This is a genomic window from Roseibium sp. ROS1 (assembly GCF_054658215.1).
On record NZ_BAAGIG010000009.1, the window covers coordinates 1 to 57,671 of the forward strand.

The following is a 57,671-nucleotide window of genomic DNA, read 5'->3' on the forward strand; positions in this document are numbered from 1 at the left end:
GCATCCGCGTGGGACGGATCTATGAGGCGTGGGTGGGTGAGGTGTCCAGTATGGTGCGCTCGGTCGCCATCCAGTGCGAAATCCTCAACGCAGACGACTATCGGGACTTTCGGGAGTTGGCCGCTGCCCGCTTTGGAATGCCCGAGCTTTGCACCAATGACGAAATCATCCAGACAGAGGCGTTCGACGCGATCCAAGAGGCGCACGAGTCCTTGTATGGCGGGATGAGAGGTTAACCGCTCGTTAACCTATTGACCGCCAGATGTGCTATCGGTGAGCCAATCAGTTTTGAGGGCAGAAGCAGCAGCGCCGGGCAAGCGGCGCGACCGGGTGGGATGGGCTTACCCGGCTGAGGCAACAGCCTTGCTTTCAAATCGGAGGTAATGCGATGTGGTTCATACCCATTAGCGTTACCCTAGAAATGAAAAAGACCCGGACGACCTTGCAAATCGTGATCCGGGTCCAATTCACTATCTAGGAAAAGGGACGACAGGGAAACCTGTCGTCCTGCTCCGAGAAAGAATTTAGCAGTTTCAGCCGAAAAATCAATATGAAGGCTGGCCGATAGGCCGCTGGACCGGACCAGCCCTGACGGGCCGGGCTGATCCTGGGGAGGGGCTTCGCCCCTACGGCGCGCGGCCCAGGTCCTTCAAAGCAACAGGATCGCGCCGGGCACCGGCCCGATCGCGTTCCTTCTCCGAACCTGACCCGCGCGCCTACCCCATGAAAGATCGGCCGGCAGAGAAGCCGGGCTTTTCTCTTGAAAGTAGGGGCTCCGCCCCCCGGCAGATCAAGGATAAACCGCTGCGCGGCCTCCTGCGGGGTGTCCCCACGCTCCGCGGCTCTCGCCTTGTGCGCGCGGGTGATCCCCCTCCCCGCATCCGGTCCTTGATCCGCCGCCCCCGTTTCCGACGACGCGGAAAATAAAACGAGCCAACCCGGCCAAGTTCAGGAAACAGGAGCAAACCAATGAACTCAGTATACGCCCGCACCGCCCGCTTTGATTCCGCCCGTGCTCTCAGCGAAGACGAAATGCGCCGGAGCGCTCCGTCTATCTTCGCAGTCTCAGCTCATGAGAGCCGTTCCGAACGGTTCCAGCCGATCCCTACCATCGAAGTTCTGCGTGCGCTGACAGACGAAGGATTCATGCCGGTTGGTGTGAAGCAAGGCCGTACCCGCGATGCCAGCAAGAAGGACTTCACCAAGCACCTGATCCGGCTTCGCCGCCTCGACCACGATGCTAAGTTTTGTGTTGGTGATACCGTTTGCGAAATCCTGCTCAAAAACGCAAATGACGGAACGTCCGCTTTCGACATCATGGCCGGGTTGTTCCGCATCCGGTGCCTAAATTCCCTTGTCGCCCAGACCTCCACCCTCGAAAGCGTGAAGGTTCGTCACAGCGGAGACGTGCGACACAAGGTGATTGACGGCACGTTCCGCGTGTTGAAGGAAGCGGAAAAGGCCCTTGCAGCGCCAGCCGATTGGAGCGGTATGATCCTCGACCGTGACGAAAGGCAGGTGTTTGCGGAGGCTGCGCACATTGCCCGCTTCGGTGACAGCGAAGGGGAAACCACGACCCACATTCAGCCGAGCCAGCTTTTGAACACCCGCCGCACGGGCGACCGGGAAAACGACCTCTGGACAACTTTTAACGTCGTTCAGGAAAACGCCATCCGGGGCGGTTTGGAGGCACGTTTCCGCGATGAACATGGCCGCCTTCGCCGCTCCACCTCCCGAGCGGTCAAGGGCATCGATCAGGACGTGAAACTGAACAAGGCCCTTTGGACGCTTTCTGAAAAGATGGCGGAACTGAAAGGCTTGAGAACCGCAGCCTAACGCGCAAAGCACTGGCGGCAGGAACTCTGCCGCCAGTCTGCACACTTCGAAATTGAGGATCGCCGCTGCTGGACCGGACCAGCCCTGACGGGCCGGGCTGATCCTGGGGAGGGGCTTTGCCCCTACGGCGCGCGGCCCAGGTCCTCCAAAGCAACAGGATCGCGCCGGCAAACCGGCCCGATCGCGTTCCTTCTCCGAACCTGACCCGCGCGCCTACCCCATGAAAGATCGACCGGCAGAGAAGCCGGGCTTTTCTCTTGAAAGTAGGGGCTCTGCCCCCCGGCAGATCAAGGATAAACCGCTGCGCGGCCTTCTGCGGGGTGTCCCCACGCTCCGCGGCTCTCGCCTTGTGCGCGCGGGTGATCCCCCTCCCCGCATACGGTCCTTGATCCGCCGCCCCCGTTTCCGACGACGCGGAAAATGAAACGAGCCACCCCGGCCAAGTCAGGAAACAGGAAACAAACCAATGACCGCCACCTTTACCGCCACCTACAGCCCGGAAGACAACAAGCTGCGCCTCTACGCAGACCGCAGGCTTGACGCTGAGACATACGCCCGGGTTAAAGGCATGGGCTTTAAATGGGCTCCGAAACAGGAGCTTTTCGTTGCGCCGCGCTGGACGCCCGACCGTGAGGATTTGTGCGTTGAGCTTGCTGGCGAGATTGAGCCGGAATTTACGACGCTGGCCGAACGCGCAGAGGCGAAGGCCGAGCGCCTGGATGCTCTTGCGGACAAGCGACAGGCTCAGTCGAGTGCATTCCTGCGTGCCGCTGACGATCTTTCGCAAGCGTTCCACATGGGCCAACCCATCCTTGTTGGTCACCACTCAGAACGGAAAGCCCGCAAGACACAAGAGCGGATGCACAGCGCCATGGACAAGTCGGTTAAGGCTGCAAAGTCCGTTCAGTATTGGCAATGGAAAGCGGCCGGCGTGGAAAGCTTCGCGAACATGAAGAACAGCCCACGCGTTCGCGCCAATCGCATCAAGACGCTACTTGCCGAGCTGCGTGACCTTCAGCGTGACGTCAATCATGCCCAAGTGTGCTTGTCCATCTGGCAGAAGGCGGAAACCGAAGACCAGATCAGGAAGCTCAGCCGTGCCCATGTAAACGGTAATGCCCTCGTCAGTTGGGAGCGTGCGAAGGAGCTTGAAGACGGCGAAATCAACCCCAAGGACTTCCGCACACGCTGCATTGAGAGCGCCAAGAGGGCTATCAATAGTCCAAAGCGCCGCCGCTGGATTGACCACATTCTCAACCGGCTTGCGTATGAGCGGGACTTGTTGGGACCGGTGGCGCGATATGAAGGCGAGCTTTCGCCGGTCATCCTGCAAGCTTTTGCCCGTGAACATGGCGCGATGAAACCGAGCGCAAAGGCGGTTCCGGAAGGCTTTGCCCTGGAAAGCGCTGTTCCACTGCCGCTTCACATTGCGAGCGAAAAGGCTGTGACGCGTTCTTCCGACGACTGGCGCGATCTGATGCAGTCGGTCGGGTACACGGTGCCGGAGAAAAAAGATGCTAAACCGCCGATCCTGAATTTCAGGGCCGAGGAGCTTGTTGCACCAAACCGCTTCCATGCTGGTGAAACGCAGACATTCCGGCAGATCGAATTGACCAAGGCCGAGTATGCCAAGGTCTGGGCTGACCAGCGCGGAACCAGAACCAGCGTTTGCGGGACGTTCCGTTTCAAGATCTGCATCGATCCGACCGCGCCCGGAGCGTATTTTTCGCGTCCCTGGGTGGCCGTGTTCCTGACGGACTCCAAAGAGCACACGGCACCGGAAAGCTTCAAGGTGCAGGCCAACGCCGCTTGAACATCCGAGCACTTGAGGGGGCGTGTCCCCCTCAATATCCCCCGACCTTCCGCGTATGCAGGCCAGTCATGAAGAAGTCAGTCTATAGTCGACCCAACAGACCCATGTTTGTTCGCGTCCAGCGTCGCAACAGCACGGCAATTCCAGAAGTCCGGCAAATCCAAGAACCGCTTGTGATTGACCGGGCCAGCGAATGCCATGTGACGCCCGCCGATGTTGCGGCCCGCATGGTCGACTGTCTCGGCCGACCTGGCGACTTCAACACGCTTGAGCCGAGCGCAGGCACGGGCGCGCTCGTATCCGCGCTGCTGGACAGCGGCCATAGTCCGAATGAGATCTGCGCAGTGGAGCGCCACCATAAACTTGCCCGCTGTGTTCGCCGCTTGGGTGTTGCAGTATTTGAGGAATGCTTTCTGGAATATGCGGAGCGCGTCAGGGGCCGGGTTGAGTTTCCGCGCATCATCATGAACCCGCCGTTTTCCCAGGTGCGCAAGCATATGAAGGCCGCGCGCTCGCTGCTCGGCAGAAACGGCCATCAAGGCCCCTCGACCCTGGTTGCACTCGTGCCGATCACGTTTGAACATGAGGGCGCGGAAACGATGGAGATTCTGCCGGAGGACACGTTTTCGACGTGTCGCGTGAGAACGAAGATTGTGAGAATTGAAGGGTGAAGGGAAGGATCAATTATTTCCTCCCCCCTTTTGACAGGAGCACTTTGCCAAAGTTGCCGGGCGGCAACTAACGAAAAAAGAGAATAAGAAACAAATAGTTACAAGCGTTTTGGCTGACGTGGCCGTATTGTCGGGAAGTCTGAATGACGCAAAATGCCCGTTAAGGTCCTGTTAACGAAAAATCGCTTGCCAGAATCGGCAATCAGTCAATAATGGCGATATTAACGTCAATATCGCGTTTTTGTCGCCAGAATGAGATTCGAGGATCCGCAGGTGAAGCAGTTTGAACCTTTTGCGCTGGACGATAAGATACTAGCGCATGGAGTAGAAATCTCCCAGACGCTGGATCAGCTTCGTCTCGAGGTCTTTCCACCTGATGCGCGAAAAACGCTCAAGCTGTTTCCGATACAAGAAGTTGCAACTTACGTTGGAACAAGCGCGAACAATCTAAAACGCCTCCATCTGGAAGGCAAAGGACCTATCCCCGAAACATCATCTGGTGGCCGGCGGTATTACACCGCAGAGCAGATTGAGGAAGTGCGTCAGTTTCTCGATAAGACCGGGAAGGCAACCTCCAAGAGGTACGTTCCGCAAAGGCGTGATGGCGATAAGTTGCAGGTCGTCGCCGTGGTGAATTTTAAAGGGGGAAGTGGTAAGACTACGACCACAGCGCACTTGGCTCAACATCTATCCCTGACGGGGCATCGGGTCTTAGCAATCGATCTAGATCCCCAAGGCTCGCTTTCCGCGTTGCATGGATTTCAGCCGGAGTTAGATAAAAATCTCTCCCTATATGATGCGATCCGGTACGATGATGAGCGCAAGCCGGTGCGGGATACCATTCAAAAAACTAACTTTCCAATGCTGGACATCATTCCAGCTAACATTGAGCTGCAAGAGTTTGAGTACGACACTCCGTTGGCAATGCAGAATTCCAACGAAGGCAAAACGTTCTTTGCTCGCATCTCGCGTGTATTGCAGGAGGTGGATGGTGATTATGATCTGGTCATTATCGACTGTCCGCCGCAGCTCGGTTATCTCACACTAACCGCACTTTCTGCTGCAACCTCGATCCTCATAACTGTCCATCCGCAGATGCTGGATCTCATGTCTATGAGCCAGTTTTTGTTGATGCTGGGAAACATCACCAAGACGCTGAAAGGTGCTGGTGTTGCAGTGCAGATGGATTGGCTGCGTTATCTCATCACAAGGTACAATCCCTCAGATGTACCGCAGAGACGCATGGTGGGGCTAATGGAAACGATACTCGCCCAAGACATTTTGGAAACTCCGATGTTGAACTCAACAGCTATTTCGGATGCTGGCTTAACAAAGCGCTCTCTTTACGAGTTGGAAAAAGGAACGGTGAATCGTGGCACATACGATCGCGCTTTGGATTGTATGCAAAAGGTGAATTTTGAGATCCAGGGTCTCATTCATCAAGCGTGGGGACGTTAAAACGTAGTTGTCGGCAGGCAACTCGTCCCAAAATCGCTTTGTGATCAGACAATTAGAGCAAACTGGCAGGACAAACGAGTGAGCAAGAAAAACCCATTAGAGGGCCTGATCGAAAAGAGAAAGGCTGGTTCGAGCGCCGGTAGTTCTAACTTTCCGATGATGGGTGCAGGGCGCTCTATCATGGGCTCAATAGATGAACTCACAAAACAAGCTAGTCTTGCCACGTCTGGGGACACGATCGTTGAAATCCCTACCGCTGACGTCGATCCCTCATTTATTCAAGATCGTCTTGATGATGGAGTGGATTTTGAGGATTTTGTCCGCTCGATCGAACTTGAAAAACAGCAACAACCTGCCCTTGTTCGGCCTCATCCCAAAGACCCAGGCCGCTACATGCTCGTATTCGGCCGGAGGCGATGGCAGGCAGCGAAGCTACTGAACAGAAAGCTTCGCGCGGTCATTAAAGACATTTCCGATACCGAACATGTAATTCTGCAGGGCCGTGAAAACTCTGCGCGCGCAAACCTCTCATATCTGGAAAGAGCTGTTTACGCACAGCATTTGTCAGATCTCGGATATGACACCCCGACACTCTTGGCTGCGTTATCATGTGACAAAAGTAATCTTTCCAAGCTTATGTCTGTGGCTTCTATTCCGTCTGACATAATTGCGAGTTTTGGTGCAGGGCATGGTCTGGGCCGCGATCGGTTCTATGAGTTGAAGAAACTTTTGGACCGTCCAGGGAATGAAGAAGCGGCTCGTGCTGAACTCATGGAGCTGTCAGACCTCGAACCGTCTGAAAAACTCGCCAAGTTGCTTCGTGCGCTGAAGTCTCGCAAAAAATCTCGGAAGCCAGCATCCAAGGCCGCAACAACGAAGTGGACCTCCACCGATAACGCCATTTCCGCTGAAACTGCGAAAAGCAAGCGTAGCTACTCTATCGCGTTAAGTGGAGTGTCGAGTGCAGATGTCGCAGGTTTCGGTGATTTCCTCTCCGAACAACTGCCCACATTGTATGAGCAGTTTTTAGCACACCCGTCAAAAAGGAGGGAGAATGACTAGCGTCTAAACAAGAGAACCCGCCACAAGGGCGGGTCCTAATTGAGATCGGCACAGGTGCCTAAAATCTCGGTCTCACAGCTAAGATTTTAGAATCACTTGTGACGCAAGGCAAGTTCTGTCTCGTGACAGAGCACCGTTTATTGCGTCTTTCTGCCTGTCTCCCAACCAAATTTCATAGGTCCGGTTGTGATGGTTCGCTTCCGGAGAAGGGGGACTTATGTCCACTGCTCAGCAGATTGCGAGCTTTCGCAAAGTTTCTGCAGGAGTCCTTGCGAGCGCGCGTTTGGCCACCCAGGACGATAGACCTGCAGTTTTGAAAAAGGATGTTTCGCTGGCTCTCAAGCGCGTTGCGCCGGCGCTTGGCATCGACGGAACAGCCTATCACGTGCTCGATATCCTTTTGGGGCTCGTTCAGGGCGACGACTTCAAGGCCGGTCGGCGTCCCGTCGTGGCGATCTCCAACCAGCGTCTTGCAGACTACACCCGCAAAACCACGCGCACGGTCACACGTTGTCTGAAGAAACTCGTCGAGGCGGGGATTCTCGCTTACCGTGACAGCCCCACAGGGCGACGTTTCGTATATCGCGGCCGGGCAGGGGAGGCCGAGCAAGCCTATGGCCTGGACTTCACCCCGGCATGTTTCAATCTGGAGGCCTTCAAGCAACAGGCAGATGCCTTTCAGCGTCGTCTCAAGGCCGAGCAGGAAGCAAAGCGCACCATCACGCGGCTTTCACGCGCTATCGCCGACATGGCGGAAGCGGATCCTGCATCGTTTCACGACTTTTTCGCGAGCGCGCAGTCTGTCGTCAAACGCGATCAGTCGACCTTGGCAGAACGGGCCGAGATGTTGCGAAGCCTTTATGAAGAAGCTCTGGCCCTTCACGAAGCCAACTGCGATAAATTTAATGATAATATGTCATGCGCGGGTGACATTGATGTCAGCCCTTTATCTATTACAACCCAAACCGACTCTCTAAGAAGTAATAACGAACGGACTTGCTCTAACGAGCAAGACACTAACCTGTCTGCTGACAACGGCTTCGCCGTTGAAATGGCTCTTGAAAGAGAGCCTTGCGGCGGGCCCACGGAACTGCAACCGCCTAAACCGCAAGCGGCAAGGCCGGCGGGAGGCAAATTACCGGAAACGAACCTCGATGGAGTGTCCATCGGTCTCATTCGGGCAGCCTGTACGCAGGTGCAAAGTGAAATCGGGCTTTCGTTCTCCGACTGGTCACGGCTGTGTCAGGCCGCGGGCCACTTGCGGATTTTGATCGGCCTCAGTCCGGCCGGATATCAAAATGCCGTCGAACGGCAAGGAAAATTCCTGGCCGCCGCTTGTCTTGTCGTCGTTGCTGAAAAAGCCTTGCGCGACCCCGAACAAATCACATCCCCAGGCGGATACTTCCGCGCCATGATCGACAGGGCAGGGGAGGGCAAATTGCACCTCCACAAATCCCTGCACGGCCTGGTTTGAGACGGTGGACGGGTAGATCGGCGCGACCACCGCGCTGGAGGGGGGCGCTCAATTCAGGTTTTTTGAAGCCAGTATCCGCGTTTCGGCAATGCAAGGCCGGCAGTCTTCACGCGCTTGCGAATCGCTGTCTCACTCACGCCGAACCGAACAGCGAGCTCGGTCATCGGTGCTTCAAAAAGGAGCTCCTGCAGGCGTTCGGTCGAGGTGTTCCTCCAGGAGAGTGGCGCAAACTCCTGATCGCGCCTTGCCGGCGCAAGAAGTTGCCGGCGTTTCCGATCCTGTTCCTGCTTCGCCTTGGCCTCCTGTGCCCGGACCGCGGCCTGCTGTTCCTGTCTTTCGGCACGGGCCGTCTCTTGACGAGCGTTGCGTTCTGCCACCCACATGTTGAAGTCATCTTCGATCGTGGTGGGGAGATCCTCCTGAAAGCTTGGTACGACGAGCGCGTAATCGTCCAGGATTCGCTTGTGACCGGCTACGACGGCCAGGCAGAATTCCCGGGTCGTAAGCGGGGTTGTTTGTCTCGGCCAATGGTCGCGGCCGGTAACGCTTCTGAGATCGCCCCAGGTCAGGAACGCGTCTTCCGGCCCCAGCGTGGTGGACCGCCGGTGCCAGCAATACCGTTCACCCTTTCGGTTGGACAACCAACTCTCCATTTGCTCACGGGCACTACTCGTGCCGTCGCGCCAGACCCGATACTCCCAGTTTTTCTCGAACTCGTGTAACGACGCGGCAGTGAAAACCGCTAGCACATCCAGTGCAATCAAATGCTCTTCGCGGGACGCACCCTTCTGCACAATCCCTTGCAGATGTCCGAGCGTTGTCTCAGCACCGGCTGAATCAAGCGTGAGCCAGGGGAATTCTCGCTGCTCAAGCATCTGCTTGTGCAGCTCCAAGGTCCCGAGTTCCAGAATTTCGCGTTTCACCCAGACAATCGGGAATTTGCGTGAAAGCAATTCCGCGGTGTCGACACCGCCTATTGTCAATCGAGTTGGTTCCAGGTTTTCGAGCTTTACACCCAGCTCTTTGCCCAGATTGTTCCAAACGTCCGGCCAGTTCGGCATCTGCTGATCTATCTCCAATGCAGGGGTGAAGGTTTGTGCGCGGGGCTACCTTATTGCGCTTCCGGCCCGGTCATCACTTTGACGCCTTCGCCAGCTCATCATGGCGGAGCTCGGTCGGCGGATGGGACCGCATCATCCAGGCCGTGAACGTGTCGCCCTGAAGATCGTCCTGGTGGGTGAGGTCATCCAAGAACTCAGAGAGACCGACGCCGTTCATCAACCTGGCTGCAAACCTGTCAGCCTGGTACTCCCGGAGCTGCGATGTGGACTCGTTCAGGAAGTAGGCGATGTCGCAAGGGATCCGGAAGAGGACTGTAGCGACGGTAAATATGAGACCGGCGATTGGAATACGGTTGATGGTGGCATTGGCGAGGCCAATGCCGAAATTCACCGGCAGGTGCAGGTAGCGTAGGAGCATGTTGATCCTGGTATCCCAGTTCCGGAGGTGGCCGATCTCATGGGCGGCTACCCCGGCCAGTCGCTCGATGCCGGCTTGTGTGTCGCCATACTTGTGCAGAATGCCCCTGGTGAAACACACCCGGTTATGCGCATAGGCCAAGGCATTGATTTCACCGATATCCTGGACCCGCCAAACGATCTGCGGCAGTTTGATGCCAGTCTCCTCAGCTCGGGCCTGAAGAACCTCTTCCACTTTGGCGACGAGATTTTTTTCCCGCTGCGACAATCTGCGCGCCGAAAGTCGGATGTCGAAACCGCTGGCGGCAAAAGACGGCACGTAGGCAACGAATACCGCCGGAGCCACGGCAATCGCCACAGCAAAGGCCGTCACTTGCCATTCCTCAAACGGCAAGGGACCGTAAATGAGCGAGTAGGGTATGTTGAGCAGAGCAATGGAAAATGCGGTGAGTAGAAACGCTGAAGTTGCTCCTGCCACGAGTGCAAGCAGGCGCGTCACCTCAATAACTGCAACCCTGAATATGGGTTTCATCTTCGTGTTCTCCTAATGAGTTCAGGAGATTCTACCAATGATTGCGGGACATCTCAAGTAATTGTTCCGGTCAAGTGATTGAAATTATGCGCGTTTGTCGGTTTTAACTGATGAATTGTAAATAGATATAGTTTTGCCGCTTGAGGCTGTCTTTGGATAAGTCTGGATAAGTTAATGGTAGATAGCAAAACTTAGTAGGATTTAAGAGAACTGCGTAGAAAATTTTTTGAAAACACGCGATCAACTCAAAACAGATTTGAAACCCCCTGCGAATATTGCCACTGGTTAGCACGCAGGGTTGCACAACCGATTCGCTGCGCGGCAGCGTTTCAGTTTGGCGATCATGAATGGAGATAGAGAATAAGGCCCTCAATTGGGGCCGGAATTGGAAACCCCCAGACCCGGCGAACCGGATCCAGGGGCGAGCTACCAAAAACCAAGTTTAAGACACTGATTTTGTAGCTCTCCCCCGACAATTTGACAAGTCTAGCCGTAATTTTTGCGGACGGCTTCCTATTGTCTGTCCACAACTCCGGGTTAGGGGCATGGAGTGATACTTGGAAACTGCAGAATTCAGTCAGGAACCTGCACGTATGGCCCCCCGCAAACGGGCGTCAGGTCGCGATTGCTTCCGAAGCGGACCGCTTAAAGCCAGATCCGGTTTGCCGGCGGGAAAGTCAAAGACGGACATATTCAAAGTTTTGAAGGGAGCACGGAAATCGCTTGATCTGGGGATTCCGACGTTGACCTATCTGGAGCACCTGATCGGATATACGAACAAGGACGACTGGCGCGAGGGCGGTGTTCCGATTGTCTATGTGTCTGTTGAACGCCTTGCCCTGGAACTCAATGTTTCCGTCAGGACGATCAACACCTATGAACGCCAGCTTGCGTCACGGGGCCTGACGCTCTGGAGCGATTCTGGCAATCGAAAGCGCTACGCCAGACGGGCAAAGGACGGCACGTTGACCGAGGTATACGGCGTGGTTCTGACGCCGATTGCCGAGCGGTTTAGCGAGTTGGAGGGCTATGCGGAAGGGGAGCGGATGGCCGCTGAAGCGCGGCTCACCCAGATCGGTTTTATTCGATCCTGCCGCCGGGAAATAAACGAGGCCTTGCTCCGGGCGCAAGCCATCGGCTTGCAGGGACCTATTGTGGAGCAAGCAGAGGCCGCCGTGAACAAGGTTCCTCGCACATTTTCCAGCAGGTGGACCTTCATCGAGTTGTGCAGTCTGGGACTTGCGCTGGAAGACATCGATACCCGTCTAAACGCTGCGATTGAGCCGTATTTTGCAGACAAAATTTCCGACCGGCCGGAAGAAAATGTCCGGCACCATAATACAACTCATACAAGCCTGAATCCTGTAAATATCTGTAATCGGGCTGCGCCCAAGCGGACATCGCCTCCCGGCGATGAAATTATCCTTCAAACGGAGCCCGCTAGCGCGGGCGGCATGGAGGAAGTGAGTGGGCGGCGAACGTCAGATTACGAAAGTCCCCCAGGTGCGGAGGATAGGCCGGACACTGGCACCGGTGGAACAGGGATCGAGCATATCCGCTTCGATCAGGTAACCGATGTTGCCAGCGACCTCATGCGCGAGCTGATCGCCGAAGAAGCCGGGCAGGGGAGGGAGAACTGGTCCGCCCTGGACCGCGCCGCCGCCACCGCCGCCGCCTGGATCGGCGTCAGCCCGAGCCTGTGGGCGACGATGCGCGCGCAGATCGGCCCGGCCGCGGCGGCCGTCTCGGTTGTCCTCGTGGAACGGCGCATGACCGATCCCGACAATCCGGTCACCAAGCCTGGAGGTTATCTGCGCGGCATGCTCGCCAAGGCGGGCAGGGGACAGCTCCACCTCCACAAATCCATCTTCGGACTCTCGAAATCAGCTGCAGCCAGGCGTGAACCCGCGCCGCGCCGGCGCGAAGCGGACTGGCTTCCAGCCAGGCAGATCCATCAGCTTGGGGCCAGCCCCAGCAATCCCTCAAGGCTGCCCTGACCGGCGACCGGCGCGCCAGTCGGCCTTGACCGATCGCTCCCCCGGTTCCGGCGACGCCGAAAGTAAATCCACCACCTGCATAGGAAAATTGAATGCTGAGAAAACTCGTCCTGGTCGCGTGTGTCGCCATCTTCCTCACCGCCTGCCAAACCGCAAGCGGCGTCTCCGGTTTCTCTCCGGAAAACAAGCCGACCGTTCTCACGAGCCTGAGTTTGCCTGAGGCCCGGGCCAGGGCCAAGGCGATCTTCACCCGCCCTTCTCTCGGATTCCGTATCACCAGCGAAGCGCCTGATCGGATCCTGTTCAGCAAGACCATGCCGGCCAGCGTCAATGACAACAATCGGCTGAAGGAGCGCACCAAGGGCGATCCGCTTCTTCAAGTGGAACTCACTTTCCGCCCCGAGAACGGCAAGACACGGGTAACCGCCGACAACTGGATGTTCCTTAATCCCAAGGGCGCCGACAAGGACAAGTTCAATCTGCTGCACACACCGGATGGACGCCGCCTGCAGAACAAGCTCAACGAGCTGAAATGAGCAGAACGCGGCAAAGATCGAAACGGCAGTGAGCGGTTTCGTAAAGCACGCTCACTGCCGTGTTTGCCTGATTTCCAAGCTATTCTGGGCGGCTAGGGCGGCGGCGGCGAAAGCCGCAAAGGGCTTCCGCCAATCCTTTGTCACTGCTCCGAATACTTTTTATACTCGGCTAAGAGCGCGCTGACATAGGCAACAGTGCTTTCTGTATGGTGAGCCAGTCCGGGCCAGTGAAACGGCGCAGTAAAGGTCGTTATGGTCAACTCCAGTTCGATGCCGAGCAGCTCGGCAACTTTCAACGCCTGTACAGGTGCTTTGCCTTCTGGCCATAAATCTTCGTCGAGGACGACATAGGCGTCGTTGTCCTCGTCGACACCAATTTCTGCCCAAAGTGCTCCCATACGCTCACCAGGGTTCGCCGCGTCATCGAGCAGAGCCAAACGGATCAATAATTCGATCTTCTTCTCATTCAGGACGAGTGTCGGAGTCGTATCCACAATCTCTATCTCCCGATTGCTGTCTTGGGCGGCGTCCGATTCGATTTTTTTCCGCCCCGAAACCTTCACATCCTTACTTGAGTTGTCTTCCTGCGGTGCGTCGTCGCCCAACCAAAACGGAGTGCAAAAGATGTCCTTTGGAGAGGCACCGCAATTCGGGCAGTGCCACATATTGGACGTTATCGCCAGGGACGTGCATCGTTCGCCACAGTGCAGACAGAACCACTGCTTCGCCTCGTCGCCGAAGAGCGGATGGCGGGCTCTGCCTTCTGCGTCGGGCATCGTAGAGCGGCGATCCCAATCAGCGGAAATGTGTGCCTGGACGTCCTTTGCTTTTGCTCGTGCGATCTTAAGCGCATCTTTGACGAATTCAGGGTCGTGAATCGGGTTTGATTTGACCCGCCTGTCGGTCACTTCGACGAAGGGCTTGGCGGAAGGAGCCTCGCCGAGTTGGATATGCCATCCCTCGCCATGCATATGCACATCGCCCAGGGAAACTTGGATCCAATAGGTGTGAGATCCAATTTTACCTTCTTCAGGTAGCTGGTCTCCAGCAAACATGAACGTGGCTGGACCATCACTCGGAGGTTCCTGAAACGCTGGCACGGCCTCGCGCGCGAAAGCTTTAATCTCGGCCAATTGCTCTGAACTTGGCTGCCAACCTCCCTTTGCCGCAGTCTGAGCAGCTTTCCAATGCGAAAAGCCCAGCTTGTTTGCAATCAGGTCGAGTGCCTGGTGATGCGGTAGTCGGTTCGCCCTAGCATAACGCTTGGCGAGAACCTTCATAGTGTGGTGGATGTTTCGATCAGTCATGATCCATTCCTATCAGTCGGATCTGACTAGGTGCCCGCTACTAGCCAGTCCCGCCCAAAGGGAATGGCGCAGAAAAATTATAAAGAAGCACGGCATAGCTTTGCGTGGCGGGCACACCGGCCTGTGCTGAGGCCGCACTCAATATCAGAACGTTTCGATGGATCGTCAAGTGGGTCAGGCAATCGTCGGCAAGCTTGTGGACGATTTTGAAATCATCTGCGAATCTTCGGACGTGGTTGCAGCACACGAAACTCGTGCCGATCCCGTTCGTTTTCTCAAGGATGCAATTTCCGCAACATGGTCCGGCAGGCCGTCGCCGGCGTTGCCTTCTCAGTTCAAGCAGAACTTTCCCCTGGCCGACTGCGCGTAAAGTCGCAGTGCAAGACCAACACGATAATTCGAGGGGAAGGATACACAAATGTGTATCCATTGGTTACGCTACGGCGATGGACAAAGATGTCGGTTTACGCATCAGGGTGCAGCGCGAGCTGCGAGAGCAATTTCAGGAGGTTTGCAAGGCGGAGGACAAGCCCGCTGCGCAGGTCATCCGCGAATTTATGCGCGACTACGTTCGGCAACGAATGGAAAAAACGCAATCGCAGAAGCGCCGAGCCCGTGTTAGGCCTGTGCCAGGCGATTGACGGATTTGGGGAGCAGTAAGTGGCAAAAGCCGATATTCAGAATCTTGGATCATTTGTCTGGTCTATCGCGGAAATTCTTCGTGGTGACTTCAAGCAATCCGAATACGGCAAGGTCATCCTGCCCTTCGTGGTGCTGCGGCGGCTGGATTGCATCCTGGAGGCGTCGAAGGACGCCGTGCTGGAGGCAGAGAAAACGCTGCCGGACGGTGTCGATGATGCCACCCGCGATATGATCCTGTTCGGCGCCGTCGGTGGGAACGTGAAGGTCTACAACCGGTCCCGCTTCACCTTCGACAAGCTGCGCGGACAAGACCCGCGCCAGCTGCACGACAATCTTGTCGATTACATCACCAGATTTTCCGGCAATGTCCGCGATATCTTCCTCGACAAGTTCCTGTTCACCGACCAGCTCAAACGCCTGAAAGACGGCGGCATCCTCTGGAATGTGTTCGAGCGCTTCTGTGAGATCGACCTGCATCCCGACAGCATTTCCAACCTCGAAATGGGCTACCTCTTCGAGGAGCTGATCCGCCGTTTCTCGGAAATCTCCAACGAAACGGCAGGGGAGCATTTCACGCCGCGCGAGGTGATCCGCCTGATCGTCGATCTGCTCATTGCCAATGACGATGCCAAGCTGACCGGGCGCGGGATCATCCGGCAGGTTTACGACCCCGCCTGCGGCACCGGCGGCATGCTGGCGCTGACCGAAGAGGCACTGACGGATTTCAACCCCTCAATCCGCGTCGAGCTGTTCGGCCAGGAACTGAACGGCGAATCCTTCGGCATCTGCAAATCCGACATGCTGGTGACAGGCCACGATCCCGAGCAGATCGCTTTCGGCAATACGCTCACCCAGGACGCCCATACCGACAAGAAGTTTCACTATATGCTGTCCAATCCGCCCTATGGCGTGGACTGGAAGAAGTATCAGGAGCCGATTAAGGCTGAGGCCGAGAACTTGGGCTTCGATGGCCGCTTCGGCGCAGGCACGCCCCGGATTTCCGATGGGCAGCTCCTGTTCTTACAGCACATGATTTCCAAGATGCGCGATGACGAAACCGGCTCGCGCATCGGTATCGTGATGAACGGTTCACCTCTGTTCACCGGCGGGGCCGGATCGGGCGAGAGCGAAATTCGCCGCTGGATGCTGGAAAATGATCTGGTCGAGGCCATCGTCGCCCTGCCGACCGATCTTTTCTACAACACCAGTATCCAGACCTATGTCTGGCTGCTGACGAACCGCAAGCCCGAGAGCAGGCAGGGCAAGGTGCAGCTTATTGACGCCAGCGGCGAGCGTTTCTGGAAGTCCATGCGCAAGTCTCTCGGCTCCAAGCGCCGGGAAATCCCCGAAGAGGCCCGCGCCGATATCGTGCGGATTTATGAGGGCTTCCTGAACGGCGGCAGTGGCGAGTCAGACGTGTCGAAAATCTTCAACGCCGCCGATTTCGGCTACCGGGAAATCCGGGTCGAGCGTCCGCTGAAGCTGAACTTTCAGGTCAGCGAGGAACGGCTTGCCCGTCTGGCAGACCAGAAACCCTATGCGCGGCAGGAACAGGCCGACCAGGCAGCCATCGAGGCCGCGCTTCAGACCATCGGCGGCCAGCTCTTCAGCAACCGGGACGCTTTCGAGAAAGCGCTGTCCAAGGCGCTTAAGGTCGCAGGCATCAAGATCGGTACCCCGATCAAGAAGGCGATCCTGACCGCGCTGTCCGAATGCGATGACGAGGCCGATATCTGCACGGACAAAAACTGCAATCCCGAACCCGACACCGATCTGCGCGACCATGAACTTGTGCCGCTGACCGAGGATTGGCGCGACTACATGAAGCGCGAAGTCCTGCCCTTCGTGCCCGATGCCTGGGTAGATGAAAGCTACACCGACGCCACCGACAAGCAGGTCGGCCGCGTCGGCTACGAGATCAATTTCAACCGCTACTTCTACAAATACGTTCCGCCGCGCCCCCTGGAAGAAATCGACGCGGAACTGAAGGCCCTCGAAGCCGAGATCGCAGGGCTTCTGAAGGAGGTGGCAGCGTGAAGCTCAAACATGCTTGCTCACTTTATGGTGACTACGGTCTAAATATTTCTGCCGACGAATACGTCGATGACGGAATACCACTGATCCGAACGTCGGATTTCGACGACTTGGGCCGCTTGCACCTCTCCGATCCCAAGCTTGTAGACGAAACGACTGCTTCCAAAAAGCTATTACGGCGCGGAGACATTTTGTTTTCACGAGCTGGCACAATCGGTCGCTGCACAACGTTTGACCGCAATGAACCAGCGACTTTTGCGGCTTATCTTGTTCGATTCAGGCCTATTTCATCAAAGGTTGAACCACGGTTCATAGGATGGTGGGCTCAAAGTGAGCAATATTGGGATCAGGTACGCGTAGATACCATTGAGAGTACAATTGGAAATTTTAATGCAACCAAGTTAGGGAACTTGAGCCTCCCGAAAATTGACGTTCGAACCCAAAAGACCATTGCGAAATTTCTTGACCACGAGACCGCCCGCATCGACGAATTGATCGAGAAGAAGCAGCGGTTGGTGGAGGTGCTACCGGAAAAAGAGAAAGGCGAGATTTCCCGTCTCGTTCTTCGCGGCGCAAACCCATCCGCACCACTTCGGGACACCGGAATATTCTGGCGCGGGGATGTGCCAGAGCACTGGACTGAAAGTCGCCTAAAAGCACACTTTCGCATCCAGAAGCGTCAGGGGTTCGATGACCTCACAGTGTTGTCTGTCTACCGAGAGTATGGCGTAATCGAAAAATCCTCGCGCGATGACAACATCAATAAGACGCCGGAGGACTTGTCCAAGTATCAATTGGTTGAACCGGGTGATCTAGTCATAAATAAAATGAAGTCATGGCAAGGTTCGCTGGGCGTCTCCACCTTCAAGGGTATCACGAGTCCCGACTATGTGGTGATGACGCCCTTTGGCGATCATCACCCTCAGTACATGCATCACTTGCTACGCGCGGTTCCGATGCCGACCGTCTACCACCTGATTTCAAATGGCATTCGGATCGATCAATGGCGCATGGAACCTGATCGTTTCCTCTCCCTGCCTGTCTTCTTGCCGCCAATGGGCGAGCAAAAGCAGATCGCGCAGAGGGTTGAGGAAGAACTTGAGCGCCTTCGAAACGTCGCACATGCGATCAATAAGTCCATAAGCCGTCTGCGTGAATACCGCGCTGCGCTCATCACCGCCGCAGTCACCGGCCAGATCGACGTGACCACATGGGGCAAGCAGGGGCAGACCGATCACGCTCTTGAGCGGATAGAAGCGGATTTGAACCCGGCTGCCAATGAACGTGCCCCAATCTCAAGAAATCGGAGCCAGGCGCGCCGCTTGGTAGCTGCCGAAATTGTCTATTCGCATAGGAATATCGCCCGCTTTGGCCGTATCAAGTTGCACAAGATTATGTATCTCGCCGAAACGCATGCGAACCTGAATGAGATCGAGGGTTGCTATCGTCGGCATGCGGCAGGTCCTTATGACGAAGCCATGATACAGGATGTTGAGACCGGCCTACGGCAGGACCAATTCTACGATGCCGTAGAAGATACCTCCAGCGATCACGGTCAAATTGTCTTTGAACCGCTTAAGAATGTGGGACAGCATCGCCCCGAGCTCGAAAAGGTTGTTGGTGATCGGTTGACGGAATTTCGACGTCTCATTGGTCTGCTGGCCGATTTCAGCACCGAAGACACGGAAGCCATCGTTACGCTTTATGCAGTCTGGAATGACGCGTTGCTGGATGGCGAAACGCCAGATGATGCTCGTATTATTCGCGGTTTTCGGCAGGAATGGCATGATGCGAAACTGAGGTTCACGGAAGAAAAACTGCGCATCTGGCTTGGCTGGATGCGGCGGAACGATCTCGTTCCGCGCGGCGCGGGGCCACATACCATTTCCACGCACCAACCACGTTTATTTGATTGAGAATTACATTATGCCGGTTACTGCCCACTCCATCCACAAAGAAAAAATCCTTCAAGAGCATCTTATCGCCGAGCTTGTTGCGGGTGAGGGGTATGAGCGCCGCAATGCCAAAACGAATTATGACCGCGCGCTTGCGATGGACCGGGCGCTTGTCCTGCGCTTTGTTCAGAACACGCAGCCCGAGGCGTGGGAAAAGCTGACGCAGCACTACACAGCATCGGCGGAGGAGGTGTTCTTCAAGCAGTTGGAGAAGGCGCTCAAGGATCGCGGCGTCCTCGATGTCCTGCGCAAGGGCATCAAGACCGTTCCCGGCATCGCCTTGTCGCTCTGTTATTTCCGCCCTGCCAGCGCACTGGAACCAAAGCGTATCGCCGAATACCAGGCCAACATCCTCTCAGTGATGGATGAGGTCGAATACAGCCAAAAGCACGGTGGCCGCCTGGACGTGGTGCTGTTTGTGAACGGGCTACCGGTCGTGACCGTCGAGGCGAAGAACATCCTGACGGGATCGACCTTTCGCAACGCCGAAAAGCAATATCGCGATAACCGTTCCCCCGCAGGCGAGCCGCTTCTGACGTTCAAGCGCGGGGCGCTTGTCCATTTTGCGCTTGATGAGGACAACGCCTCGATGACGACGCGCTTGCAGAACGGCAAGACGCGCTTTCTGCCGTTCAATCGCGGGCGTGACGGCGGCGCGGGGAACCCCGATATCTCCACAGATCAGGGGAGCGAACACCGCATCGCCTATCTCTATAAGTCCGGCGCGTGGGGCGAAGCCATCTTTTCGCGTGCCGTGCTGCTCGATGTCATCGGGCAGTTCATGCATCTGGAGGCGAACGGGAAGAACGAAGTGATGATCTTCCCGCGATTCCAGCAGCTCGATGCCGTCCGCAAGATTATGGCGCATGCCAGGGCAAACGGCGCGGGCAATAATTACCTGATACAGCACTCTGCCGGATCGGGGAAATCGAACACTATCGGCTGGCTGGCGCACCACGCCATCAATCTTCACGACCAAAACGATGCGCAGGTCTTCCACACGGCGATTATCGTGACCGACCGTGTTGTGCTTGACCGGCAGCTTCAGGGCACGGTTTCGCAGTTTGAGCAGACGGCCGGCGTTGTGAAGAGGATCGACGGCACGTCGCGTCAGCTGAAAGACGCCATTGCCAAAGGCGCGCGGATTATCGTCACGACCATCCAGAAATTTTCCACCGATCACCTGCGGGAGCTGTCAGGGCAGGGCAACCGGACCTTTGCCCTCATCGTGGACGAGGCGCATTCCAGCCAGTCCGGCAAGAGCGCCCAGGCAATGACCGACGCGCTGACGCGCGAGGCCACATCGAGCGATGACATCGAAGACCTGATCGCCGAATATCAAAAGGCGCGCGGCCCGCAGGCCAATATCAGCTTCTTTGCGTTTACGGCCACGCCGCGCAACGTCACCCTGGAACGGTTTGGCGTGCAGGGCGAGGATGGTCTGCCGCACCCGTTCCACCTGTATTCCATGCGACAGGCCATCGAGGAGGGATTCATCCTCGACGTGCTGCAAAACTACATGACCTACAAGGCTTACTACCAGCTCGAAAAGGCCATTGAAGACGACCCCGAGCTGAGCGGCCGAAAGGGGCAGCGCAAGGTTGCGCGCTATGCCAGCCTTCACCCCACGGCCATTGGCCAGAAGGTCGAGATCATTGTCGAGCATTTCCGCCGCCACGTCATGCACGAGCTGAACGGCCAGGCAAAGGCGATGATCGTGACACAAAGCCGCGAACATGCCCTGAAATATTATCAGGGCGTGAAAAGCTACATCAAAGCCGAAGCCTATGCCGATCTGAAGGCACTGGTGGCGTTTTCAGGCGAACTCGACGTCGATGGGACAAAGACGACCGAAGCCGATCTGAACGGCTTTTCGGAAACCGAGCTTCCCGGTCGCTTCGACGGGTTCAAACCCGACGGCACGCCTTACCCCGACACCTATCACATTCTCATTGTTGCGGAAAAATACCAGACGGGATTCGACCAACCGAAGCTTTGCGCCATGTATGTTGACCGCAAGCTATCGGGGCTTCAGGCGGTCCAGACACTTTCCCGCCTGAACAGGACGCGGGCAGGCAAAGACCGGACCTTCATCCTCGATTTCCAGAACACCATCGAGGACATCCAGACCGCTTTCCGTCCCTACTATGAGGCGACGGCGGTCGAAGCTATGTCCGACCCCAATCAGGTGTATGATCTGGAAGGCCGTCTGTTCAAGTTCGGCTATCTCGATACGGATGAGATCGAGCGCTTTGCCCAAACCTATTTCAAAGGGCCGCTTGGCACATCCGACAGACCGCGCCTTGAAGGACTCGTCCGCCAGGCCGTCGCCCGCTTTGAGGCTGACGACGATGAGGGGCGGCAGGAGGAATTCCGCCAGCTCTTGAGAAGCTTCAACCGTTTCTACGCCTTCATCGCACAGGTGATCCGCCTTGAAGACACGAGCCTTGAAAAGCTCTCTGCCTATGGTGGCTGGTTATCCCGTTTGCTGCCGAACCGTGATGTCCCGCCCGAAATCGAGATCACCGAAGAAATGCTGCGCCTTCAGGCGTTCAAGGTCGAAAAGAAAGAAGACGACAGCGCTTCTCTTGCCCCCGGTGACACCGAGGCGCTGGCCGCCATCAGCGAGTTCGGCGCCAAACCCTATACCGACGATGAAAAGAAAGAGCTGTCCGAGATCGTGCAGGCGTTCAACGACCGTCACGGCACACAGTTCTCCGAAGCTGACATGATCCGGTTTGAGCAGGTGAACCGCGAGATCATGGATGAAGACCTCTCGGAAATGATGCGGAATAACCCGCCGGATGTGGTCTATTCGGCATTCGCGCAGGCATTCTTCCAGGGCGCCATCCGTATGTTCCAGCGGGACAACGAAATGCGCAACATTGTCTTGTCCGACCCGGAAGCACGCGACAAGGCCACACGTCACTTTTTTAATCGGGCGTTGAGAGAAGCTAGGGGGGCTTAGACCGATGCAGATTAGCCGTGTCGTCATCAGGAATTTTCGGTCGTTTGAGCACCTTGATGTCCCGATTACGGCAGGTACGACCTGTGTTATCGGCGAAAACAATGCCGGGAAGACAAACCTCCTGCACGCAATCCGGCTCTGCGTTGATGCGGGGCTATCGTCCACGTACAGGACTCTTGCGCCCAATGATATCCATTCAACCGTGGATATTGCCGACCCAAGCCAAGTCCTGATCGGGCTTGAGATTACCGATTTTGCCGGAAAGACCAACGAAGAAGCGCTTGTTGGAGCATGGCAACACCGCCCTGGCGTTGCGCGCCTGATTTACCGTTACCGGCCAAAGCTCAGCGTCCGAGAAGACCTTGATACCGGAGAAATCGAAGCGGGCGATCTTACTGCGGAAGACTATCATTGGGAGATCAACGGCGGCGGCGATCCTGCCCGTGATCTTGCCGATATCGAATGGAATGAGGACGTGGGAACGTCCATTCGTTTTGGCGATCTGCAATCATTCATGGTCGTTTGTCTGCCCGCGTTGCGCGACGTCGAAAGTGATTTGCGGCAGTATCGTGGTTCGCCGCTTGCGCGGTTGATTGAAGCGATGGAGATCGATGATGCCGAAAGGGAGCGTTTGCTCGATGCCCTGCGCACGGCAAACGCGGAGATTGCGGCGGCTGATACTATCGACGAGATTGCCACCGCCATCGATTCTTCATTAAAGGAGGTGACAGGCCCGGCCTTTAGCATGGATGTGGGGCTTGGACTGGCTGAGCCGTCGTTTCAGGCCATTATCCGCGCCTTGCGGATATTGCTGACGAATGCCGCCATGACGGATTTTGATCCCTCGTCCAATGGGCTGGGGCTGAACAATATATTGTACGTTTCGATTCTTATAGAGTATTTCCGCAAACGCATCGACCAGGCGAAATCAGCTGGGCAGATCATTCTGTTCGAGGAACCGGAAGCCCACCTGCACCCGCAGCTACAGCTCACGTTGTACAAGGCACTTAGCGCGCTACCGTTTCAGTCAATCCTTACGACCCACAGCACGCACATTACCGCCAATGCGCCCCTAGCGTCCTATATCGTCCTCTCGCAAACCGGCGGTCCGGCCATTGCGTCTTCAATACCGGCAGAGGATGCAGGTCTTGGGGAAGGTGAAGTTGACGATTTGGAGCGGTATCTGGATGCCACGCGTTCCAACCTTCTATACGCTCGGAAGGTCATGCTCGTCGAAGGCCCCGCAGAATTGTTCCTCATTCCCGAGCTCCTGAAACACGTAAATGGCATCGATCTGGAGCGGGAGGGCGTATCGGTCATTCCGATCTATGGTGTTCATTTTGATGTTTATGCGAAGCTGTTTTCGGAACATTCACTTCCAAAGAGGTGCGCCATCGTAACAGATGGCGACCAAAAGCCGAGCGATGCAGACGTTGAGTTGGAAGGTGAGGACGATCTGCCGGAACCGCCTGATCTCGAAGCACTCGAAAACGACTTTGTAAAAGTCTTTGCCTGCAAAACTACGTTCGAGCGGGCGCTTGTTTTTGAGGAAACGCTGGAGATGTTCGCGCGGGCTGCTGACGACATTGGCGCACCGCGCGTTGCGGCCAGGCTCAGGAAAGGTCTGGACGATCTCGGCGACGAGACTCTCGATAACCAGGAGAGGTTAGCAATCCTGAAACCGTTGCGCACTGCCGTCCTCAATACCGCGAAGCGGTTCGGTAAGGCGCGCTTTGCGCAGATCGCTGCACGGCATGCGGATCAGGCATCAACGATTCCGAAATATCTGGGTGACGCTGCGCGGTGGCTGCTTGAATGAGATTGACCGACGAACAGCGTGCCGCCGTCCGGTGCGGAGACAACCTGATGCTGACCGCTTGTCCGGGAAGCGGAAAGACGCGCGTGATTATTTCGAAGCTTTCGCGTGTCGTTGAAGAGGTTCGGGACACGGCGCGCGCTGTGGCGTGCATCACATACACGAACACCGCCGTACATGAAATCGAAGCGCGGCTCCGTCATCATATCCAGCCCGGTGATGACGCCCACTACGATATTTGCACGATCCATTCATTCTGCCTAAACCACATATTCCGGCCCTATTGCCACCTGGTCGAGGGGTACGAACAGGGCTTCAAAGTCCTGACGCCCGACAGTGAGGATTTCGAGCGCCATGTTCGCGCGGCCTGCGAAGAATTTAACCGCTATAACTTGACGTTCAGGGACTTTGATGACTTTACGCGTCTGCGGGTCAGCACCGAAGGCGAGCCGATCGGAGATGCCCTCGAACGTGGGACCCTTACGTACGAGATGTCGCAAACATACTGGTCGCGTATCCGCCGGGCGGGCTTTGTTGATTTTGCCAATATCATCTACCACTCATACCGGCTTCTTCGCGAGCACCCTGAAATTCTCAGTTACGTTTCCGCCAAGTTCGCTTGGATACTGGTCGATGAGTTTCAGGACACAACAGATTTACAGGTTGAGATTTTGAAACTTGTCGCGGATGCGGGGCGAACGCGTTTTCTACTCGTTGGCGATCCGCATCAATCGATCTTTCGGTTTGCCGGTGCACGTCCTGACCTGGCGGATCATTTTGCAGAGCATATCGGCGCACGGACCGATTTGCAGCTTTCCGGCAATTTCCGATGCAGCACACCCATCGTTGACCACGCCAATATCCTGTTTCCTCGGATACCGCCTATGACTGCAACCGGCGATGCACGGCACTACATCGAAGAACCGGAATGGCAGAACGGTGCTTCCCCATTCGAGGTGATTACCGACAACTTCCTGCCAGTGCTTGAAGGACTGGATATCCCGGTCGGTAAGGCTGCGATTCTTGCACCGACATGGTTTTCGCTTTTTCCGCTGGGCAGGCAGCTTCGGGAATATGGAGTGAGCATCGTCGGACCTGGTGCGCGGCCATATCGCCGAAATCGCATGTTCGCGCCATTGGCCGAGCAGGTCTGTGCATACCTGATGGAGCCTAACCCGGAATCTATAGCCGGAATTGAACGAACGCTGTTCAGTACAGTCCTCGATGCCACGGGCCGGGCGAACTTCCGTGTATTCTCATATGAAGGCCGGACGGTCTTGTTTCAGCTTCTCGACATTGCACGGGCGCTGCACCAAACGCACATGGGCGGGATTGCGTGGCTGGAAGCCGCTGCTGACGCCTTTGCTGATGCGCTCATTGAAACCGAATTTTTGAGTCCTGCCGAACGCAACCTGTTCACAATGTCCGTTGAAGACATGAAAGCGGACATGACCAACAACCGCGTCGATCTCGAAAATCTTGCTATCGATGACCTGGGTATCTATGCCAGCCCCGATGCCGCCCTCAAACTCTCGACCTTGCACAATGCCAAAGGCCGCGAGTACAACGCCGTCGCGATGATCGACCTGCACGAGGGCAGAATTCCATTTTATCAGGCTCAAACAGAAGAGGAGATCGAAGAAGCCAAACGGCTCTTTTATGTCGGCGTCACGCGGGCTGAGAGGCTCTTGATGTATATCACCGACCGCTCTGACTATCGTAATGTTCCCACCCGTTTTCTACAGGCTGGAAGCGGTGTCGGGGTTATAGTCGCCTGATCGCATTGTCCGCTGTGCCGGCTCGAGGCTCATTCGAACGGAGTCAGGGCTGGCAATGATGAGATCGAGGATCTCGTTTTGGGAGAAAGCCGTGCTAGCGGCAGGGACATCCGTGACGACAGCGATAATCCGATGGCGGCCCGGAAAAACTTGTGCCAGCGCATCCAGATGAGAAAGCCTGTCGAAGCATAGAGCGTATTCCGCTACTCTTTCGGTACTCTTGTCGCCGTGTCGCGCTCGAACGGGGCCAGTGCGACCAACTTGGGGTCAGAACAAGATTTGTTCGAAATCTTGCGCTAAGAGCAAACGAAAAGAGAACAACGCATCTACGGCATGCTATAACCGAAGGCGAGCAGCCTAGGTGGCAATTCAGACTCTCGCGAAATTTTCTCGTTGCGCGCCGCGAAAATTTATACCTCAGATTCGTGAGACGATGAAGGCATCAGCATTCTTGTGATCATTGAGCCGTCGCTGTCTTCGAACGTCACGAGACTTTCTGAATATAGAGACAGGGGTGACGTTCGGGCGATGGCGTTTGCAGAGCCCTTGAAGTGCCGCAAAGTAACTTCACTGTTACCGATTCGCCGACCGACAGATTATCGGAAGTAATGCGAGCGACGCATCAACTGCTGTTTAAGTTGGGAAAGCAATTGTTGATGGATGGAAAGGCCAAATCTACCGTTAGAAATATATCCATGATTGAATTATTCAAAATGTCTAGGAGGTTTGTTTGAAGGTGCACGTGAGAGCGATTTCCGGGAATTGGACCGAAGGGTACGCACTCGACAAGCATACTGTGAAAAGTGTATTTGTTGGCTACAACGCTTATGGACATCCTACGTTTGATACTGAGCGAACTGAAGTTGGAGAGGCAGTCCATCAACTCAAATACAGGCACGATTTTGATCAGGTGAAGCCTCTTGCAAAAGCACTGGTAAGGCACATCGTACCTAGGTTCGACAAAATCGGGTTGGTTATTCCGGCTCCCGCGTCAACAGTCCGATCCCGCCAACCGGTTGACGAGTTAGCTACAGAGGTTGCCCGTCGCATTGATGTGCCACTGTTTGACAACATTGTCGTGAAGTCGGCAGTTGCTGCTAACACTGGATCTTTAAAAAACCTCAATACGAAAGATGAAAAGGAAAAAGCGCTGGCAGGCCGATTTGTGCTGCAGCAAACGATTCAAAATTCAGGTTACTGGAATGCTTTGGTTATTGATGATCTTCATCATACCGGTGCGACACTAGAGGCTGTTTGTAGGACCCTTTCAGGCTATAGTAAAATCAACAATGTGTATGTCGCGGTCTTAACTTGGAGATAGCAGATGACCACGGTGTTTATTGCCGGATCAATTAAGATTAAGCATCTCGATCGCCTATTTGTTGAGCGGATTGAGAACATTGTGCAGAAAGAATTTGACGTAGTTGTCGGGGACGCAAATGGCGCCGACGCCTCGATTCAGAAAGAGCTAATGCGGCTTAAGGCGACGAATGTTACTGTGTTCTGCAGTGGTGATAAGCCACGCAACAATTTAGGCAATTGGAACGTCGAGCGCGTCACTTCGACTGCTGAGCCAGGTACAAGGGAATTCTTTACAGCTAAAGATGTGAAAATGGCGTCCAGTGCTGAGATTGGTCTAATGCTCTGGGATGCGGCTAGCACGGGCACACTCAGCAACGTTTTTGAACTTCTGTCCAAAAATAAAACATGTGTGGTTTTTGTGAACCGCGAAAAAAAGTTTCTGAATGTTCGGGAGCCGGAAGACATGCATGAGTTGGTTTCTGTCATGACTGACGGAGCTCGACGAGTTGCAGATAGAAAGATTGGACTTAGCGAAAAGCTTTACACTCTATCAAGTGAACAATTCAGCATGGTTCTTTAGCACCTGACAATTCGGAATTTGACCGTCTGGTCGAAATTGTTCCATAATTACTATTATGCGTTATGTTATATCATTACGGATGCATTCTATCCCGAACTGCAACAAAGGCGCTAAGCTGCCTGCCTTTCGGGAGCGATGTTTTGAGCCGAACTTTTGCCCATTTGAGTTTTGAAGAACGCAGAACGATTTCCCGCATGCGGGATCAGAAATTCAGCCAGTCAGAGATAGCAAGATGTCTGGGCCGCGACCGTGGAACGATCTCCCGGGAGATCAGGCGAAATTACTGGCATGACTGTGAGTTCCCCGATGCAGATGGCTACTGGGCGATGACCGCCAACGACATGGCGCACGACCGGCGTTGGCGGATCGGCAACCCAGGCGACCTTGACAGACCGTTCCCTCGTTCCGGAGATCACCGCTTGCAATATCGGCGCTGGCGGAAGCTCCGTGCGCCGCGCTATAGCGTTAGCGCAAGCGGGCGAATGGAGCCCGGGTCCTGCGTCGAGGACGCGGGAACGCCCCCCTCACGGACTCGCATCTTGACACTCTCTGTATTCTCGTATCTTTTCGTATTCTCGTATTTTTGCTAGAGAGGACGATATGGAGCACATTTCCCTCGATCCGAAGACATTCGAGAGGCTTCAACGCCATGCCAAGCCTTTCGTCGATACACCGGCGATGGTCATCAACCGCGCTCTCGACGCCCTTGAATGTATGACTGGCGGGTTGCCCGAAGCGCGCGCAATCGGTCCCGGAGAACGCGCGATCAATCCGGCACAACTTCCAAAACTAACGCACACCAAGATCCTTGACGCTAATCTTGCTGGACGTGAGATCGAACGCCCCAACTGGAACAGTCTTCTTGATGAGATGCTCCGGCTCAGCATGAAGCATGCCGGTAGTTTCGAAGGTGTCCGTCGGCTTTGCCCCGTCAATCTGGTAGCGGGCCGGAAGGAAGACGAAGGCTATGGCTATTTGTCCGACATCGATCTCTCCGTGCAGGGACAGGACGCCAACTCTGCGTGCCGTGCGATGGTGGTCGCCGCACAGGCCATGGGTGTAAGCCTTGATATTGGCTTCATGTGGCGTCCGAAGGAAAACGCGGCTTATCCCGGCGAGCGGGCGCGCTTACAAATCGCCGGCACCAACGCGCCGGAACTGTCGAAGGCAGCAAAGAAGGCGGCTGTATGACCGCGCAAGTCGCCATACTGGCCTATGGCTCACTGATTGATGATCCGGGCGAAGAAATCGCCCGGGCCACGGTGCGTGTCGTCGAAGGCGTTCAAACGCCGTTCCACATCGAATTTGCACGTTCAAGCGGCACGCGGGGTGATGCCCCGACCCTCGTCCCCGTTTCGGAAGGCGGCTCAGCGGTACAGGCCAAGCTACTTGTTCTCGATTGTATCGAGGAAGAGGCGGCAAGCATGCTTTGGCGACGGGAAAGACGCCGTGTTGGGAGCGGCGAGGTCTATGAAAGACCCGCCAATCCCGGGCGTAATTCGGTGCTCGTGGAGCGGGTGTCCGGATTCGAAGGGATCGACGTCGTCCTCTATACGAGCATAGCGCCGACGATAGAGCCGCTGACGGCGGAAAAGCTGGCTGAACTCGCAATCGCAAGCGTCCTGAAAACCGAGCGCGGCAAGGATGGCATTTCGTATCTGATGGCTGCAAAGCAAAACCGCATTGCGACGGTGCTTTCGCCCTCATACGAACTGGAAATCCTGAAGGAAACGAATAGCGCCGACCTTTGCGAGGCGCGCGAGAAGATAAGGAGGGCCGGATTCGTTCCGGGGACCCATGCCGATCTCAAGCCCCTCTTCGACATCGTAACGGAAGACGAGCTGAAGAAACTACGGGAACGCCGCTTTGGAGCGCGGCCGCATCCCTTCTCAACGCTGCTCGGCAATCTCATCAACCCGTCCCAGGCCGCACGGAACACGTCGCGTGCCGCCGCGGCTATCTCGCGCGGTCACAAGCCGTGGCTGGAGGCGATCAAGGCGCGGATCAACGATGAAACCGATGCAGCCAACGCTGCCAGCGCCCTCGCGGAGCTGAGGGCGTTTGGAGCGCTTCTGGAGGGCGGCTTCAATGTGACGCCGCTTGTCCCCGGGGATCAGCCCTCTCCCGAGTTTGAAGTCGATGCAGGCGACGGGACGAAGATCATTGTCGAGGTGCACGCCAAACAGTTCGACAAGGCGACGCAGCGAACGCTGAACGAGGCATCCGCCGCTCTGGAAAAGACGGTCGAAGAAACCCGTAGCGCTCGCTGGGAAAGTGGCGACAATGAACCGTTCATCACTACCTCCGTTGCCGAAGTCACGCCCTTCGGCGAGCCGAATCCTGACAAACCCGGTGATACGGTCACGGCAAATGCGATAAGCAGGCTTTGCGCGATAAAGCAGCGGGAGCATCAGTTCAGCGCAGACCGGCCAAACATTCTCTGGCTCGACCTGCAGGATGACTACTCTTGGAATTTAGCGCTCGAACCTGAAGCCGCGCTTCCTGTCGGTTCGTGGAACGGCATCTTTTGTTCCGGCGCGCTCTGGTATGCGCATTATGGGTGGAAAGGTGCGCCGATATTCGAGAACAATTCCGAGACACTCGAGGGGCAAAAATCGACGCTTATGGGTCATGACGGACGGTTCAGGCTTTCAGATCGGCTCAGCGGCGTCATTGTTTCTTTCCCGCAAGCTGTGATCTTCCTTGAGGCGCTCAATCCACGTCATCCGCTGACGCCGGAGGCGCGCCTGCGAATCATGAAACTTCCATGGGCCAAAGCGGAACTCTCAATATGCAACTGGTTGGAAGGCGTTGCTTCCCGAACCGTAGAAGCCCAGAGAGCGGCGATTGAAGCCCTCCAAAAAGTCGTTTCTACCTGATGTATGTCGTTCAGAACAGTTCGCGGCCGGGCGAAATCCTGAATGCACTCCATGACCTTATGCGGCCCGGACTTTCGGGCGCGAGGGTTTGCTCGGCCTATGTCACGCTTTCGGGAAGTGAAATCCTGCTCGACGCAATCCGCAGGGCTGCACGCGCTGACATTGCCAAGACCATCGTCTGCTCGCTGGACTATGGGCTTACCGATCCCGATGCGCTTGAATTCTGGCAGGACACGGCGAATACAACGGTCCTGGTCGCCGGCACGGAACGTCTCGCGGCCGGTAGCCTGCAGCCGATAACCGCTTTTCACCCGAAGTTCTATGTCTTTGACCGGCAAGACGCGGCAAGCGGCAGCCTTGTCGGATCTGCCAATCTGACAAACAGAGGGCTCTCGACGAACTGTGAAGCAGGCTGGGCCGAAATCGCAAGCCCGGCGCAGAACCAGCTGGAAACTGCCTGGGACATGGCAATTGAAGATGCCGCCCCGCTAACGGCGCAAATCCTTGCCCACTACCGCCGGCTGCGCGCGCGAACGATAGCAGACAATCCGCCGCCGGAACTTGAACGCGTCCCCCAACCGGCGATCGGGCCGCCCCGGAGCTACACGCCCTTCGGAGATGCCGATATTGATCCCGCCGATTACAATCAAATGTGGGTGCAGTCCCGCGGCATGCAGGGCGGTGCGGGAACCCAGCTGGAATTACCGCGCGGCAGTCACCGGTTTTTCGGCGCCGCCTACGAGGACTACGGCTTTGCCCGCGTCGAGCACATCGCCGAGCCCGTTCTCGTGTCCGGCCGGCACAGTTGGCGCAATCGCCCGCTGACATGGCACGGCGATAATGCGATGGAACGGATCAATATGCCGTCGCGCGCCATGGGAGGCTTTGCCTACGAGCATTCCCTCATTCTGTTTCGCCGAATCGCCAACAACACATTCGAATTCACGGTATTCCCGTGGGATTCCGATCACGCGCGGGCTTACGTAGAAGCATCCCGGCGACAGGATCTGGTGTTCCGCGTTGGGCGCAATAGCAACAGGCTCGCGGGATTTATCCCGTGATTGAGCGCGGAGCGAAAGAGAAATCCCGTGACAAAGTGAGGCAAAGTGCATCACTTTGTTGCGCGACACCCGTGAATCGGGTAGGGTGAACATAGTGAGAACAAATCACGGCCAAACCATGGCAGGAAAACTCAGAAAATTCGGTCCGCGTTTATCGGTCAGCCTGACCGGGAGCGACTACGACGCTCTCGCGGCGCTCGCCGATAAGGATGATGTCTCAGTGTCCTGGGTCGTCCGTCGCGCTATCGATGAGTATCTAGAAAATCATCGTCACGAAGCCGAGCCGGTTCTGCCACTGCGTCTGCCGCAGAAGGCCGAGAAATCCGCTTTCCGCGCGGGTGGGAAGTAATGCGTTACGAGGGGAAATCTGTGACACGCGCAAATGCATCGCCAAAGAAAAAAGAAGCCGCTGCCACGAAGTCGCTTTACGAACGTGCGCTACCGGCGAAGCGGACGGGTCCGCTCTACGGCGCGTTCCCCTATCCCACAAAAATCTCTCCTGAGGCGATTGCTCTTTACATCGCGGCGCATACCAAGCCGGGGGACACGGTCTTTGACGGCTTTGCCGGGAGCGGCACGACCGGGCTGGCGGCGATGCTGTGCGAGAATCCGTCCGATGAATTGCGTTTGGAGGCCGAACGGCTGGGGCTCAGCGTCGAATGGGGGGCACGCAACGCCGTGCTCTATGAGCTCGGCGCGCTTGGATCATTTGTCGGTAAAACTTTGACGAACCCACCGGAGCCAAAGGCGTTCAAAAAGGCTGCCGAACAGATACTCAAGAAAGCAGACCGGGAAACCGGGTGGATGTATGAGGCCATCGATCCGAATGGCAATATGGGCGCCATCAGGCATGTGGTATGGAGCGATGTCCTTCGCTGTCCTTGCTGCCGCAAAGAGGTGGCGCTGTGGGACTCCTGCGTTTCGCTTGCTCCCGCAAGCATATCGCCGGTCTTTGAGTGTCCGCACTGCGGTCAGGAACGCGGCTTCGATGAAGTAACAAGGATAACGGAAACCATCCCGGACGATGTCACCGGCCGCGAAACCGAACGCCGGGCGCGCCGGATCGCGCGGATTTACGGTGTAACGGGGAAGACAAGATGGTCACGTTCCCCCAACAAGGATGATCTTGCGTTGCTGGACCGGGTAGCGCGCGAGCCCATTCCCGAATGTGTGCCGAACGCGCTTATTCCGTGGGGCGATCTTTATAGGCGCGGGTATCACCAAGGCATCACGCATCTCCATCACTTCTATACGCGGCGGAACCTGATCGTATTCGCAAAGCTATGGGAGCTTGCGGGCGACTATGGCCCAGCACTGCGTGACGCCCTCCGGTTCTGGCTCCTGAGCTATAACGCGGCCCATGCCACGATCATGACGCGCGTCGTTGCGAAATCCGGTCAAAAGGATCTGGTGGTGACAAGCGCCCAGCCGGGCGTCTTGTATGTAAGCGGTCTTCCAGTCGAGAAAAATCTCTTTGCGGGGCTAAAACGTAAGCTCAAGACGATCGGGGATGCCTTTGCCGTCATACATGGACGCGCGGGGAAAGTTGAAGTCCGCCGGCAATCCAGCTGCGCCGTTGAACTGCCCGATGCCAGCATCGACTATGTCTTTACCGACCCTCCGTTTGGGGGGAACATCCCCTACGCGGAAATCAGCTTTATCAATGAAGCTTGGCTCGGCGAATACACGGATCGCGCCGACGAGATCGTTATCAGCGATAGCCAGCAAAAAACGATCAAAGATTATCAGGTCTTGCTGACAATCGCACTCTCGGAAGTACATCGCATACTCAAACCGGAGGGACAGGCGACACTCGTATTTCATTCCGCTTCGGCGGATGTGTGGAACGCGCTTCAAAGCGCCTACACGGATGCTGGGCTCAATGTGGAGTGCGCCGGTGTCCTCGACAAAACACAGGGCAGCTTCAAACAGGTTACGACGTCCGGTGCGGTGCGCGGCGACCCGGTCCTTCTTCTCGGGAAAGACCCTGCGGCCGAGAATGAAGCGTCCGAAGGTGTGTGGGCGGTAGCCGAACAGCTAAGCGAAGCATCGCTGGCGCTCGATCCGTCAGAGCAAACCCCGCACAGGCTGTATTCGCGTTTCGTCAGCCATTTCCTGACAAATCACCAAAAAGTGCCGCTGGATGCCGACGATTTCTATCGGTGGCATGACGCGCAGTTGGCGGCAAGGTCTACTGATTGTGCCGGGGTTTGAGGGACATTCCGCAATCCGCGAAGCGGCCCGTAGCTTCGAAGAAGCGCTGCCGGCTGTCCAGCGCAAAGAACTAGGTCAGTTTTTTACGGGCATGCCACTTGGGCGAATTCTCGCCAATCTTGCCGTCGGCAATGAGACCCATTCCCTTATCGACCCGATGGCCGGAAGCGGCGATTTGCTCGACGCAGCGCTTGAAGTCGCAACCGATCTCGGCGGGCGCATAGATCGTCTCGATGCTATTGAGATCGATGAACCCACTGCCGCGATCTGCAAAAGGCGGATGTACGGCGTTTGCAAAGCGCATGGAATTTCGCCCTCTGTCATACAGGGGGATGCGTTTAGCCGCGATAACTTGAGCGCTCTCCCGCAGCCCGGATATGACCTCGTTATCACCAACCCGCCTTATGTCCGCTACCAATCCCTCAACGGCCGCGCCGAGAACGTGCGGCAGGGACTACTGTCGATGACTGAGAGCCGGTTGTCGGGCTCGGCACGCGACATCTGGAAGGCACTCGCGGCGGGTTACTCAGGTCTTGCGGACCTCTCTGTCCCAGCCTGGCTTCTAAGCGCTGCGCTAGTCAAGCCAGGAGGACGGCTTGCGCTCGTGGTGCCCGCGACATGGCGGTCCCGCGCATATGCCGACGTAATCCGCTATCTTCTTCTGCGTTTGTTTGAACTTGAGCTTGTCGTTGAAGATACCCAACCCGGCTGGTTTAGTGACGCGCTCGTCCGCACGCATTTGATCGTAGCCCGCAGACTCTCCGACGATGAGGCAGCTATTAAGCTGTCTGAACGCGTGGCGTGGCGAGACGCGCTGTGGGTCCAGGTCGCGCCGGAGGCCTCGGCGGAGTGGTCTTTGGTAGGCGATGCGTTCCCCGGCGAGAAGCCGGAATCTGATTTCGCGCGGTGGTGCCGCGGTCCCAATAGGTGCGATGTTGCAGGTATAGCTGCGCGGCGGTTTTCCCTCGAAGCTGAATGGCAGGCGCTGTGGCAGCAGGCGGCCGGGCGTTCGTGGTTCAAAAACCTTGAGCAAGCTGCGCCGGACGAGGCGCGATCTCGAAAAAATTATTCGGTCACAGCATCCATCCCGGAGGCCCTGCGTGATCTCCTGCCACCCAAATTCGAAGGCTCATCCCTGCAGGGGCTGGATGACGGCGGCGTTCGCGCGGGCCAGGGCCTGCGTACCGGCTGCAACCGCTTCTTCTATGCTGGCCTCGTCGAAGAAGGCGACGGTGGCGAGAGCCTAGTTGAAGTCGATGATGCGCTCGGCGGCAACATTCTGTCTGTCCCTTCCGAGACGCTTCGGCCTGTGCTGCACCGCCAGACCGACCTGAATGCATGGTCGAGCGGCCGTCCTCCGGCCACGCGCGTCTTCGATCTGCGCCGGATGATTTTGCCTGAAGACCTGTCCGCTATCCGCGATCCGTGGCGCGGTGACCGATTGACGCAAGAATCTCTGCCGGCTGTTATGCCGGACGAATTGGCGGCGCATGTCCGCATTGCCGGGACGACAACGCTGGGAAGCTCAGAGAATCGGCGTCCCATCGCCGATCTTTCGGCAGTCAGAACGAATGTCCGGCCAGCGCGCGGCGGCGCATTGCCGCGCTTTTGGTACATGCTTCCCGATTTCATGCCGCGCCACCTGCCGCAGGTATTCGTGCCGCGTATTATTCACGAAACGCCGAAAGTCTACGCAAACAGCGAGCAGCCCATTCTGATCGATGCAAACTTTTCGACCTTTTGGGATGACCGGGATAGGTGGACTTCCGGCGGATTGGCGGCGTTTCTGAATAGCGCATGGTGCCGGGCCATAATGGAGGCAACCGGTACGCCGCTTGGCGGTGGCGCCCTGAAGCTTGAAGCGGTGCATCTTCGCAGAATGCCCGTGCCGCGTCTCGAATCCCGACTGGTCAAGAGTCTCAACGAGGCGAGCAAATGCGAAAATGAGGCACAGAGATCACGCAGGGCCGACCGGATTGTCTTGCGTGCCCTGTTAAGCGGCAATCCGTCTGATGTCGAAATCGACCGTTTCGCAAGAGCGCTGGACGAACGTCGCGCGGTGCTCGGCGCCACGCGCCAGAGAGGCGCTGCATGAGCGCCGACCTTGCAAAAACCCGAGACGCCATAGGGCGCTGCCGCGCACTCAGGGAAAAGGGAGTGGTGGAGGCCGTACTGCGCGGTGAGTTCCAATCGCGCCTGCGGAGCATTTTTCCTGAAAGCGATGACGAGCGCTGGATCAATCACTACGGCGAAGGTGCCGAGGCGCATACAAAAGTCGCGACGGGAAGCAACCCCGCCGCCAATCGCTTCATCGACAATCTGATCGGGTCAACCACGATCGAGTACGAGGCTGATCTCCGCGTCACTGCGAAGCGGGATGAAGGATTCAGGCAGGTCAAAGAGCATGCCGCCGGACTCATTCGGTCTGGTGTTCCGATTTCACAGGTTCGGGGAATCCTGTCGGATACCGTTGAATGGTATGCCTATGACGTTTTGCTCCAGACCGGCATCGAGCCTGGCGATTGCGCCGTTGATGACGTCACGCTGATTGAAATCGAGAGTTTCGAACCGGGCGGTGATGACGAGGCGACGGCCGAGCGGCTCACTTTGTTCCTGCGCAGGCACCTTGCCCGCGAACAGTCCCGTCCTTTGATCGCAGATAATCTCGCGTTCGACCTCGGACTTGAGAGCGACGCGTATAAACGCAATGTCGATGCGCTCACAGGCCTGGTTGAATCCGGCCGCGATGACGAGCCCGCCATCGAGCTTGCGACGGATCTTTGGTCCCGCTTCGTCGACCATCTTGAGGGTGATGGCGGCGCATTCCGCATTGGACCTTATGTTGATGAGGTTTACCTCAACATTCTGGCGCGTCTACTCAGTGCGAATGCACTTGCGCGCAAGGCGATTGTGAGTGCGGATTCCGAGCTCGCGGCAATCCTGAACGGGAGCTTTTTCCGGAACGCCTATCAACTCGAAAACCTAGTTGAGAAGGACTATTTCGGCTGGATTGCCGATCCGGCACATGTCGGTGCATTCCTCGATGTCGCGCGCGAAATTCAGCGCGATCTTTATGCCTATGACTTCAGCTGGCGGGCAGAGGAAGATCTGTTTGGACGCCTGATGGCTCAGCTCGCCAGACGAAGCCAACGGAAGCTGCTTGGGCAGGAATGGACGCCGTCCTGGCTGGCAAAGCATCTTGCCGAGCGATGTCTGGATGATTTGCCTGATGGAGAAGCACCGGAAATCGTTGATATGTGCTGCGGCTCTGGCGCATTAATCGCCGAAGTCATCAAAGCGGCCAGGGCCCGTTACGGCTATGACGACATCATCCGTCTCGGAAACGTGGCAACCGGCTTCGATATCGATCCGCTGGCCGTTGCGTTTGCCAAGACCACCTGGGTCATCACTCTGGCGGATGAAATCAACAAGGCGGGCGGTCCCGTCACCGTCCCGGTCTATCATGCGGACTCTCTGTTCGCGGTGACGCCGGTATCTGCGTCTTTGCCAATGCTGGGCGAAGACGAGGCCATCGACATCACGCTCGACGGCGAAACGGTACAGCTTCCAGCCGGACTTCTCCAACCCGAGAACCGCGATCTGTTCGACGGGCTGATCGACTGGGCCTATGATGAAGCGCAGCAGGTCGGCAGCGCCCCACCAACGGCGGAACAAGCGCGTGCCACTCTTGATACCGCGGCCGCGGCGGCAAACGTCAAACTGTCTAGTGAGTTGAGAGAAGCTTCGGCCGAAGCGGTTCTCGCTTTGGCCCGCCGGATGAAAGAGCTCGCCGATGCCGGGCGCAATGGCATTTGGGCTTTCATCCTACGCAACACCTACCGACCGGGACTGCTCGCCGGTCAGTTCAACGGGCTTGTCTCAAACCCGCCATGGCTCGCGATGAGCGCGCTCGCTGACAATCCGTATCGCGAGATGCTCTCGCGCCGTGCTGCGCTGTACGGCGTGCGCCCTGCCGGGCAGTCGTTCCTGCATCTTGAACTCGGTACGACCCACCTACTCCACGCGGTGGACCGCTATCTTAAGCCCGGTGCTGCGGTCGCTTGTCTTGTGCCGGGAACGATTCTCAACGGCAATCACCATGAGCGCTTCCGGCAACGCGGCTATACGGCAAGCGACAGACCGGTAGCGTTTGCGATCACCGACGTCTGGCAGGTCGCCCCGGGGACTTTCAAATATCCCGGCGCCGCCCTTATCGGCCACAAAGAGACCGGCAGCGCTGCGGCCGACATTGCGCCTGCGGCAGGCGCAGTCGCCAAGCCGGATGAGGTCAGGTCCGTCGATTTTGTCATTCGCAGGATAGGAGATGCTCGGACTGCTTGGGTTCTCGAGAGCGGCGGCTTGCCCGCTGCCGCTGCAGGCGGTGAAGAAGTCTCCCGGCAGGGTGCCGACATCATGCCCCGCACTGCTGTTTGCATCGAGATCCTGAAGGATACCGGCCACGAATATCGAGTAGATACGCCAGCGACGGGTACAGAGTGGGCGTTTACGATCAAGCAGGCCAAGGAACTGAAAGGCGAACGTTTTGCGGGCTACGCGGCGCCGCGGTTTATTCACCTGATGGCGCAATCGGAGAACCTGCTGCCATTCATTTTTGGTCCGCACAGGGCTCCCGTTGCAATCCCGGCCTGCCGCGATGAAAACGGCGTTTGGCAGACATATGAACCGGCCGATATTCGGCGCATGGGATTTACGCAAACGGCCCGCCGGTTTGCTGAGATCGACCGGGAGCTTACGAAAATCGGCGACAGCACACTTGCCTACCGGATCGACTTCCGCCGCAAGCTGACGATCCAGGACTTCGGCAGTGAGGGTTTTCTTGTTTTGTCGGGCGCGGGCGGCAAGCATATTTGTGCCGCTTGTCTTCCGGTAGCGGAAGCGACCGCGCTTGTAATCGACCAGACCCTTTACTGGCAGGTGGTCAAGGACGAGGCCGAAGCATGGTTTCGGACCGGCATTCTCAACAGCGCCGCACTTACCGATGCTATCCTGCCCTTCAACCCCGAAGGTGATTTTGGGCCGCGCCACATACACACCCTGCCATATCGGCTGATACCGCCCTATGATCCAGGCAATACTGACCACTTGGCCATTGTGACGTTGGCAAGAGACGTTGCTGCCGAAGCGGCCACTGTTTTTGCGGGCGATCCCTATATTGGTGATCCAAATCGTTCCCTCCCGGTTCGTCGGAAAAAACTCCGCGAGAAACTGTCCGCGTCTGCGAATTTTCAGGAGCTCGACCGGATTAGCGGAATCGTACTCGGTATAAATCCGAAGACCGGGGGGTGAACGATGCCGATCAAGAAGTTCCTGAGCGTAAAAAATGTCGGCCGGTTGATAAACTGCGCGCAGAAAGGGCCTGAGCTCAACCGGTTCAATCTCTTCTTTGCGGAGAACGGCCGCGGAAAGACAACGCTTTGTGCGGTATTGCGATCGCTCGAAACGGGCCAGCATGAACACATTACCGAACGCACCACGATCGCGCCGGTAGCGAACGATCCTGAAGCATCGATCCGGCTAAGTACCGGCAATACGATATACACGGCCCAAAGCTGGTCGAAGACCCTTCCGGAAATAGCGATTTTCGATTCTACATTTGTTTCCCGGAACGTTCATGCCGGAGAGTATGTAAGTCGCGATCATCGTACGAACCTGTTGCAGGTCATTATCGGTGAGGCAGGCGTTCAACTAGCAAATGCCGTCAACAAACTTGATGAGGATATTCGGGAGAAGAACTCCGAAATCGGCAGGGCCAAAAAGGCAATTCAGCCGCACCTGCCGAATGGTGTGAAGCTGGAGCATTTCCTCGATCTGGCTGAAGATACTGACATAGACGCGAAGATCACAGCCAAGACGGCAGAACTTGAAGCTGCCAAGCAGGCTGAACAGATTAAGACGCGCGCACTGCTCCAGAGGCCGGCAGTGCCTTCACTCCCCGCCGAATTCGAGGCCGTTCTCTCAAAGACGCTGGAAGATGTCTCTGCCGACGCCGAAGCCCGATTGAGGGAGCATATGACGCGCCACGAAATGCACGAGCACGGCCAAAGCTGGATATCGGAAGGGCTCGGCTATTTTCGTGACGATGTCTGCCCCTTCTGCGGGCAGAACACTAAAGGTCTTGATCTCATCCAAGCCTACAAGCAGTTCTTTTCCGACTCCTATGCCACGGTGATCGAAGAGATCAATCAACTGGATAAAGCCCTGGATGCAGCCCTCGGAGACACGCCGCTTGCGAGGCTGGGCACTTTGGTCGCCAACAATGAAAGCGGAATTCAGTTCTGGAAGCGATTTGCCACGTTCGAAGTTGCGGAACCGGATTTTGAGAATGCGATCGCAGTACCGGCTAGAACGCTTCGCGAGGCGGCCCACACGTTGATCGAAAGCAAACGCAGGAGTCCTCTGACCGCAATCGCGGCAGACCAGCCGTTTCAAACGGCTAAAACGGCCTACGACGAAGCAGCCGACATTCTCAAGGCCTACGACACGCAGATCGTGGCGGCGAACGAGGCGATTTCCGCGCAGAAAGAAAAAGCCAAGTCGGCGAATCCGGCGGCCGTGGAAAAGGAGATAGCAGGGCTCAGGCTGATAAAGCTCCGGCATGATCCGAAGGTGAAGCCGCTATTCACCGAATATCAGACACTGAACGCTGACAAAAAGAAGCTCGATGAGAGCAAATCAAAGGCGAAGGACAAGCTTGACGGTCACGCCGATAAAACGATCAGCGCATACGAGAAGACCATAAACAAGCTGCTGGACGGGTTTGGCGCGGGCTTTTCGATTACGAACAGCAAGAAGACCTATGTCGGCGGCACGCCCTCAAGCGTTTACCAGATTCTCATCAACAAGCATGCCGTCGATCTCGGCGACGGGAGCACGCCGTCCGGCCAGCCGTGTTTCCGGACGACACTCAGCGCCGGTGACAAAAGCACGCTGGCGCTCGCATTCTTCCTCGCTCAACTCGACCACGATCCCAACAAGGCGAACCGTGTCGTCGTTTTCGATGATCCGTTCAACAGCCAGGATCGCTCGCGCCGGGAACGCACCGCCGAACTACTGAAGAAGTACGGCCGAGAGTGCGCGCAGCTCCTTCTCTTCTCGCATGATCCGCATTTCCTCAATCTCGTCCATTCCAAGCTGCCGAGGGCGGAGCGGCATTGTCTGCAGCTTTCACGCGCACCGGACAATGCGACCACAATCGAAGAATGGGACGTGGAGAAGGAGACACAGGACGGTTATTTCAAAGATCATGCGGCCCTGTCGTCGTACCGCCTGAACGGTGCGAAGGAATTGATCGATATTGTGCGAAAGATCCGGCCGGTGCTGGAAGGCTATCATCGGTACAGGTTTCCGCATCAATTCCCGGACAATGAATGGCTTGGAGACATGATTAAGCGGGTCAGGGATTCAAACGGTGCTCATCCCATGCATCCCGCCCTTGAAGAGCTGGAAAGCATCAATGACTTCTCGAAAAAATATCACCACGACACCAACCCCGGAAAGGCTGACAACGAACCGATAAATGACGGAGAACTGCAGGGTTATGTGCAAAGAACATTGCTGATCGTCGGGGGGTACTGAATGACCGAGGCCCGTCACACAGATCGCGAAGATGGTCTGAGGCGAGCGTGCCACATCGAAGCTTTTAGCTAATAAACGCCAAATTTGCAGCCGTTTAATCGCATCAATCTTTTCCAGCGCTAGGCAAAAGTTCCACAATAAGCAGTATATGTTAGGTTATATCGTTGCTTGGATTTAAGAGTTGCGAGCGGTTCTGCTCGCGAGCACGAAGTTCCTTTAAGAACTTCTCTTGGTGTCCGCGTAGCTGTTGTTCAGATTCAGCGGTTCTGTTCGTTTTGGAGAGTTTGTGTTTCGATCTTACCTTCCGAGCGAGTGCTATCGATCGAAAAGCCATTTCATAAAGCGGCTTCAAGGTTATGTCTGGATCAGCCCCATCGGGGTCCATATCCATGCCAATATTGAAGTTTATGCCATCATTGATCGCCGCGATTTCTGCAGGAAGATTCAGAACTTCGTCGGCGACACCCTGGTTGATGTAGATCCAAGCGATTGGATCATCCGGATAAGCAACAAGTTTTGGAAATCCTGCAAAGTTGTTGCCAGCCGCGCCGTTGCTACCAATGTGGAGGTCAATGTCGTAAATTCGGTCGGCGCAGGCACGGTAATAATTCTCAAGAATTAACGCGAGCCTCAGCGCGAGATATCTAGCTTTACGCCGCCGCTCCAGATGCTCAAATATTTCCTTCACACCACCGCCAATCAAAGCGCTGATCACACCGGCGAGCCCACCCACCTGAAGAATCTGAATCCAACTTATTGTTTGGCCATTCATGCTAACCTCTTAGCGTTTATCGCTACACTATATTTGATGCACCGATCGCGAGAAAGGTAACCGACAATTCGGAGTGCTCATGATCAATGTTTAACTTTAAAGATTTCTTGGAAAGATTGGGCCTTGCCCCTAACACCGTGCGTCTAATGAGACACGATCATCGTGGCATGTCACATTGGCGGCGCGGGTTAGTTTCGTTCGCCAGCTTCGCCAGTTTTCAAAAACAAAATCCCTCCCCTTACGCCGGCGCCACAATTGCCAGTCATTTCATACCAGGTCCTACTTTGTCAGACGGCTCCGCTACGGCGATGTTTCTGGGCTCAACCCGAATAGTGGATCAATGGCAGTGGGACGGGGTTCGGCTACCCGCATTTCAGGATGAGCTGGTTCTCGAAAGCGAACAAGGCATTCCAGATCTCGATGCGTTCGATCTGGAATGGATTGAAGAAGGGCAGGAATTTTCCGAACGCATTCTGATCCGATGGGGAGCCCCGTCCTCGACGCGGGCCTGGTCCCAATGGAGCAATCGACAACCGAAGGAAATTCTGGAAATCCGATTGACTGCACACGAGCCGCCGTTCCCAGGATTTTCAGGCTTCATGCGCAGGCTGAGTGAGATCGCGTATTTGCCTCAATCCTGGCAAGCCGCATTGGCATCGGTGGGAGGGGTATATGTAGCGGCTTGCCAACATAAGCGCCTCTGCTCGCAAACATCGGCATTTTCTGCTCGAATTATCTGACAATGGAGCGGGCGTCGTGCTCACGCTCTTTGCCAATGTGCTCGCAAACATCCGGGTCTGCTTGCAAACATCCGCCACGTGCTCAGATTAATTGCCAGCGACGGCATGGTCAAACCGGGACGCCTGCCTGTCGTAGTTGCTCGGTCAGCTGACGGGAATATTCGGGATCAAGGGTGCCCGCCAGGAAGGCGCGGATATACGGACATGCGCTGTGGCTTTCCCTCCTTGGCGCTTCGGGTGCAGGAGGTTCTGCAGCATGATCCGTTGTCAGGGCATCTCTTCGTCTTCAGGGGCCGCAGATCGGATATTTTGAAGATCATCTGGCATGATGGTCTGGGCGCCTGCCTTTTTACCCGGCGGCTGGAGAAGGGCCGGTTTATCTGGCCGAATATGGGATAGCATCCGTCAAGGTGGTGTAGAATTGGGACCGGGCCGTCATGATCAGGCGGCTCTGGGTGAAATTTCTCCATCGCAGCTACGCGAGGAGGTAGAGCTGAGTTTAAGTGCTGTCATTGAAGTTTCACGAGCCTGATAAACGGACGTCATATGTCGCCCATAGTGATGCAAATATTCAATCGATGCACCACTAACGATCAGGATTATTGTGATGCTGGCTCTGAACGGAGTTGCCGTGACCTATGCCAACGGCACCCAAGCTTTGAAGACAACGACATTGACGTTCAACCAGGGTCAGTTCGTCGTGCTCCTCGGTAGATCCGGCGCAGGCAAATCTACCCTCATCCGGACACTCAACGGCTTGGTTGCGCCGACGTCTGGTTCGATCACTTCTAACGATATTGGTGCTCTGGATGCGGAAACTAAGCTTCGCATTCACCGAAGGCGAACTGGGATGATATTCCAGCAGCACCAACTCATAGGGCGCTTGAGCGCGCTCGACAACGTCATGACGGGCCGCCTGGGCTACCACTCTGGCTGGCGTACGTTGTTCCCTATGCCGCGTTCGGATCGAAGGCTGGGGTTGGAATGCCTTGAACGCGTAGGCCTTCTTGATAAGGCTCTCGTCAGGGCGGATCAACTATCCGGCGGTCAGCAGCAACGGGTGGGCATTGCGCGCGCGCTGGTCCAGAAGCCCCAACTGGTCCTTGCAGATGAGCCCGTTGCAAGTCTGGACCCTGAAACGGCTGTCGAGGTCCTGTCGCAGCTTCGCGAAATATGCACAGCCGACGGCATCACTGCTGTGATCAGCCTTCATCAGATCGATCTAGCTCGCCGGTTCGGCGACCGGGTCATTGCTATGCGCGACGGGGAAGTGGTTGCGGACGCCGCTGTCGACGAACTGACCGATCAAATGTGTGCGTCGATCTACCGCAGCGCCCCAAGAAATCCGACCACAACACAAGATTTGTCCAACTACGAGTATGATCAACCTTTAGCTGCCATGGAGGCCGCATTATGAAGAAGCTTCTGTCCCTCGCATTCCTCGCCGTTCTTGGCTGGAGTTCGTTGGCGCATGCTGGCTCAAATCCAGAGACATTGCGCGTCGCGTTGCTACCGGACGAGAACGCCGCCACTGTCATCAAAAACAATCGTCCTCTCGAGGAGTATCTTGAGAAGACACTCGGTCGGGAGATTGAACTGATCGTAACGACCGACTACTCGTCAATGATCGAAGCGATGCGTTTCGGCCGGCTTGAGTTGGCTTATTTCGGGCCGCTCTCTTACACGCTCGCGAAAACCAAGGCTGATATCGAGCCTTTCGCAGCACTTATGAAGGATGGCGAAACTACCTATCGCGCTGTAGTTGTCGCCAATGCAGAGGCTGGCATCGAAAGCCTTGAAGATGCAAAAGGGAAAAAGGTCGCGTTTGGGGACGTGGCTTCCACCTCAAGCCACCTTATCCCGAAATCTATGCTGCTTAAGGCCGGAGTTGAGGCTGGAAAAGACTATAGCGAGAACTTCGTAGGGTCGCATGATGCCGTGGCTATTGCAGTGCAGAATGGCAATGCTCAGATTGGCGGACTTTCGTTGCCCATCTACAATTCAATGGTCGCTCGTGGCACCATTGATCCTAAGAAAGTTATCGCCCTCGCCGAGTCCGATCCGTTCCCGCAGTACCCCTGGACCATGCGGTCGGATCTTGACACTTCGTTGAAAGAGGCGATCACCAAAGCCTTCATCGACCTTAAAGACGAAAAGGTATTGGCATCCTTCAAAGCCGATGGGTTCGCTCCGATCGATGACAAAGCCTACGACGTCGTCCGTGAGCTCGGTAAAGTGCTGAACTTGGACCTGAGTCAGTAAGGCGCGTTCGAGACAGTTTCTCACCTTTCGACGCAGGCGCTGGCCTGCGTCCTTTCTTCCAGGATATGTGATGACACAGCCGTCGGCCGACTACGACTCTATCCTTCAACATCAAAACAAAGCTTGGACCAGAGCTGGCGTGATCGCGTTGGCAATTGCGTGTGTGATCATTGTTAGCAGTTATCACTCCGGTCTTCTTGATCTGGAGCGTCTGGGATCTGGGTTTCCTGCGCTCTGGCAGCTCGGTACGGAAATGTTTCCCCCGGATTTCAACCGAGGCTTGGAGTGGATCAGCCCTCTCATCGACACTCTGGCGATGAGTATAGCTGGGACTGCGATCGCGGTACTGATATCACTTCCAGTTGGCTTTTTCGCCTCAGGGAAAACAGCACCCAACGCTGTCATCTATATGATCTCGCGTGGATTGTTGAATGGTCTACGGTCGATCCCGGAGCTGATTATGGGCATCGTCTTCGTGGCGGCAGTGGGATTTGGAGCGCTCCCAGGCGTGCTGGCTCTTGGTCTTCACTCGGTTGGCATGGTGGGCAAGTTCTTTGCGGAGGCGATCGAGCATTGCGATAATGCGCCTATAGAAGCCGCACGCGCAGCTGGTGCGTCGCCGTTCCAGATCGTGACGCGGGCGATCTTGCCACAAGTTCTACCGCAATTGGCCGATGTGACCATCTATCGGTGGGAGTACAACTTCCGCGCCTCGACAATCCTGGGCACTGTGGGAGCTGGTGGTATCGGTTTCGAGTTGATGACATCCCTCCGGATCATGAATTATCAGGAGGTTCTTGCGATCATGCTCGTTGTCCTTCTGATGGTCACCATCGTTGACCAGGTCGGCGCTCTCCTCCGCCGCCAGCTGCAATAGAAGGATAAATTAAATGCTCCCAAAGGTAGTAATCACCCATCGCGTCCACGAGGAGATTATCTCAAAGCTATCTCCCCACGCTCGTTTAGTTTGCAACGATACTGATGATACATGGCCCCGCGAGAAACTGCTCGCAGAATTGAGCGACGCCAAGGCGATGATGGCGTTCATGCCGGACATGATCGACGCGTCTGTACTCGCGCACGCTCCCGATCTTCAACTTGTGGCATGTGCGCTGAAAGGCTTCGATAACTTCGACATCGAAGCCTGCACGCAGCGTGGAGTCCACGTCACGATAGTGTCCGATCTTCTCACTGACCCGACAGCCGAACTTACAATCGGTCTGATGATTGCTCTTGGGCGGCACATTCTGCCAGGCGACAAGAGCGTCAGGAGGGATTACAAAGGTTGGCGCCCTCGGTTTTACGGCCTTGGGCTGCAGGGCACAGCAATCGGCATTTTAGGGATGGGAGCGATCGGAAAAGCTATAGCACAGCGCCTAAGTACCTTCGGCGCCATTGTGTCGTACTGGGATCGTCAATCCCTGGACAAAGCCGATGAGATCAGACTGAACGTAAAGCCTCTTGAATTTGACCAGTTGATCTCGTCGTCTACCTTTCTTGTGTGTGCACTCCCGCTTTCGGCCGAAACGAAGCATCTCCTCGGCGCTGAACAACTCGCCAAAATGCCCAAAGGAGCACTTCTTATTAATCCTGCACGCGGAAGCGTGGTTGATGAAGAGGCTGTTGTCGCTGCATTGCAGGCGGGGCGCTTGGGAGGCTACGCCGCTGATGTTTATGAGATGGAGGACTGGGCCAGACCCGACCGGCCTGACAAGGTCCACGGGGGTCTCCTCAATCGCGAACATGATTCGATCTTGACACCCCACATAGGCTCAGCAGTGGCGAAGTCGCGTTTGGCTATCGAGCACGAGGCTGCTGACAACATTATAGATTTTGTCCAAGGCCGAAGACCTCGTGCGGCAATTAACGAGGTTCAACTAATTCCTTGATTAGAGAAAGTAATGTTTAGCCTTTCGCATGTCGCAGCATTCATAGAGGTAATCGAAACTGGCAGCTTTCACGAGGCGTCGCGACGGCTTCAGATATCCCAACCGACTGTCTCACATAATGTGAAACGATTGGAGGATATACTAGGGGTGCGGCTGGTCGAGAGGAGGAAGGACAAGTGTGTGCCGACTCGGCAAGGGCTCGTATTCTTGCCATTCGCACGCAGCCTTTTGACCGTCACGAAGAGATCTCTGGACCGCCTGCACAGCGGCCGGATTACGTTGGGTGCCAGTACTAACATCGGTACCTATATTTTGCCAGTCCACTTGAAGCGTTTACAGGATGCTCAAGGCCGGCCACCTGAGGTGGCCGTTGCCTCAAATCCTGAAATCATCGAAAAGCTCTTGAGGAAGGAGATTGATCTAGCCTTTACCGAATGGTGGGACGATCGAAAAGGATATCAAGCCCGCCTTTGGCGGAAGGAAAAGCTGGTAATAATCGTATCCCCACAGCATAATTGGAGGACGCGAAAAACAATTGAAGCGGCAGAGTTATTTCAAGAGTCCCTCATTGGCGGAGAACGTGGAACCGGTACCGGATCCGTGCTCCGCGAGGCCTTCGGCCAAGCGGCAGAGCAATTCCCAATCTCATTCAATGTCGGGAGCACTGAGGCTGTGAAGCATGCAGTTCGAGCTGGTCTCGGCATTTCGATCGTGATGAGGAGCACTGTCCTCGATGAGCTCGCGTCGGGTAGGCTTTATGAGGTTTCTGTTGAGAATGTGGTTCTCGAAAAGTCTGTGTGGGCTGTACATCCCGTACATATGGAGGATGGTTCACCGGAAGCAATCGCGCTTAAGGTTATACTCGATGCGAGCGCCCCTCTGGGTGACCTAGAGCACGTCCACATTACTCGGGGTCATATCCGCAAGATTTGAAGTAGTTGGCGCATTCCTGCGGCTCGAACATGGTAACGGCCTGGCCGACCGCATCCTTTGGTATCGCCGCCTCAATTCCCGGAGTATCCCATACAAGGGGGACAAGATCGGGGACCGCCCGATTTTCGATGCGTAAGGTTCCCTGCTCCATGTCGCGAATATTCGGCCGTCAGACACATAGTTGGTTTCCATGGATCGTTTGTCATAAACGAGGGTTTTTGAGCATGCCATAGCGCATGCCGTCACGCCCCTTGAATGGCGCGATGGAATCTTCTCAAAACTGTTATAGAAACGGTTGTCGCAAAATGCTATGTGTCCAACGACTTTCAAGAACATTTGGATGGCTATGCGGGTCGGGTACGCCAGGGTCAGCACGATCGATCAAAATCCGGAGCTTCAGCTTGAGGCGCTGAGACGCGCCGGTTGCGAGAAGGTGTTTACCGAGCGCGGGTCAGGCGCTCGCGATGACCGCCCGGAATTGGGCCGAATTCTCTCCGACGTGCTTCGCACTGGTGACACGCTCGTTGTCTGGAAACTCGATCGGTTGGCGCGATCGCTAAAGAAGCTCATCGCGACGGCGGAAGAGTTGGAGCGCGCGAAGATCGGGCTCGTGTCCTTGACCGAGAGCATTGATACGACGACGCCGGGCGGCATGCTGACCTTCCATGTCTTCGGTGCGATCGCCCAGTTCGAACGTGCTCTGATCCGCGAACGCACGACGGCTGGACTGGTCGAGGCGCGGCAACGTGGCCGCAAGGGTGGCCGCCCGCCCGCGATGCGCCCGGGCGATATTGCCGCGGCGCGCGCCCTGATGAAGGAAGGCAGCATACCGGTACGCAATATTGCGCAGCGCATGGGGGTTTCTGTTGCAACCCTCTATCGTCATATCGGCAAGAAGGGTGGCTCTCCCAAAACAGTGGAATCCGAGGACGTCCATGGCTGAGCGGAGAAAGCGGCCGCCCGGAGAGGCTCTTGTCGATCTTCGACGCCGATTGTCGCTGCTTTCTCCCCGTGATCCAGGCCGTACCGAGATTGTTGCTCGTGCCGCCGATGCCTACGGCATCTCGATCTGGACCCTGTATCGGGCGCTGCGGGAGTTGAACCGCCCGAAATCCGTACGGCGCGCCGATCACGGAACCTCCCGGATCGCCCCGCAGCCGGAGATGGAAACCTATGCCGAAATCATCGCGGCCCTGAAGATCAGAACGGCGAACCGGAAGGGGCGGCATATCTCCACGGCGCGCGCCATCAAGCTGCTTGAGGAAGACGGCGTGGTGACGCCCGATGGCCTGGTCCGTGCACCGCCCGGCATCTTGAAACGCGCAACGGTCGATCGGCTGCTGCGTGTTTCCGGCCTGGATTATGCGCGCGTCACCCGCCCGGTGGCTGCCGTCCGATTCCAGGCGCGGCGTTCCAACGAACTCTGGCACTTCGACATGAGCCCGTCCGACCTGAAGCAGGTGGAAGCGCCGCTTTGGGTCGAGGAAGGGCGCGGCCGGCCGACGCTGATGCTGTTCTCCGTGGTCGATGATCGCTCCGGCGCGAGCTATCAGGAATACCGCTCCGTCTACGGCGAGGACGCGGAGTCCGCCTTGCGCTTTCTCTACAATGCCTTCGCCGCCAAGCCTGAACCGGAACTGCCGCTTCAGGGGATTCCAACGACCATCCATATGGATAACGGGCCGGTGAGCCGCTCGCGCGTTTTCCAGTCCGTCATGGGTAGCCTTGGTGTCCGGGTTCTCACGCATATGCCCCCGTCGGACAGCGAGCGGCGCACGCCGGCGCGAGCGAAAGGCAAGGTCGAGCGGCCGTTTCGCACGATCAAGGAAGTGCACGAGACCCTCTATCATTTCCACAAGCCGAAGGACGAAGAGGAAGCCAACCTTTGGCTCAGGCGCGCCTTGGTCACCTACAATAACGGCGACCATCGCACAGAGTCTCATGCACGCATCGAGGATTGGCTGCGGCATCTTCCTCCTGACGGGGTGCGGGCGATGTGCTCCTGGGAGCGGTTCTGCGCCTTTGCGCGCGAACCGGAACGACGGACGGTTGCTGGAGACGCGACCGTATCGGTCGAAGGCGCATCCTATGAGGTCGAGCCCGAACTTGCCGGCGAAACGGTGACCTTGCTCTGGGGCCTGTTCGATCAGGAACTGTTCGTCGAGCATGAGGGCAAGCGCTTCGGTCCATTCCAACCTTCGCGCGGGGCGGTTCCCCTCTTTCGCTATCGCAAATACCAGAAGAGCAAGCTCGAAGAGCGGCTCGACAAGGTGGTGCGCCTGGCAGACCAACTTGGGCTCCCCCGCGCCGCGGTCACCGGCGGGGATCGTCCATTGCCTTCGCTGCCCCCGACCACGGCTGGGCTGAGTGTACGGCGGACACCGTTTCCGGAACCCGCAATAGAGACCGCTTATCCAAATGGCCTCGCAGCCCGTGGGGCCATCGCCGACCAGCTCGGCCGGCCGATCGGCGCGATGAATGCCGGTGACCGCGCCTTCATCAATGAACTGCTTGGAGAAACACTCGACAAAAAGATGATCGCGGCCCGTATCCGCGAACGCTTCCAGGCGCGAAGAAAGGAAGAATGATGCTCGCTGACGTTCAATCCAGTTACGGCCTCGACCGGCCTTTCCAAGGGGCCGGCAACTTTGAGACCGAGCATCAGCGCACGATCATCCGCGAGGTGTGTGCGGCCGTCCAGACCGGTCGGCTTGTCGTGGTCTCCGGCCTGGTCGGTTCGGGGAAAACCCACCTTTTGCGCCGCATCGAGGCCGAACTCACCAAAGCCGGCAAGGTCGCACTCGCCAAATCGCTGGCGGTCGACAAGCGGCGCACTTCGCTGCCATCGCTCATTGAAGCCCTGTTCTACGACTTGTCTCCCGGCGATCGTGCGCAGGTCAAGATCCCCAAGCAGGCCGAGCGCCGGGAGCGCGACCTGCGCGACATCATGAAAAAAGGCAAACGGCCGATCGTCCTCGTGGTCGACGAGGCCCATGACCTGCACCACAAGACCTTAACCGGCCTGAAGCGACTGATGGAGGTGGTCGCCGACGCCGGCGTGCTCCTTTCCGTACTTCTTGTCGGGCATCCCCGGTTGCGCAATGATCTGCGCCGGCCGCAAATGGAGGAGATTGGCTACCGCACGACCATTTTTGACTACGAGGGGATCGGCTCCGCGCGCCGCGACTATGTTGCCTGGCTGCTTGGCGCCTGTGCGGCCGAAGGCGTAAAGGTTGGCGAACTCCTCGAGGAAGAAGCCATCGACCTCATCGCCGAACGTTTGCGCACGCCGCTTCAGATCGAAATGCATCTCACCCTCGCATTCGAGCAGGGCTTTCGCCTCGGCGCCAAGCCGGTTACCGCCGAAATCGTCGAGCAGGTCCTGTCCCGCGCCATCGACGATCTCGAACCGACGTTGACCCGAAATGGTTACGATGCGACGGCTCTGGTCACGCACCTCAATGCTCGGCCGTCGGATATCCGCGCCTTCCTGGCGGGCACCCTTGATCCCGAATATTCCCGTCAGCTGACCGAGCAACTACGACAGGCAGGCGTCCCGGTTTGACCATGCCGTCGCTGGCAATTAATCTGAGCACGTGGCGGATGTTTGCAAGCAGACCCGGATGTTTGCGAGCACATTGGCAAAGAGCGTGAGCACGACGCCCGCTCCATTGTCAGATAATTCGAGCAGAAAATGCCGATGTTTGCGAGCAGAGGCGCTTATGTTGGCAAGCCGCTACACGTATGGACGGGGAATGACTGCGCATGGCAATTTATAGTCAGGATGATTTGTTGGAACCTCAGGGCCTGGGCTGCGAGTATGCGGCTATGCCAAACGGAGCGACCTGAGCAGCAAACCCGGCCAACATAAGACGCAGGACCTGCGGTGTTGGCGCGACGGCGTTTTATTGTCTCACCGCAAATGAGGTATCTGAGTTGAAACCCGGCTGAGCGATCAGCCGCACACAATCGCTTCCCGGTGAAGCGGTCGGGCGATACGCCCACACAGCACCCGTCATTTCTTGGCGGGTTTTTTCGTGCCTGAAACACAACGAGAGTTGATGACAGACATTGTCACGTGGCTGGCGTTTACGCTTCAGGTCTGGTCTGTGCTTCCGCCTTGGAGGTTCACTTCGCGTCGTCGCAGCGGTTCTGTCCGCAGCGAGACCGAGTGGAACCTCCTTTTTTACAGGCGGAAGACGGTCCGGATCCGGCGTTACGACGACCAGTCTCTCTAATCCGCACCATTGACGCTTAAAACCTGCCGAAGACCAAACAGAGCTGCACGCCAGCTCTATATATGATAATGTCCTTTATCATATATTATTTGCATGTTAGATTGTGTTTTGTTGATTATGCAATTTTCGGGAGGGCTCGGTGTCGAAAAATGATGAAGCTGCAATCCAATCGATAAGGGTCCTGTTGAGTGACCCTCGATGGGAACACCGTTCATTCGAGAAAATCAGAGAACGGTTCATAGGGGTCAGCGACGACGAGCTTCGAAGGCTGCTCGTTGCAGCTGGAGCAACATCAAAAAAATCGGGCGATGGAACTGAGCTTTGGAGTTTGGAGGGGCAAATGGCGGAAGGGAAAGGACAGAATCCTAGTGAGACTACAGGCAGAACCATTCCGGACCTGATCCTGGGCATTCCAGTTTGGCTCCTTGGCATCGCCGCGGCCGTCTTCGTAATCATTGTCGGCTATGCGATGCTTTTTGCAAAGGAGCGGGTCTCTTTGGGGTTCTTGGGGGAATGGGGCCCTGTCTCAGCAACATCGACATCTGGGGCCGACATTCCGTCCGGAGCTGTGATTGCCTTTGCCAGTTCAGAGACACAGCCGTGCCCCGGGGACGACTGGAAGTTGTTCGAAGAGGGAAAAGGCCGCTTCATTGTTGGTGCCGGTCACGCAAGGCATAGCGAAACAACGCCAAGGCAAGTGGGTGACACCGGTGGTGAAGAGTCGGTTCGCCTGACAGTCGAACAAATGCCAGATCATGTTCATGGAGGAATATACAAAGCTGTTACGGTCCCTAGCTCTGGACCAAACAAAGTCTTGTTATTACCAGAGTCGAGAGACGCTGCAGATGCAGCTCAAGTAGTTACTGAAAAGTCTGTAGGAAATGCGGGGTCTAACGAAGCGCACAACAACATGCCGCCCTACATCTCCCTCTATTTCTGTAAGAAAGACTGAGGTGGCATGAACAAACTAATTCTGCCATCTTCCGCAACCCTCCCAGCCCCGCTGAATGAACCAGGGCAAAAGGCGCAAGTTAGATTCCTGGAATTCTTCACGGCCAACATCCGAAACCCGAACACCCGCAAAGCTTACATGCGGGCCGCTCTGGATTTCATGGAGTGGTGTACAGAGCGGGGAATCACCACCCTCCTCGCCGTTCAGCCGGTGCACGTGGCGGCCTGGATTGAAGAACTCGGCCGGAACCACGCTGTCCCCACCGTGAAACTCCGCCTTGCCGCCATCCGCCATCTGTTTGACTGGATGGTGACGGGGCAGGTCATGCCGAGCAATCCGGCTCATGCGGTGCGTGGGCCATCTTATTCTACGAAGAAGGGCAAGACGCCGGTCCTGTCCCCGGAAGAAGCGCGGCATCTCCTGGCGAGCATTCCGACCGATACAATCTCCGGAAAGCGAGATCGAGCGTTGATTGGGCTGATGACCTATTCCTTTGCACGGGTCGGCGCAGCCCTGTCGATGGAAGTCCGCGACGTGTTCGTGCAAAACCGCCGGCTATGGGTGCGGTTGCGGGAGAAGGGCGGCAAGAACCATGAGATGCCGTGCCACCATTCCCTGGAGGCCTACCTGGACGACTATTTGGAGGCCGCGGGTTTGCGCGAGCACCCGCGCAGCCCATTGTTCCGAACGATCACTAGGGGCACCGGCACTCTGTCGGAGACCCCACTGCCCCAGGCCAATGCCTATGCCACGATCCAGCGCCGCGCAAAGGCGGCGGGCATCGATACGGCCGTGTGCTGCCACACCTTTCGGGCGACCGGCATCACCGCCTACTTGAAGAACGGCGGGACGCTGGAGAAGGCGGCCCAAATGGCCAACCACGCCTCAACCCGAACCACCCAACTCTATGACCGGCGCAGCGATGAGGTCAGCCTGGACGAGGTGGAGCGGATATTGATTTGAAGTTATTGAAGAGTGGCAACCCATGCGGCCTGATTGATGGCCCACTAATTTGATGTAGGCAATGTGCAGTGATTTGCACTTATCTGTCGTTCGGATCGCAAACATGGTGAACTTGAGGGGATAGAGTTGAACGTCGAACTTCTCAGGGGCGATGCCGTCGAAAGGGTTCTTCATCGGCTGATGGACGATTACGACGAGTTCCACTGGGCAGTCGCCTGGGGCACCGACAATTCGCTCTGCACCCCGCTGCTAAACCGGTCGGCAAAGTTCGGTGCGGTGACCTTTGGGTTGGCCTTTGCCCAGACAGATCCCGATTTAGTGGAGGCGCTTATAGATGTTCCCGGTTCCTACGTCGTCACCGCATTTCCGGGCGGGACATATCATCCCAAGGTCTTCGCATTTCGCTCCGGGGATCGGATGGCCGCGGTCGTTGGAAGTGCGAACTTCACTCGCGGTGGGCTCGGCAACAATCTCGAAGCCTCGGTACTTGTGACGGGCACAGTTGACGATGAAATCCTCGCCGACGTCCTCGCCTTTACGGCAGAAAGTGCCAAGCTCGGCGAGGTGGTCACTTCGAAACTCGCGCAACGATATCGTCTTGGCCACAGTCTTGCGGCAAAGATGCCGCGCCCACCTCGCGATCCACTTATTCAGGTTCCTCAGAGCGGCGAGAAAGGACTCTCATCATCTTTCGTCAATATGAGCTGGAGGGATTATGTTCTGGAAGTACGTGGGTCGGCAGTGCATCACGTTGATGAGAGCCTTGCACTGTTACGCACAGCGCAGGTCTGGCTCGCATCTGTCCCATCGTTCGGTGACCTGACCACGCCACAGCGCAAGGCGCTTGCTGGCGTGATTGGCAAGACGGACAGGGACATTGACGACGATTTGGGCAGGGACTGGGGTTGGTTCGGCTCAATGCGCGGTGCGGGCGACTTCAAGAACCGAATCGCGTCGAATGATGTCTTTCTGGCCCGCGCCATGGACTCCATTCCGCAAAAAGGCGAGGTAACCAGGCAACACTACGATCGCTTCGCCTCTCTTTTCGTGAAGGCTTTTGCGAACTCTCACCGGGTTGGGGGCGTACCGACAGCCTCTCGCCTCCTGGCGATGAAGCGGCCGGATGTCTTCCTCTGTGTCTCCAATCCGAACCTTACGGCCGCCGCCGTTAAGATGGGCTTTGCAAAGACGACACTGCAGCTCGGCAACTACTGGGACCGTGTGGTGGAAGTCATCCGAGCTTCAGAGTGGTATGGCGTGGAGAAGCCGGATTCCCAAGACGGACCGCTGTGGGAATGCAGGGCGGCTATGCTCGACGCAATCTTTTACCGACCGAATTGATTTGCAACGGTCCTATAAGTTTATGCCGTAGGACGAACGAAACCACCCTAGCACCACGGCTGCCGTCGCCCTTCCCAGGGCCGGGCCAATCCTTCCACAATCAGGACGCCACCCGCGTCGATCCCGTTGACCGAGACGCGCGCGAGCGTCCGGCCGTATTTGTCCTTCCCGCTCCTGGCGATCTCGATCCGGCTTCCATTCATGATATCTGCCAAGCGGAACTTTGCTTGATCCGCCCACCGGATTTCCTCAATGCACTGACCGTCGATTTCCGGTGCATCGATGTTCTGGATGCGGATCCGTTCAGATCCCGATTGCATCCCGACCAGGAATGAATCCCCGTCCCAGATACGCAGCTGCTCCGTCTCACAAGTGGCGGCACACAGGAGCACGGAAATTACGAGATGGGCGTTCATAGGTGCTTTTCAAAATCGGCGATCGATAATAGAACAAAAAAAGAACATGATTTCATCGACCATGCAATGGCGATATCTAAATGGAAACGATCGCGAACATCAAACAGAGCGGGAAATGGCTGGTCGTCACTTGTCAGTCTTGCGGCCGGTCCGCGCACTTCCCGTCGCAGTGCATTCCGCCGAAGCTCCTGGGGGAATTGCCAGTTGCGCTGGTCGCAGCATATTTCCGTTGCACCCGCTGTCGCAGCAAACAGCTTGAGAGCTTTTCGGTTGATCCAGGCACACTGAACAGTCACCGCACACCACGCAGGGAACACTAGCTGCAAAGGCTTGCACTTATCTCATGCTCGGAGCGGCCCCGGCATCTTGTAGGGAGAGAGCCGAGGCCTGAGGCGAGCTTGCGGGCATGCCTTGCTCCGAACTCAGTTCACTCTTGGAGAAGTTGGAAACCGAGTGGTGACATCATAATAAATGCAATCAGAAGATGCCAGCGGATTGTGTTGCCGCTTGCGCGATGCCCGACACGGTTTTGATTTTGGCCTGGGAGAAAAGGTGGCGGCCGCGATACGGCAGTGGGTTGATGGCATCGCGACCGCCGGGAACCGGGTGCGGCAAACTACCCGGCTCCACAGGGTGCCGCGGCCGATCAGGCGCGACCGGTGACGCCAGCGTGATCAGCCTCACCGGCAATCGCGCTGGTCATCTGAATGAGGTTGGTCCGCACGTTTTGGTCCTCGATCCGGCTGAAGGCCTGGCAGAGTTTGACCGCTTCTTTACTGGTCATGAAGTCGATGTTGACCGACTCAACCTCGCTGACCTCCGGCATTTGGGTTTCCCCAGGCATATCTTCGAAAAAGAAGCCGACCGGTACGTGCAGGAAACTGGCGATGGCGAAGAGGCGGCTCGCACCGATGCGGTTAACCCCTTTTTCGTACTTCTGAACCTGCTGGAAGGTCAGGTTGAGGGCCTTGGCGAGGTCTCCCTGGGAACGTCCGAGCATGATGCGCCGGAATCTGATGCGCTGTCCGACATGGGCGTCTACGGCGTCGGTTTCTTTTTTGCTGGGCATGGCAATTCCTTGATTTAATTTCTGATTGTGTACGGTCAAAAGCACTACCTGTTGAGATTCGGGGCCTTAGGCGCTGACGGTACAAGACGCAAGAAAAAAGTTCTGCGTGCTTTCCCTTGCACTGGCCTCCCGGTCTCAAAATTCCCTTTTTGCCGCCGTCAAGCCCCGAAGGGCGACGTTCAGGACATAAAGTAGAATCGGACGAGTTTTGCTATGTTTTACTATTCATGGACGTTGGTGGACTTTATCCCTCAATAGCTTGATTTTTTGAAGAAAATCGATTCAGCTTGGAGAGAACTTATCAAAACTTATCAAATAACAAAGACTTGTATGGATTTTTGCGGACGAGTCTGGACGAGAATTACCAAGTTTGGACGAGTTAGGATTTGTTTTGTCTTTATTGTACGAATTCATTGACGAGTGTGTATTTGTTTGGATTGAGGTTGGACGGCAAGATAGAGAAAGTGAGGCACTTTCTGATTGCGAGTTCTCTTCGATTCTGCGGATCGCGTTTGAATCGCAACGCTTATTCGCCTCCGGCTCAACACAAAAAATCCCTATGTGGGAGCTTTAACCCAGCTTTAAGCAACAACGCAAAATGTGGATAACTCACCAGGAGTAGGTGGGATTTAAGATGTACAACCAAGTCCACGGATAGTAGAACAAGACTTGTAAGCAGCCCGGCGGTCCTCACTTCCACATAAGGACCGCCGAGCCTAGCGAACACCAAACGCACTTTTGATGCTCGCATAAGGAGACCCCTACAAACTCCATTTGTGTCTGTATTGGCCGCAATAGCTTTCGGTACGCTGATGCGTATCTAGCTGAATCGCGCCGATAGTGCGGCCAATACTGACAGCTTTCAACTTCCATCAACAAATTTGAGGGCGTTCCCGCGCGGGAACGTTAATGACCCATGCCGTCTTCAGCACGTGTGAAGCGGGCGCCGTGGGGACAGGCTCCGCTTGAGCTTGAGTCCAACTACGCCCAGATCAAGAAACTCGTTGACAGTTCCACTTCTCTCAGGTCCGCGTTTGCGCGGATCAGTGAGGCCGGTCTGGTCACTGTCAAATATGATGCCTTCGCCAAGGCCTGGCGGAAGTTGGC

The 57,671-nt window shown here is 56.4% G+C and carries 45 protein-coding genes and 1 pseudogene (1 of these 46 running past the window's edge); 40 read left to right on the plus strand and 6 right to left on the minus strand.

Annotated elements, in window-relative coordinates:
* The 7 genes from ACYQ6M_RS29305 to repC (ACYQ6M_RS29335) form a co-directional block, all read left to right on the plus strand.
* Positions 1-236 (plus strand): hypothetical protein (locus ACYQ6M_RS29305; RefSeq protein ID WP_460077381.1); only part of this gene is annotated, 236 nt, incomplete at its 5' end.
* A gap of 733 nt (positions 237-969) precedes the next feature.
* Positions 970-1,836: a DUF932 domain-containing protein gene (locus ACYQ6M_RS29310; protein WP_460077383.1), complete on the plus strand. Its 867-nt coding sequence runs from the start codon at positions 970-972 to the stop codon at positions 1,834-1,836.
* A 466-nt stretch (positions 1,837-2,302) separates the two neighbouring features.
* On the plus strand, positions 2,303-3,649 hold the full coding sequence (locus ACYQ6M_RS29315) for a DUF3560 domain-containing protein (protein ID WP_460077385.1): 1,347 nt from the start codon (positions 2,303-2,305) through the stop codon (positions 3,647-3,649).
* Positions 3,650-3,717: 68 nt separating this feature from the next.
* Positions 3,718-4,320, plus strand: coding sequence for a methyltransferase type 11 (locus tag ACYQ6M_RS29320; protein WP_460077387.1), 603 nt, complete (start codon positions 3,718-3,720; stop codon positions 4,318-4,320).
* A 252-nt stretch (positions 4,321-4,572) separates the two neighbouring features.
* Positions 4,573-5,778 (plus strand): plasmid partitioning protein RepA, encoded by a 1,206-nt coding sequence (repA, locus tag ACYQ6M_RS29325; protein WP_297837395.1) that lies wholly within the window; start codon positions 4,573-4,575, stop codon positions 5,776-5,778.
* Between the two features lie 78 nt (positions 5,779-5,856).
* Positions 5,857-6,840, plus strand: a complete 984-nt coding sequence (gene repB, locus ACYQ6M_RS29330) for a plasmid partitioning protein RepB (RefSeq protein ID WP_297837397.1) — start codon at positions 5,857-5,859, stop codon at positions 6,838-6,840.
* A gap of 217 nt (positions 6,841-7,057) precedes the next feature.
* Positions 7,058-8,314: a plasmid replication protein RepC gene (gene repC / locus ACYQ6M_RS29335; protein ID WP_460077390.1), complete on the plus strand. Its 1,257-nt coding sequence runs from the start codon at positions 7,058-7,060 to the stop codon at positions 8,312-8,314.
* 53 nt (positions 8,315-8,367) lie between these two features.
* Here the strand turns inward: repC (ACYQ6M_RS29335) and ACYQ6M_RS29340 are convergent, their stop codons facing one another.
* Positions 8,368-9,375: a hypothetical protein gene (locus ACYQ6M_RS29340; protein ID WP_460077392.1), complete on the minus strand. Its 1,008-nt coding sequence runs from the start codon at positions 9,373-9,375 to the stop codon at positions 8,368-8,370.
* Positions 9,376-9,448: 73 nt separating this feature from the next.
* On the minus strand, positions 9,449-10,324 hold the full coding sequence (locus ACYQ6M_RS29345) for a M48 family metalloprotease (protein WP_460077393.1): 876 nt from the start codon (positions 10,322-10,324) through the stop codon (positions 9,449-9,451).
* Positions 10,325-10,917: 593 nt separating this feature from the next.
* On the opposite strand from ACYQ6M_RS29345, the gene repC (ACYQ6M_RS29350) reads away from it, so the two are divergent.
* Together repC (ACYQ6M_RS29350) and ACYQ6M_RS29355 are read left to right on the plus strand one after the other, a co-directional pair.
* On the plus strand, positions 10,918-12,321 hold the full coding sequence (gene repC, locus ACYQ6M_RS29350; protein ID WP_460077395.1) for a plasmid replication protein RepC: 1,404 nt from the start codon (positions 10,918-10,920) through the stop codon (positions 12,319-12,321).
* 92 nt (positions 12,322-12,413) lie between these two features.
* Positions 12,414-12,857 carry a hypothetical protein gene (locus ACYQ6M_RS29355; protein ID WP_460077397.1) on the plus strand — a complete coding sequence of 148 codons (444 nt, stop codon included), beginning with the start codon at positions 12,414-12,416 and terminating at the stop codon, positions 12,855-12,857.
* 140 nt (positions 12,858-12,997) lie between these two features.
* Here ACYQ6M_RS29355 and ACYQ6M_RS29360 read toward each other — a convergent pair whose 3' ends face one another.
* Positions 12,998-14,164 (minus strand): hypothetical protein, encoded by a 1,167-nt coding sequence (locus ACYQ6M_RS29360; protein WP_460077399.1) that lies wholly within the window; start codon positions 14,162-14,164, stop codon positions 12,998-13,000.
* A 157-nt stretch (positions 14,165-14,321) separates the two neighbouring features.
* Between ACYQ6M_RS29360 and ACYQ6M_RS29365 the strand changes: the two genes are divergently transcribed.
* The 17 genes and pseudogenes from ACYQ6M_RS29365 to ACYQ6M_RS29445 all read left to right on the plus strand — a co-directional run bounded on the left by ACYQ6M_RS29365 (position 14,322) and on the right by ACYQ6M_RS29445 (position 40,989).
* The gene (locus ACYQ6M_RS29365; protein ID WP_460077400.1) at positions 14,322-14,534 is read left to right on the plus strand and encodes a hypothetical protein; all 213 of its coding nucleotides are present in this window, start codon (positions 14,322-14,324) and stop codon (positions 14,532-14,534) included.
* A 290-nt stretch (positions 14,535-14,824) separates the two neighbouring features.
* Positions 14,825-16,843: a type I restriction-modification system subunit M gene (locus tag ACYQ6M_RS29370; RefSeq protein ID WP_460077402.1), complete on the plus strand. Its 2,019-nt coding sequence runs from the start codon at positions 14,825-14,827 to the stop codon at positions 16,841-16,843.
* On the plus strand, positions 16,840-18,756 hold the full coding sequence (locus ACYQ6M_RS29375) for a restriction endonuclease subunit S (protein WP_460077404.1): 1,917 nt from the start codon (positions 16,840-16,842) through the stop codon (positions 18,754-18,756). Before ACYQ6M_RS29370 ends, ACYQ6M_RS29375 begins: the two co-directional genes overlap by 4 nt.
* Positions 18,671-21,763 carry a type I restriction endonuclease subunit R gene (locus ACYQ6M_RS29380; RefSeq protein ID WP_460077406.1) on the plus strand — a complete coding sequence of 1,031 codons (3,093 nt, stop codon included), beginning with the start codon at positions 18,671-18,673 and terminating at the stop codon, positions 21,761-21,763. The genes ACYQ6M_RS29375 and ACYQ6M_RS29380 overlap by 86 nt, the downstream gene beginning before the upstream one ends.
* A 4-nt stretch (positions 21,764-21,767) precedes the next feature.
* The gene (locus tag ACYQ6M_RS29385; RefSeq protein WP_460077408.1) at positions 21,768-23,582 is read left to right on the plus strand and encodes an ATP-dependent nuclease; all 1,815 of its coding nucleotides are present in this window, start codon (positions 21,768-21,770) and stop codon (positions 23,580-23,582) included.
* On the plus strand, positions 23,579-25,357 hold the full coding sequence (locus ACYQ6M_RS29390; protein WP_460077410.1) for a UvrD-helicase domain-containing protein: 1,779 nt from the start codon (positions 23,579-23,581) through the stop codon (positions 25,355-25,357). Before ACYQ6M_RS29385 ends, ACYQ6M_RS29390 begins: the two co-directional genes overlap by 4 nt.
* Before the next feature lie 742 nt (positions 25,358-26,099).
* Positions 26,100-26,678, plus strand: a complete 579-nt coding sequence (locus ACYQ6M_RS29395) for a ComF family protein (RefSeq protein ID WP_460077412.1) — start codon at positions 26,100-26,102, stop codon at positions 26,676-26,678.
* A gap of 3 nt (positions 26,679-26,681) precedes the next feature.
* Positions 26,682-27,239: a hypothetical protein gene (locus tag ACYQ6M_RS29400; protein ID WP_460077414.1), complete on the plus strand. Its 558-nt coding sequence runs from the start codon at positions 26,682-26,684 to the stop codon at positions 27,237-27,239.
* Between the two features lie 140 nt (positions 27,240-27,379).
* Positions 27,380-27,610 (plus strand): annotated as a pseudogene (locus ACYQ6M_RS29405) (helix-turn-helix domain-containing protein); the annotation flags it as partial.
* Between the two features lie 229 nt (positions 27,611-27,839).
* Positions 27,840-28,430 carry a T4SS efffector SepA family protein gene (locus ACYQ6M_RS29410; RefSeq protein WP_460077416.1) on the plus strand — a complete coding sequence of 197 codons (591 nt, stop codon included), beginning with the start codon at positions 27,840-27,842 and terminating at the stop codon, positions 28,428-28,430.
* Positions 28,427-30,118, plus strand: coding sequence for a hypothetical protein (locus tag ACYQ6M_RS29415; protein WP_460077418.1), 1,692 nt, complete (start codon positions 28,427-28,429; stop codon positions 30,116-30,118). Before ACYQ6M_RS29410 ends, ACYQ6M_RS29415 begins: the two co-directional genes overlap by 4 nt.
* Positions 30,118-31,179, plus strand: coding sequence for a phospholipase D-like domain-containing protein (locus ACYQ6M_RS29420; RefSeq protein ID WP_460077420.1), 1,062 nt, complete (start codon positions 30,118-30,120; stop codon positions 31,177-31,179). Before ACYQ6M_RS29415 ends, ACYQ6M_RS29420 begins: the two co-directional genes overlap by 1 nt.
* 118 nt (positions 31,180-31,297) lie before the next feature.
* Complete coding sequence (locus ACYQ6M_RS29425; protein WP_460077422.1) at positions 31,298-31,528, plus strand: ribbon-helix-helix domain-containing protein; 231 nt, start codon at positions 31,298-31,300, stop codon at positions 31,526-31,528.
* Positions 31,528-33,393, plus strand: a complete 1,866-nt coding sequence (locus ACYQ6M_RS29430) for a DNA methyltransferase (RefSeq protein WP_460077423.1) — start codon at positions 31,528-31,530, stop codon at positions 33,391-33,393. Before ACYQ6M_RS29425 ends, ACYQ6M_RS29430 begins: the two co-directional genes overlap by 1 nt.
* Positions 33,323-35,488: an N-6 DNA methylase gene (locus tag ACYQ6M_RS29435; RefSeq protein WP_460077425.1), complete on the plus strand. Its 2,166-nt coding sequence runs from the start codon at positions 33,323-33,325 to the stop codon at positions 35,486-35,488. Before ACYQ6M_RS29430 ends, ACYQ6M_RS29435 begins: the two co-directional genes overlap by 71 nt.
* Positions 35,485-38,700 (plus strand): hypothetical protein, encoded by a 3,216-nt coding sequence (locus ACYQ6M_RS29440; RefSeq protein ID WP_460077427.1) that lies wholly within the window; start codon positions 35,485-35,487, stop codon positions 38,698-38,700. Before ACYQ6M_RS29435 ends, ACYQ6M_RS29440 begins: the two co-directional genes overlap by 4 nt.
* Before the next feature lie 3 nt (positions 38,701-38,703).
* Positions 38,704-40,989: an AAA family ATPase gene (locus ACYQ6M_RS29445; protein ID WP_460077429.1), complete on the plus strand. Its 2,286-nt coding sequence runs from the start codon at positions 38,704-38,706 to the stop codon at positions 40,987-40,989.
* A 151-nt stretch (positions 40,990-41,140) separates the two neighbouring features.
* Here the strand turns inward: ACYQ6M_RS29445 and ACYQ6M_RS29450 are convergent, their stop codons facing one another.
* Positions 41,141-41,761, minus strand: a complete 621-nt coding sequence (locus ACYQ6M_RS29450; protein ID WP_460077431.1) for a hypothetical protein — start codon at positions 41,759-41,761, stop codon at positions 41,141-41,143.
* An 86-nt stretch (positions 41,762-41,847) separates the two neighbouring features.
* Between ACYQ6M_RS29450 and ACYQ6M_RS29455 the strand changes: the two genes are divergently transcribed.
* From ACYQ6M_RS29455 to ACYQ6M_RS29515, 13 genes are all read left to right on the plus strand, one after another.
* Complete coding sequence (locus tag ACYQ6M_RS29455) at positions 41,848-42,501, plus strand: hypothetical protein (protein ID WP_460077433.1); 654 nt, start codon at positions 41,848-41,850, stop codon at positions 42,499-42,501.
* A 204-nt stretch (positions 42,502-42,705) separates the two neighbouring features.
* Entirely contained in the window at positions 42,706-42,900 is a 195-nt protein-coding gene (gene tnpB / locus ACYQ6M_RS29460; protein ID WP_006473174.1) for an IS66 family insertion sequence element accessory protein TnpB, read from the plus strand.
* 208 nt (positions 42,901-43,108) lie between these two features.
* Positions 43,109-43,918 carry a phosphonate ABC transporter ATP-binding protein gene (gene phnC / locus ACYQ6M_RS29465; RefSeq protein ID WP_006473175.1) on the plus strand — a complete coding sequence of 270 codons (810 nt, stop codon included), beginning with the start codon at positions 43,109-43,111 and terminating at the stop codon, positions 43,916-43,918.
* Positions 43,915-44,763 carry a phosphate/phosphite/phosphonate ABC transporter substrate-binding protein gene (gene phnD, locus ACYQ6M_RS29470; protein ID WP_003501103.1) on the plus strand — a complete coding sequence of 283 codons (849 nt, stop codon included), beginning with the start codon at positions 43,915-43,917 and terminating at the stop codon, positions 44,761-44,763. The genes phnC and phnD overlap by 4 nt, the downstream gene beginning before the upstream one ends.
* 70 nt (positions 44,764-44,833) lie before the next feature.
* Positions 44,834-45,640 (plus strand): phosphonate ABC transporter, permease protein PhnE, encoded by an 807-nt coding sequence (gene phnE / locus ACYQ6M_RS29475; protein ID WP_006473411.1) that lies wholly within the window; start codon positions 44,834-44,836, stop codon positions 45,638-45,640.
* A gap of 13 nt (positions 45,641-45,653) precedes the next feature.
* Positions 45,654-46,652, plus strand: coding sequence for a phosphonate dehydrogenase (locus tag ACYQ6M_RS29480; RefSeq protein WP_003501101.1), 999 nt, complete (start codon positions 45,654-45,656; stop codon positions 46,650-46,652).
* 12 nt (positions 46,653-46,664) lie between these two features.
* Entirely contained in the window at positions 46,665-47,585 is a 921-nt protein-coding gene (locus ACYQ6M_RS29485; protein ID WP_003501100.1) for a LysR family transcriptional regulator, read from the plus strand.
* Positions 47,586-47,925: 340 nt separating this feature from the next.
* Positions 47,926-48,528 carry a recombinase family protein gene (locus ACYQ6M_RS29490; RefSeq protein WP_003501098.1) on the plus strand — a complete coding sequence of 201 codons (603 nt, stop codon included), beginning with the start codon at positions 47,926-47,928 and terminating at the stop codon, positions 48,526-48,528.
* Positions 48,521-50,173, plus strand: coding sequence for an IS481 family transposase (locus ACYQ6M_RS29495; RefSeq protein ID WP_003501095.1), 1,653 nt, complete (start codon positions 48,521-48,523; stop codon positions 50,171-50,173). The genes ACYQ6M_RS29490 and ACYQ6M_RS29495 overlap by 8 nt, the downstream gene beginning before the upstream one ends.
* Positions 50,170-51,150, plus strand: a complete 981-nt coding sequence (locus tag ACYQ6M_RS29500) for an ExeA family protein (protein ID WP_003501092.1) — start codon at positions 50,170-50,172, stop codon at positions 51,148-51,150. The genes ACYQ6M_RS29495 and ACYQ6M_RS29500 overlap by 4 nt, the downstream gene beginning before the upstream one ends.
* Positions 51,151-51,962: 812 nt before the next feature.
* Positions 51,963-52,775 carry a phage tail protein gene (locus ACYQ6M_RS29505; protein WP_460077438.1) on the plus strand — a complete coding sequence of 271 codons (813 nt, stop codon included), beginning with the start codon at positions 51,963-51,965 and terminating at the stop codon, positions 52,773-52,775.
* Between the two features lie 6 nt (positions 52,776-52,781).
* Positions 52,782-53,738 (plus strand): tyrosine-type recombinase/integrase, encoded by a 957-nt coding sequence (locus ACYQ6M_RS29510; RefSeq protein WP_460077440.1) that lies wholly within the window; start codon positions 52,782-52,784, stop codon positions 53,736-53,738.
* Positions 53,739-53,864: 126 nt separating this feature from the next.
* A complete protein-coding gene (locus ACYQ6M_RS29515) occupies positions 53,865-55,079 on the plus strand; it encodes a phospholipase D family protein (protein WP_460077442.1) in 1,215 nt (404 codons plus the stop codon).
* 47 nt (positions 55,080-55,126) lie between these two features.
* On the opposite strand, the gene ACYQ6M_RS29520 is transcribed toward ACYQ6M_RS29515, so the two are convergent.
* Both ACYQ6M_RS29520 and ACYQ6M_RS29525 read right to left on the minus strand, forming a co-directional pair.
* Positions 55,127-55,495: a thermonuclease family protein gene (locus ACYQ6M_RS29520; RefSeq protein ID WP_460077444.1), complete on the minus strand. Its 369-nt coding sequence runs from the start codon at positions 55,493-55,495 to the stop codon at positions 55,127-55,129.
* A 646-nt stretch (positions 55,496-56,141) separates the two neighbouring features.
* Positions 56,142-56,564, minus strand: coding sequence for a helix-turn-helix domain-containing protein (locus tag ACYQ6M_RS29525; RefSeq protein ID WP_460077446.1), 423 nt, complete (start codon positions 56,562-56,564; stop codon positions 56,142-56,144).
* 916 nt (positions 56,565-57,480) lie between these two features.
* On the opposite strand from ACYQ6M_RS29525, the gene ACYQ6M_RS29530 reads away from it, so the two are divergent.
* Positions 57,481-57,671 carry the 5' portion of a hypothetical protein gene (locus ACYQ6M_RS29530; protein ID WP_460077448.1) on the plus strand. 142 nt of this gene lie beyond the right edge of the window, so the window shows 191 of its 333 coding nt (coding positions 1-191); it begins with the start codon at positions 57,481-57,483; the stop codon falls past the right edge of the window.

Excerpts from the sequence above, each read along its gene's own strand:
- ACYQ6M_RS29525 (WP_460077446.1), bottom strand. The coding sequence starts at position 56,564 with ATGCCCAGCAAAAAAGAAACCGACGCCGTAGACGCCCATGTCGGACAG.
- ACYQ6M_RS29435 (WP_460077425.1), top strand. The coding sequence starts at position 33,323 with ATGCCGACGATTTCTATCGGTGGCATGACGCGCAGTTGGCGGCAAGGT.
- ACYQ6M_RS29310 (WP_460077383.1), top strand. The coding sequence starts at position 970 with ATGAACTCAGTATACGCCCGCACCGCCCGCTTTGATTCCGCCCGTGCT.
- ACYQ6M_RS29355 (WP_460077397.1), top strand. The coding sequence starts at position 12,414 with ATGCTGAGAAAACTCGTCCTGGTCGCGTGTGTCGCCATCTTCCTCACC.
- ACYQ6M_RS29445 (WP_460077429.1), top strand. The coding sequence starts at position 38,704 with ATGCCGATCAAGAAGTTCCTGAGCGTAAAAAATGTCGGCCGGTTGATA.
- ACYQ6M_RS29410 (WP_460077416.1), top strand. The coding sequence starts at position 27,840 with ATGGAGCACATTTCCCTCGATCCGAAGACATTCGAGAGGCTTCAACGC.
- ACYQ6M_RS29385 (WP_460077408.1), top strand. The coding sequence starts at position 21,768 with ATGCAGATTAGCCGTGTCGTCATCAGGAATTTTCGGTCGTTTGAGCAC.
- repA (WP_297837395.1), top strand. The coding sequence starts at position 4,573 with ATGAGATTCGAGGATCCGCAGGTGAAGCAGTTTGAACCTTTTGCGCTG.
- tnpB (WP_006473174.1), top strand. The coding sequence starts at position 42,706 with ATGCGCTGTGGCTTTCCCTCCTTGGCGCTTCGGGTGCAGGAGGTTCTG.
- ACYQ6M_RS29485 (WP_003501100.1), top strand. The coding sequence starts at position 46,665 with ATGTTTAGCCTTTCGCATGTCGCAGCATTCATAGAGGTAATCGAAACT.
- ACYQ6M_RS29415 (WP_460077418.1), top strand. The coding sequence starts at position 28,427 with ATGACCGCGCAAGTCGCCATACTGGCCTATGGCTCACTGATTGATGAT.
- ACYQ6M_RS29500 (WP_003501092.1), top strand. The coding sequence starts at position 50,170 with ATGATGCTCGCTGACGTTCAATCCAGTTACGGCCTCGACCGGCCTTTC.
- phnD (WP_003501103.1), top strand. The coding sequence starts at position 43,915 with ATGAAGAAGCTTCTGTCCCTCGCATTCCTCGCCGTTCTTGGCTGGAGT.
- ACYQ6M_RS29440 (WP_460077427.1), top strand. The coding sequence starts at position 35,485 with ATGAGCGCCGACCTTGCAAAAACCCGAGACGCCATAGGGCGCTGCCGC.
- phnC (WP_006473175.1), top strand. The coding sequence starts at position 43,109 with ATGCTGGCTCTGAACGGAGTTGCCGTGACCTATGCCAACGGCACCCAA.
- ACYQ6M_RS29480 (WP_003501101.1), top strand. The coding sequence starts at position 45,654 with ATGCTCCCAAAGGTAGTAATCACCCATCGCGTCCACGAGGAGATTATC.
- ACYQ6M_RS29495 (WP_003501095.1), top strand. The coding sequence starts at position 48,521 with ATGGCTGAGCGGAGAAAGCGGCCGCCCGGAGAGGCTCTTGTCGATCTT.
- ACYQ6M_RS29360 (WP_460077399.1), bottom strand. The coding sequence starts at position 14,164 with ATGACTGATCGAAACATCCACCACACTATGAAGGTTCTCGCCAAGCGT.
- ACYQ6M_RS29340 (WP_460077392.1), bottom strand. The coding sequence starts at position 9,375 with ATGCCGAACTGGCCGGACGTTTGGAACAATCTGGGCAAAGAGCTGGGT.
- ACYQ6M_RS29365 (WP_460077400.1), top strand. The coding sequence starts at position 14,322 with ATGGATCGTCAAGTGGGTCAGGCAATCGTCGGCAAGCTTGTGGACGAT.
- ACYQ6M_RS29510 (WP_460077440.1), top strand. The coding sequence starts at position 52,782 with ATGAACAAACTAATTCTGCCATCTTCCGCAACCCTCCCAGCCCCGCTG.
- ACYQ6M_RS29315 (WP_460077385.1), top strand. The coding sequence starts at position 2,303 with ATGACCGCCACCTTTACCGCCACCTACAGCCCGGAAGACAACAAGCTG.
- ACYQ6M_RS29520 (WP_460077444.1), bottom strand. The coding sequence starts at position 55,495 with ATGAACGCCCATCTCGTAATTTCCGTGCTCCTGTGTGCCGCCACTTGT.
- ACYQ6M_RS29430 (WP_460077423.1), top strand. The coding sequence starts at position 31,528 with ATGCGTTACGAGGGGAAATCTGTGACACGCGCAAATGCATCGCCAAAG.
- ACYQ6M_RS29455 (WP_460077433.1), top strand. The coding sequence starts at position 41,848 with ATGTTTAACTTTAAAGATTTCTTGGAAAGATTGGGCCTTGCCCCTAAC.
- ACYQ6M_RS29420 (WP_460077420.1), top strand. The coding sequence starts at position 30,118 with ATGTATGTCGTTCAGAACAGTTCGCGGCCGGGCGAAATCCTGAATGCA.
- ACYQ6M_RS29450 (WP_460077431.1), bottom strand. The coding sequence starts at position 41,761 with ATGAATGGCCAAACAATAAGTTGGATTCAGATTCTTCAGGTGGGTGGG.
- repC (WP_460077395.1), top strand. The coding sequence starts at position 10,918 with ATGGCCCCCCGCAAACGGGCGTCAGGTCGCGATTGCTTCCGAAGCGGA.
- ACYQ6M_RS29400 (WP_460077414.1), top strand. The coding sequence starts at position 26,682 with ATGACCACGGTGTTTATTGCCGGATCAATTAAGATTAAGCATCTCGAT.
- ACYQ6M_RS29320 (WP_460077387.1), top strand. The coding sequence starts at position 3,718 with ATGAAGAAGTCAGTCTATAGTCGACCCAACAGACCCATGTTTGTTCGC.
- repC (WP_460077390.1), top strand. The coding sequence starts at position 7,058 with ATGTCCACTGCTCAGCAGATTGCGAGCTTTCGCAAAGTTTCTGCAGGA.
- ACYQ6M_RS29490 (WP_003501098.1), top strand. The coding sequence starts at position 47,926 with ATGGCTATGCGGGTCGGGTACGCCAGGGTCAGCACGATCGATCAAAAT.
- ACYQ6M_RS29390 (WP_460077410.1), top strand. The coding sequence starts at position 23,579 with ATGAGATTGACCGACGAACAGCGTGCCGCCGTCCGGTGCGGAGACAAC.
- phnE (WP_006473411.1), top strand. The coding sequence starts at position 44,834 with ATGACACAGCCGTCGGCCGACTACGACTCTATCCTTCAACATCAAAAC.
- ACYQ6M_RS29345 (WP_460077393.1), bottom strand. The coding sequence starts at position 10,324 with ATGAAACCCATATTCAGGGTTGCAGTTATTGAGGTGACGCGCCTGCTT.
- ACYQ6M_RS29425 (WP_460077422.1), top strand. The coding sequence starts at position 31,298 with ATGGCAGGAAAACTCAGAAAATTCGGTCCGCGTTTATCGGTCAGCCTG.